Here is a 57,671-nt window from a genome sequence, read left to right as displayed (position 1 = left end):
GCTTCGCTGGCACCGCCCCCGGCGGGTCCCGGCCGCCCTGGACGCCGTCGTCGCCGCCGTCGCGCGCGAGGCGGAGTGGCTGGGGGTCACGGGCCGCGGCGCGATCTCCGCGGCCGGTCGGGTGCTGCTCACCGATCCGGACGACGACGTGCTCGCCGACGCGGTCCGGCCCCACCTGCCCGAGCCCGTGGAGCACGTGCTGCTCCAGGCCGACCTGACGGCAGTCGCCCCCGGGCCGCTCGCGGGTGGGCTGGCGACGTTCATGCGCCTGGTCGCCGACGTCGAGAGCCGGGGCGGGGCGACGGTCTACCGGTTCACCCCCGACTCGGTGCGGCGCTGCCTGGACGCCGGCTGGTCGGTCGACCAGGTGCTCGGCACCCTGACCGACGCCAGCCCCACCCCGGTCCCCCAGCCGCTGGAGTACCTCGTCCGGGACGTCGCGCGGCGGCACGGGCAGGCGCGGGTCGGGTCGGTCCGGGCCTACGTGCGCTGCGACGACGAGACGACCCTGGGCGCCATGCTCGCCGACCGCGAGCTGTCGGCGCTGCAGCTGCGCAGCGTCGCGCCCACCGTGGTGGTCTCGCCGGTGGCGGCCGACACGGTGCTCGACTTCCTGCGTGACCACGGCTACGCCCCGGCGGCCGAGAGCCCCGACGGGGGGGTCGTCGTGCCGACGGCAGGGCGCCACCGCACCCCGGTGCACCGCCGCCCGAGCCAGGTCAGCGCGCAGGTCGTCGACGACGACCTCGTGACCCGGCTGGTGGGCGCGCTGCGTGCGGGCGAGGAGGCCGCGGCATACCAGCGCGAGCAGCTGGCCAGGCGTGAGGGACCGGCCCTGCCGAGCACCGACCCGACCACGACCCTGGCCGTGCTGCGGGACGCGGCGGCGGACCGGCAGGCGGTGTGGCTGGGGTACTCCGACGCGGACGGACGCGTCCAGCGGCTGCTGTTCTACCCCGACCGGGTCGAGGGCGGCAGGGTCCACGGCACGGCCGACGGGTCCCTGCGCACGCTGTCGATCCACCGGGTCACCGGCGCGGCCCCCGGCTGACCGGCCACGCCGTCACCGCCTGGGGACCCGGCTGATCCCACCCGCCTCAGTCGCTGCCGGCGAGCGCCCTGACCACGGGGACCACCGGCCTCAGTCGCTGCCGGCGAGCGCCCTGACCACGCGGGAGGGCGACGGGCGGCCGAGGTGACCGGCCATCCACACGCTGGTCTCGACGAGGGCAGCGAGGTCGACCCCGGTCGTCACACCGGCGCCGTCGAGCGCCCACACGAGGTCCTCGGTGGCGAGGTTGCCGGTGGCGCTCTTGGCGTACGGGCAGCCGCCGAGGCCGCCGGTCGACGCGTCGACCACGCGGACCCCGTGCCGCAGCGCGGTCATCGTGTTGGCCAGCGCCTGGCCGTACGTGTCGTGGAAGTGCACGCCGATGCGGTCCGCGCCGATCCCCCGTCCCTCGAGCGCGTCGAGCAGCCGGCTGACGTGGCCGGTGGTCCCGGTGCCGATGGTGTCCCCCAGGGAGAGCTGGTCGGCGCCGAGGTCCATGAGCCGGGCGGAGACGTCGGCGACCTGCTCGACCGGGACCGGACCCTCCCACGGGTCGCCGAAGCACATCGAGACGTAGGCGCGGACCCACAGCCCCGACTCCTTGGCACGGCGCACGACCGGCCGGAACATCTCGACGGACTCCTCGACGGTCCGGTTGAGGTTCTTGCGCGCGAAGGTCTCGGTCGCGCTGCCGAAGACCGCCACCGCGCCGACGCCGGCCGCCAGCGCGTCGTCGAGCCCTCGCTCGTTCGGCACGAGCACCGGGCGGCGCGGTCCCCGCCCCACCTCGCCGAGGTCGGCCAGCAGCTCGCGGGCGTCGGCGAGCTGTGGCACCCAGGACGGGGGCACGAACGAGGTGGTCTCGATCGTGTCGAGCCCCGCGGCCGCCAGCCGCCGCACGAACTCGGCCTTCACCGGGGCGGGAACGACGGTCTTCTCGTTCTGCAGGCCGTCGCGTGGACCGACCTCGTAGATCGTGATGCTCTCCGGCAGGTCGGTCGCGGGTTCGCGCTGGGGCAGGGCGGTGCTCACCCGGCCGATCCTGCCATTCCCGGCAACCAGCGACCTCGCCCGCGCACCGGCGGGTTAGATTTGGGGACCGGTGACCGGCCCACGTGAAGGACGACCATGAGCGACACCCCTCGGAACGACGAGAGTCCCGAGTTCCGCGACCCCACCGCGCCGAGCGACCCTTGGAGCGACTCGGCGGGCGAGGCAGTCGACTCGGGCTCGTCGCCCGAGCACACCCGCCCGGTCGAGACCTCCCAGACCCAACAGGTGCCGCAGGCGCCCGGACCCGAGGAGGGCACGGCTGCGTCGGTGCCGCCGGCGCCCGGCCCCGAGTCGCCGTGGGCGTCCTCGTCGACCCCCGAGAACCCGTACGCCAGCCCCGCACCCGGCTCGACGCCCCCTCCGCCCCCGCAGAACCCGTACGCCAGCCCCGCGCCCGGCTCGACGCCCCCTCCCGCTCCCCAGAGCCCGTACGCCAGCCCCGCGCCCGGCTCGACGCCCCCGGCCGCTCCCCAGAGCCCGTACGCCAGCCCTGCTCCCGGAGGCGGCTACGGCCCCCCGCCCGGCTACGGCAACGCCCCCGTCCCCGCACCGGGCTACGGCGCGAACCCGTACGCCTCGGCCCCCCGGTCGATGAGCGGCAACACCATCGCCCTGCTGGTGGTCTCCGGCCTGCTCACCCTCGGCGGCTGCGGCGTCGGCATCGTCGCCCTGGTCTTCGGCATCCTCGCCGCCACGAAGAACGACCAGCCGCAGGAGCAGGCCAAGCTCACCCGGTGGGGCTGGTGGGCCCTCGGCATCACGGTCGCGGTCGTCATCCTCGCGGTCGTCGCCCTCTTCGTGTTCCTGGGCGTGAGCAGCAGCACCAGCAGCAGCGGAGGGTACTGACCACGTGCCCGACGGCGCCCTGATCGTCCAGAGCGACAAGACCCTCCTGTTGGAGGTCGACCACCCACGGGCCGAGGAGGCCCGGCGGGCCATCGCACCGTTCGCCGAGCTCGAGCGCGCGCCCGAGCACATGCACACCTATCGGGTCACGCCGCTCGGCCTGTGGAACGCCCGGGCCGCCGGGCACGACGCCGAGCAGGTCGTCGACGCCCTCGTCACCCACAGCCGGTATGCCGTGCCGCACGCGCTGCTCGTCGACGTCGCCGACACCATGGACCGGTACGGCCGGCTCACCCTCCTCAAGGACGACGAGCACGGCCTGGTGCTGCGCACGACGGACCGCCCCGTGCTCGAGGAAGTGTTGCGGCACAGGAAGATCAAGCCACTCGTCGGCAGCCGCATCGACGACGACACCGTCCTGGTCCACCCCTCCGAGCGCGGCCACCTCAAGCAGGAGCTGCTCAAGGTCGGCTGGCCCGCCGAGGACGAGGCCGGCTACGTCGACGGCGAGGCGCACCCCATCGCCCTCGACAACTCCGACTGGTCGCTGCGCCCCTACCAGCAGCAGGCGGTCGACGGGTTCTGGCACGGCGGCTCCGGGGTCGTCGTCCTGCCCTGCGGCGCCGGCAAGACGCTCGTCGGCGCCGGTGCGATGGCCCAGGCCCAGGCGACCACGCTCATCCTCGTCACCAACACCGTCTCGGCCCGTCAGTGGCGCGACGAGCTGCTCCACCGCACGTCGCTCACCGACGACGAGATCGGCGAGTACTCGGGCGCCCGCAAGGAGATCCGCCCGGTCACCATCGCCACCTACCAGGTGCTGACGACGAAGCGGAAGGGCGTCTACACCCACCTCGACCTGCTCGACGCCCGCGACTGGGGCCTCATCGTCTACGACGAGGTCCACCTGCTGCCCGCGCCGATCTTCCGGATGACCGCGGACCTGCAGGCCCGGCGCCGGCTCGGGCTCACCGCCACCCTGGTGCGCGAGGACGGCCGCGAGGCGGACGTGTTCTCCCTCATCGGGCCGAAGCGGTTCGACGCACCGTGGAAGGACATCGAGGCGCAGGGCTACATCGCGCCGGCCGACTGCGTCGAGGTGCGGGTCACGCTGGGCGACAGTGAGCGCATGGCGTATGCCGTGTCCGAGCCGGAGGACCGCTACCGCCTCTCCTCGTGTAGCCCCACCAAACTGCCGGTGGTCGAGCGGATCGTCGAGCGGCACCGCGGCGAGCCGACCCTGGTCATCGGCCAGTACCTCGACCAGCTCGACGAGGTGGCCACCCGGCTCGGGGCCGACGTCATCACGGGCGAGACGCCGGTGAGCCAGCGGCAGAAGCTGTTCCAGGCGTTCCGGGACGGTGACATCGACCTGCTGGTCGTCTCCAAGGTGGCCAACTTCTCGGTGGACCTGCCCGAGGCGACGGTGGCCATCCAGGTGTCGGGCACCTTCGGCTCCCGCCAGGAGGAGGCCCAGCGGCTCGGCCGGGTGCTGCGCCCCAAGGGCGACGGCCGCACCGCGCACTTCTACACGGTCGTCGCGCGCGACACCGTCGACGCCGAGTTCGCCGCGCACCGGCAGCGGTTCCTCGCCGAGCAGGGCTACGCCTACCGCATCGTCGACGCCGACGACCTGCCCACCGGCCGACCCTGACGAGTCAGTCCACCACCGCCACCCACCTCGCCGACGCGGGCGGGGAGCGCTCCCCGCCAGTGGGCACCCGGCATAATCGATCTCCTGTGATCCGTTGGGCCGCAACGCATTCCGCCGCATCGACCTTCAGCCGCGCCGGCGGCGACGGGTAGTACTCCCCATCGCCGGCAGGTGTCCCGCGCTCCTACGTTCCTGCCAGCAGCCGGAACCACAGGGGGGCCGGCCGACACCCAGGAGCGAACAGACATGGGCCTCACCACCATCGCCACCAAGCCGGTCCGCGTGGCCGTCGCCTCCCTCGCCGGGCTCGGCATCGCCGGCGGGATCGCCGTCGCGGCGAACGCGGCCACCGGCACGGTCAGGACCTCCGGCGCCGACCTCACCGTCCGCAAGGGCCCGGGCACCGGCTACGCCGCGGTCGGGACCGTCGCCAAGGGCACCCGGGTGGACATCATCTGCCAGACCACCGGCTCGAGCGTCAAGGGCACCTACGGCACCTCGAGCATCTGGGACAAGATCGGCAGCGGCCGGTTCGTCTCCGACGCCTACGTGTACACCGGATCCGACGGCCGGGTCTCGCCGCAGTGCGGCAGCACGGGCGGGAGCACCGGTGGCAGCACCACCCCGAGCGGGGTCATCGGGAACGACTACCCGTACAGCGGCCAGACCTCGGGCGTCGACCCCTGGAACTTCTACAAGGGCCAGTGCACCTCGTTCGCCGCGTGGCGCGCCCGCAGCGTCAAGCACGTCGGCTTCACCAACTCCTACAAGGGCCAGCACTGGGGCAACGCCAACCACTGGGACGACGCGGCCCGTGCGGCGGGCGTGACCACCAGCGGCCGCCCGCACGTGGGTGACATCGCCCAGAGCGACGCCGGCTACTACGGCCATGTCGCCTACGTCGCGAAGGTCAACGCCAACGGCAGCTTCGTCGTCGAGGAGTACAACTGGGCCAACCCGGAGCACTACGGCACCCGCACCACGACCGTCGGTGGCGCGCACGGCCAGTTCGACACCTTCATCCGCTTCTGAGCGACCCGGCCCCTCGAGAAACAACGGTTGCGCGGCTTCCCGCGGGATGACAACCCGCGGGAAGCCGCGCAACCGTTGTTTCGCCCGGCCGTCCGGCCACTGCAGGCGCGACGAGGACACGCCCAGAGGGCATACAGGAAACTCCCAGAGATCGGGCAGACACTGGGGTGGTGAGCACCACGACCCAGCCCGAGGCCCGGCTCCTCGTCGTCGAGGACGAGCCCAACATCCGCGAGCTCCTGGCCACCTCCCTGCGGTTCGCGGGGTTCGAGGTCCACGTCGCCGGCGACGGCGCGACCGCCCTCAACCTCGCCACCGCGCACGACCCCGACCTGGTCGTGCTGGACGTGATGCTCCCCGACATGGACGGGTTCTCGGTGACCCGCAAGCTGCGTGATACCGGTCGCCAGCTGCCCATCGTCTTCGTCACCGCCCGCGACTCGGTCGACGACAAGATCAAGGGCCTCACGGTCGGCGGCGACGACTACGTCACCAAGCCGTTCAGCCTCGAAGAGGTCGTCGCCCGGATTCGCGCCGTGCTGCGCCGCACCCGCGGCGAGGTCGACGACGGCGCGTCGATGCGGTTCGAGGACCTCGAGCTCGACGAGGACTCCCACGAGGTGCGCCGCGCCGGTCGCGTCATCGACGTGTCCCCCACCGAGTTCAAGCTGCTGCGCTACCTCATGCTCAACCCCAACCGGGTGCTGTCCAAGGCGCAGATCCTCGACCACGTGTGGGACTACGACTTCCGCGGGGAGAGCGGGATCGTCGAGTCCTACATCTCCTACCTGCGGCGCAAGATCGACACCGAGGGCCTGGCGCCGCTCATCCACACCAAGCGCGGCGTCGGCTACGTCCTGCGCAAGCCGCCGGAGGCGTAGTGGCGACGCCCTCCGCGCCCACCCCCGTCGTGTCCGCCTCCGACGCCCCCGCTCCCGTCACCGACCAGCCGACCGCCGACGTGCCCGACCCCGGGACCCGCCGGGGACACCCCCGCCTGCCGGACCGGTTCCACCAGCGGCTCGAGGAGCTCCCCCTGCGCGTGCGCCTCGTCAGCGTGCTGCTCGTGCTGCTGCTGCTCGCGCTGACCCTGACGGCAGGCGCCACAGCCGCGCTGATGCGCCGTGATCTCATGAGCCGGGTCGACCAGGACCTCAAGCGGGCCTACCCGAGCGTCGCGCAGCAGGCCCTCGACACGCTGCGGGCGCCGACGAGCAACCGGCTGCCGAGCGGTTACGCCGTCGTCTTCTACCCCACCGACGGCACGAACGCGGTCGAGATCGACCCCACCGGGCTCAACGGGCGCCCCGGTGTGCCGGACGCCCTGCCGCTCGACGACCCACGGGTCACCGGGTCCGACGCGTTCACCATCCCCTCCCGCGACGGGAACGGCGAGTGGCGCGCGCGTGCCGGCAAGCTTCGGGGCAACTCGGCGACGTTCATCGTCGCGGTGCCCCTGACCTCCGTGAGCCACACCGTGCGCCGGCTCATCCTCGTCGAGCTGCTGATCGGCCTGGGCGTTCTCGTCGCGATGGGCTGCGTGGGTTGGTATGCCGTGAACCGCGCCTTCCGGCCGCTGCGCCAGATCGAGGACACCGCCGCCGCGATCGCCGGCGGAGACCTGACCCGCCGGGTGCCGACGCGGACCGCCAAGGACGAGGTCACCTCGCTGTCACGCTCGCTCAACGTGATGCTCGCGCAGATCGAGCAGTCGTTCTCGGCCCGCGAGGCCTCCGAGGAGAAGATGCGGCAGTTCGTCGCCGACGCCTCGCACGAGCTGCGGACGCCCCTCGCGGCGGTCCGGGGGTACGCCGAGCTGTACCGGCAGGGCGCCGTGCGCGAGCCCGAGGACGTCGCGAGCGCGATGAGCCGGATCGAGGGCGAGGCCAGCCGGATGAGCGGACTGGTCGAGGACCTGCTCGTCCTCGCCCGCCTCGACGACCAGCGCCCCCTCGCCATCGGGCCCGTCGACCTCACTGTCGTCGCCGCCGACGCCGCGCAGGACGCCAGGGCCATCGACCCCGGCCGGCGGATCGAGGTGGTGGGCCTCGAAGGACCGCTCGGACCCACCGCGGCCCAGGGCGACGACGCCAAGCTGCGACAGGTGGTGGCCAACCTGCTGTCCAACGCCCTCAACCACACGCCGGCGGGCACCCCGATCGAGGTGGCCGTGGGCGCGCGGTCCCGCGACGGCATGGCCGTCGTCGAGGTGCGCGACCACGGTCCCGGGATCGACCCCGCGAAGGCGCGGCGCGTCTTCGAGCGCTTCTACCGCGCCGACCCCTCCCGGGCGCGCACCCGGGGCGGGGGCAACGGCCTCGGCCTGGCCATCGCCGCCGCCATCGTGGCGGCCCACCGGGGCCGGATCGGCGTCGCCCAGACCCCCGGTGGAGGGGCGACCTTCGTCATGGAGCTGCCCACAGCAAACTCCCAGCAGGCGTCCAGTACCCGTTGACGTCGCCGCGGTTGACTGAGGTCGACAGCACCGACCGAGGAGATACGAAACCATGACGCAGACCCCGCACGAGACCCGGAACCAGACCAGCGGCAGCGCGGGCGCGGACCCCGGCCACGAGGCGGGGTCGGTGCCCGAGCCGGTCGGCGCCCCGCAGCACGACCCGTGGGCCTCGCCGCAGCCGCTCTCCACCGCGCACCAGCCCTCGCAGGCCGCGCCGCAGTCGCCGGCCGCCGAGCGCCACCCGTACGGCGCGCCCCAGCCGCCGTCGGCACCGCAGTCGGGGGCGACCGGGCCGATCTGGTACGGCCAGACGGGCGAGCTGCCGCGCACCTCCGCCTTCGGCACCCTGCCGCCGGGCGCCCACGGACCCGACGCCTCCTCCCAGACCCCGGCTGGGCCGCCCCCTTCCTTCCCCACGCGGGACGGGGCAGAGCCTGCCCAGCCGGCCAAGCGGCGCCGCCTGGCGGAGATCACCTCCGTCGCGGTGCTGGCCGCCCTCCTTGCCAGCGGCGGCACCCTCGCCGCGACCCAGCTGGTCGACGGCTCGCAGCCCTCCTCCTCTGCGAGCGCCTCGACCCTGGGTCGCGGCACGGACAAGGGGCCGGTGGTCCAGGCGGACCCCAGCAACCCCAACTGGACGACCACGGCAGCGGCCGTCTCGCCCAGCGTGGTCGCGATCACCGTCGCCTCGGGGCAGGCCGAGGCCGAGGGCAGCGGCGTCATCATCGACGCCAAGGGGCACATCCTCACGAACAACCACGTCGTGAGCGGCGCCGGGTCCGGCGCGAGCCTCACGGTGACGCTCAACGACGGGCGGTCCTACAAGGCCACCGTGGCCGGCACCGACCCCAGCACCGACCTGGCGGTCATCACCCTCTCCAACGCCCCGAGCGACCTCAAGCCCGTGTCCATCGGCAACTCCGCCGACCTCAAGGTTGGCGACCCGGTCATGGCCGTCGGCAACCCGCTCGGCCTCGCCGGCACGGTCACCACGGGCATCGTCAGCGCGCTGGACCGCCCGGTGACGACGAAGGCCGAGGACAACAACCAGAACCAGAACCCCTTCGGGCAGCAGCAGGGTGGCAGCGACAGCACCGAGGTCGTGACCAACGCGATCCAGACCTCGGCGGCCATCAACCCCGGCAACTCCGGCGGTGCCCTGGTCAACGCCTCCGGCCAGCTGGTCGGGATCAACTCCGCCATCGCCAGCCTCGGCGGGTCGAGCAGCGGCGGCCAGAGCGGCAGCATCGGCATCGGGTTCGCCATCCCGGTCAACGAGGCGAAGATGATCGCCCAGCAGCTCATCCAGAACGGCAAGGCGCAGCACTCCTTCCTCGGGATCACCACCCGCGACGGCACCGCCTCGGACGGGACCAGCCAGCGGACCGGCGCCCAGGTGGTCGAGGTGTCCCCCGGCACCCCGGCGGCCAAGGCCGGCCTGAAGTCCGGTGACGTGGTCATCAAGGTCGACGGCCAGTCCACCGGCTCCTCGGAGTCGCTCGTCGCGAGCATCCGCGAGCGCGCCGTCGGCGCCACGGTGACCCTGACCGTGATCCGGGACGGCAAGCAGCAGACCCTCACGGCCACCCTCGCCGCGAAGCCGACCCGGTAACACCATCCCGGCCTGCCGGGTGTCCTCCCCCGGCTGCCTGGAAGCGGCCCCTGTGTGCGGGGCACGCCGCGCCCCTCGGACCCCTTCCCGAGGGGCGCGGTCCTGTCGCAGCGCGGCCACCGTTCCCGGTCCGGACGGCTGCGGGGCACCGGGAAACCCGGTTGGACGGGGCGCTCGGCGGTGGCAGAATCGCCCCTCGTGCCTGACGCCTCCCCCCTCGCCGAGCTCGAGCGGGAGCGGGAGCACCTCGAGCGGGCGCGGGCCGCGCTCGCCCGCATGCGCGAACAGACCCTGTCGCTCAAGGTCCAGGCGCACGACCCGATCTCGGCCGAGCACCTGGCCCGGACGCTGCACCTGCGCGCCGCGTCGCTCGAGGACGACCCCTCGACGACCCTGTTCTTCGGCCGGGTCGACACCGACGGCTCGCACTCCGACCAGGGCCCCGAGAGCTGGCACATCGGCCGGCGCCACGTGGCCGACGAGCACGGCGACCCGATGGTCATCGACTGGCGCGCGCAGATGTCAACGGCCTTCTACCGCGCCTCGCGCACCGACCCGATGGGGGTGGTCCTGCGGCGGCGGTTCGGCCTCGACCACGGCCGCATCACGGCGTACGAGGACGAGCACCTCCAGGACGTCGGCGAGCACGACGTGCGCAGCCGGATCCTCGCCGAGGAGATCGAGCGCCCCCGCGTGGGGCCGATGCGCGACATCGTCGCCACGATCCAGCCCGAGCAGGACGAGATCGTCCGCGCCGGCGCCGACCGGACCATCTGCGTCCAGGGGGCGCCGGGCACCGGCAAGACCGCCGTGGGTCTGCACCGGGCCGCCTGGCTGCTGTACGCGTTCCGCGACAAGCTGGCCCGCTCGGGGGTCCTGGTCATCGGCCCCAACCGCGCGTTCCTCGAGCACATCGGCGCCGTGCTACCCGCCCTCGGCGAGGTCGCCGTCGGCCACACCACGATCGAGGAGCTCGTCGCCTCCGTCCCCGTCCGCGGCGCCGACCCCACCGCCACCGCGGTCCTCAAGGGTGACGCCCGGATGGCGGACGTGATGCGGAATGCCGTGTGGTCGGCGGTGCGCCCGGCGACCGAGCCGCTCGTGGTGCCCCGTGGGGTGCGCAAGTGGCGCGTCCCCGCCTACGAGGTCACGGAGATCGTCGACGAGCTCCGCGCGCGGGGGGTGCGCTACGACGCGGCGCGGCAGATGCTCCCCCAGCGGCTCGCCCATGCGGTGCTGCTCAAGATGGAGGCCGCCGGCGACTCGCCGGACGACCGGGTGCAGGACACGGTCGCCAGGTCCACGGTGGTGCGCAAGTATGCCGCGTCGCTCTGGCCGCCGCTCGACGCCAAGGCAGTCCTCTTCCAGCTGCTGTCCGACGCGGAGGCACTGGCCCGCCACGCCGAGGGGGTCCTCACCGAGGCAGAGCAGCGGATCCTGGTGTGGGAGAGGCCACCCCGCAGCAAGGGGGGCGCACGGTGGTCGCTCGCCGACACGGTGCTGCTCGACGAGCTGGCCGACCACATCAGCCGCACGCCCTCTCTGGGTCACGTGGTCCTCGACGAGGCGCAGGACCTGTCGCCGATGCAGCTGAGAGCGGTCGGCAGGCGCTGCTCCACGGGCGCCGCCACCGTGCTCGGCGACATCGCGCAGGGCACGACGCCCTGGGCCACCGACTCGTGGGAGTCCTCGCTCGAGCACCTGGGCAAGCCCGGGAGCCACGTCGAGGTGCTCGACCGGGGTTTCCGCCTGCCCGCGTCGGTGATCGAGTACGCCGCGCGCCTGCTGCCGCACATGGCCCAGGGACTCGGCATGCCGGTGTCGGTGCGTGACAACCCCGGCCGGCTCGACCTGGTCGCCGCGGCCGACCACGCCGTCGCGGTCACGGAGGTCGTCGCGGCCGTGGACCGCGAGCGCGCCGAGCCCGGGTCCATCGGCGTCATCGTCAGCGACTCGGCGGTCACGACCATGTCGGAAGCGCTGCGGGACAACGGGATCGAGCACGGTGTGCTGGGCCAGGACCACGGCGACATCGACCACCAGGTCGACGTCGTCCCGGCCTCGGTCGCCAAGGGCCTGGAGTTCGACCGGGTCATCGTGGTCGAACCGGCCGCCATCGTCGCTGCCGAACCGGACGAGCGCACCGGGTTGCGGCGCCTCTACGTCGTCCTCACCCGGGCAGTCACGGCCCTGACCGTCGTCCACGCGCAGCCCCTCCCGCACCCGCTCGCCGGCTGACCCGCGAGCGGCTGACCCTGGCGGCCGACCCGGGCGGCTGACCCGCGGCTTGAGCAGCGGGCTGAACAGCGACTAGGCCGAACGCACGAGGCGCCCCGGGGCGTTCGTCGCGACACTCCCTCGAATGCGGGCGGGAAGGGCCGCCCACAGGGGAGAGGAAATGACATGAGAACAGTACGCAGGGCCCTGCTCGGCACAGCGGCCGCAGCCACCCTGGTGGTCGCCACGGCGGGCGCGGGACTGGCCCACGAGTGCACCAACCTCGACAAGAAGGCGGGGGCGGGGGCACAGCTGGTCTTCGGCCCCACGGGGGACGTCGAGTACATCAGCAAGGGCCTGCAGAACCGGATCGACCGCGGCCTGGTGGACTTCGAGACCGGTGCGGGCTTCAGCGGCCTGATCGGGTTCGACGACGACGGCGACGGCATCGCCGACGGGTTCACCTGGATCGTCGGGCCCAACGGCGAGATCCCGCAGCAGGCCCAGTGGAACGGCTCCACCTGTCACGGGGTCATCAACTTCGAGGTCGTGGAGGCGTGCCTGTCCGGCGGTGCCTGACCGGTGAGGGGCCGGCACGTCTGCCAGACTCGCGGACGTGCCGGCCCTGATCACGTGGTGGACGATGGACGTCGCCGAGCTCGCGCCGCAGGCGCACTCGGACGCGGTGCACGCCATCGGTGCCGACCTGCTCGGCCGCTGGACCGAGGAGCACCGCAGGTACCACACCACCCGACACCTCGTGGAGGTGTTCTGGGCGCTGGAGGACCTCGAGCAGGGAGGGGCCGTCGACGCCCGGGAGGCGGCGCTCGGACGGCTGGTCGGGTGGTTCCATGACGCCGTCTACGACCCTGCCGCGACGGGGGGCGAGAACGAGCGGGCGAGCGCGGACCTGGCCGGCCGCGACCTGCGAGCACTGGGCCTGGCCGACGAGGACGTCACCGCGGTGCACGACCTCGTCCTGGCGACGACGCACCACGACCTGCCCGAGGCGGGGCTCGCCGCGGCCTTCCACGACGCCGACCTCTGGATCCTCTCGGCGCCGGCGGGCCGGTACCGCGAGTACACGCGGCAGGTGCGTGAGGAGTATGCCGCCGTGCCCGACGAGGCGTTCCGCGCCGGCCGCGCCTCGGTGCTGCGGCCGTTCCTCGACCGGGACTTCGTCTACGCGACCGACCCCGCCCGGGAGGCGTGGGAGGACCGGGCCCGGCAGAACCTGGCCGAGGAGCTCAGCAGCCTGCTCTGACCCGCCCTGACCGCCGAGGCCTGGGACTTCGGGTCAGAGGGCGAGGACGCCGGCCACCATCGGCCACCAGAACTGGCCGCCCGAGCGGGCGCGCAACTCCTCGGGCTGCAGCCACTGCGGGTCGACCGCGTCGGGCTCCCCGGCGACCAGGGCCGGCCCCGGTCCGGCCAGCCGCGCGGCATACAGCTGCATGCTCCCGCCCTCGGCGGGCCAGCGGCCGCGCACCCCGGGCAGGGGGTGGAAGTCCTCGTGCCCCACGGGCACGAGGTCGCCGGGGTCGAGGCGCACGCCCGTCTCCTCCCAGACCTCTCGTACCGCGCACTCCGCCACGGACTCGCCGTCCTCACGCCAGCCGCCCGGGATGCCCCACTCCTGCCGGCGCGGGCTCCACAGGGCCGCGCAGAGGCCGTCGCCGTCACGCAGGACCACCATGGCCGCGAAGACCGTGCCGGGCGGGACCGGCGCGGGGTCGAGCCACAGCTCGACGTCACAGGAGCTGCCGTCGGCGAAGCGTGCGCCCGCGACCCGGTCGACGAGGGTGCTCACCGCCGGGGGCCGTCCGACACCAGTGGCCACCAGTGCCGGGTCGACAGGACGTCCTCGACGTCGCCGGGCACCACCCAGCGGCCGGCCAGCGCCCCCGCCCCGGACTCGACCTCTCCGGTCCACACCGCGAAGGCCGCCGTCGGCACCGGCCACGGGTACTCGGCGTCAGGCTGCGGAACCGTGTTGCGCACGTACCCGAGCAGGGTGGTCGTCGGCGGCGTCGGGCCACCCATCACGACCGTGTGGAGGTGGTCGAGGACGGCACGGGTCCCCAGCGCCCCCACGGGCGCGGACGGCAGGTCCGGGCCGCCGCCCCCGAGGCGGTCGACGACGAGCAGCTCGTCCCCACGCCAGAGGGCCAGCCGCACCACGACCGTCGAGGCCGGCGGCTCGGGCTGGCGCGAGGCGATGACGTCCGCGCGCGAGCCCGGGGGAAGCCAGGCGGCGCCGGGCACCGAGGCCAGCACCCGCTCGTGCGTGCGCTTCTGCACCCGCAGACCGCTGCCTCGCAGGATGCGCACCAGGTCACGCCCGGCGACGGGCTGGGCCCCCGCCCCGACCAGCACGGCGTACCGCTCCTCGGGCACGTCGTAGTGGTCGCCCTCGAACGCCCGTCGCGGGATGCCCTGGGCCGCGGCGAACTCGTGGAGCTCGTCGTAGGAGCGGTCGCTCACGAGGTGCGACCACAGGCGTCCGTGCGCCGGCCAGGCCGGCGGGTCGATCCAGATGGTCACGGGCCGACGCTACCCCGGGCGGCCGGGACCTGTGGACAACCGCGGCCGGCCGCGCTCACCCGCCTAGCGTGCTGGGGGACGGCGCCACCGGGGTGCCGGGACGACAGGAGGGGTCATGTCCGCACAGTTCCAGGTCGACACCGAGCGGATCCAGGCGGCGTCGGGTGACATCGCCCGCATCTCGGGGGAGATCGACGGCCAGGTCACGGCGATGATGAGCCGGCTGACCGCGCTTCAGGACGCGTGGACCGGCACGGCGTCGGCCCGGTTCCAGTCGCTGGTCGGCGAGTGGCAGGCCACGCAGAAGCAGGTGCGGGCCTCCCTCGACTCGATCGGCGGGGTCCTGGCCGCGGCCGGGGCCCAGTACGCCGAGACGGAGGCCCAGACGGTCCGCATGTTCCAGTGACGACGGCGGCCCGCCCCGGGTCGGGTGGGCCGCCGTCGGCACCGGCAGGGGTGCACGGTGGCGTGTGCCCGGGGCCGCGTGCCGTCGGGCTGTGGGTCGTGCGGCGGAATGCCGTGCGGCCGGGGGCCGTGCGGCGGCGGGCCGGGCGGCTACTCCGTGGTGATCGCGCGCAGCACGTCGAGCCGGGCCGCGCGGCTACTCGGTGGTGATCGCGCGCAGCACGTCGAGCCGGGCCGCGCGGCGCCCCGGCCAGAGGGCGGCGAGCACCCCGACGAGCCCCGCGAGCACCACGAACACGGCCAGCTGGGCCACCGGGATCGCCAGGACGTCGATGCCCTCGTCGGCCAGGCTCCGCTGGAGCACCCAGCCGGCGCCGAGACCCAGGACGACCCCGAGCACCGCCCCGAGCAGGGCGATCGCGACCGACTCCAGTCGCAGCATGCTGCGCAGCTGCCGCCGGCTGAGCCCGACGGCTCGCAGCAGGCCGATCTCGCGCGTGCGCTCGATCACCGACAGCGCGAGGGTGTTGACGATGCCCAGCACCGCGATGACGACGGCCAGCCCCAGCAGCGCGTAGATGATGTAGAGCAGCTGGTCGATCGGCTTGCGCTGCTCGGCCTTGAAGGCGTCCTGGTCCTTGAGGGTGACCGACGGCTGGTCGGCGACCACCTTCTCCAGCCCCGCCTGGACCGTTGCCGCGGAAGCCCCCGGCGCCCGCAGGATGTACGTGGCGGTGTCCTGCGTGGGCACCCCCGCCGCCGTGGCCGCCGCCTGGGTGACCAGTATCGGCGGGGTGATGGCCTGCTTGGCGAAGACGCCGGCCACGGTGAACGGCTGCGGGGCGGAACCTGCGACGGCGACGTCCACCGTCGAGCCGACCGAGACGCTCAGCGCCGCGGCCTTCTCGTCGTCGAGGAACACGCTGCGGTCCGAGGCGCCCCGGAACGAGCCCGCCTTCATCTGCAGCGGCACGACGTCGGCGAACTCGTTCGGCACGACGGCTCCGGTCCAGGAGCGGTTCCCCTCGATGGTCGAGCCCGTGTAGCGCATCGACGCCGCCGCCTGGACGCCCGGCACGGCCGCGAGCTCGCGGGTGATCGTGGCCGAGAAGGGCTGGCCGATGGCGTTCGAGACCACGTAGTCGGCGACGAAGTTCTCGCCGATCGACTTGTCCACGCTGGCCTTCGCCGAGGCGCCGAACACCGACATCATCGAGACCAGGGTCAGCCCGATCATCAGCGCCGACGCGGTGGCGGCGGTCCGACGCGGGTTGCGGACGGCGTTCTGCTCGGCCATGAGGCCGATCGAGCCGAAGGCGCGCCGGTACACGGTGCCGAGCAGCGCGATGACCGGTCGCCCGATGACGGGGCTCGTGAGGATCGCAGCCATGACCAGCCCGAAGACTCCCGACCCGACCCAGTAGGAACCGTGGTCGGCGCTGGTGAACGCACCCAGCCAGGTGGCCCACAGCCCGAAGAGGAACAGGCAGAGCCCGACCATGAGCCGCCAGCGCATCGTCGACTCCGGCAGGGCGATGTCGTCGCGCATCGCGGCGACGGGCGGCATCTTCCCGGCACGGCGAGCGGGCAGGTAGGCCGCGAGCATCGTCACGAGCAGCCCCACGGCATACCCGATGAGGGCGGTGGTCGGCCGGAAGACGAGCGGCGACCCGCTCAGGTCGAGGCCGAACTGCGCGAACAGCTTCGTGATGCCGATCGCGAGCACGAAGCCGAGGCCGAGCCCCACCGTGGACCCCAGCAGCCCGACGACCAGGGCCTCGAAGAGCACCGAGCGGGTGACCTGGCGGCGGCCGGCGCCGAGCGCCCGGAGCAGCGCCAGCTCGCGGCTGCGCTGGGCGACCAGGATCGAGAAGGTGTTGATGATGAGGAACGACCCGACGAACAGCGCGATCCCCGCGAAGATCAGCAGGAACACGTTGATGAACGACAGCGCCTTGGTCACCGAGTCCTGGGACTCCTTGGCCACTGCGTCCCCGGTCACCGCCTCGTAGCCCGAGGGCAGCTTCGCCTGGACGGTGCGGGCGAGGTCGGCCGCGGAGACGCCCGGCTGCGCGGTCACCCACACGTCGCTGAACTGGTCCTTGCCGCCGTAGTAGATCTGCTGGGCGGTCCGGGTGTCGAAGAAGGCGAGGGTGGCGCCGACCGTGCCGCCCTTGAACTCCGCGATGCCGACGAGCTTGGCCGACAGCTTCGGGGTGGCGCCGCTCGTGACCAGCTGGACGGTGTCGCCGAGGGTGTAGCCGGCGCGCTGGGCCGTCGAGGCGTCGAGCACGACCTCGCTGCGGCCCTGCGGCCAGCGGCCGCTGGACAGTGTCGCCGGCGGGTCACCGGCCGAGGTCGGCGCATCGTTGTGGCTGAGCCCGAGGCCCGGCGGGCCACCACCACCGATGAGCTTGCCCTTCGTGGAGACGACGAACGTGGTGGGGTCGCTGACGTTGCCGTCGGCCCGCGCGACGCCGGGCACGTCGGCGAGCGTGCGCACCAGTGAGCCGGGGACGGTCTTGGCGGTGGGGCCCTGCTCGAAGCTGCTGCCGACGACCTGGGGACGGACCACGACGTCGCCGACCGTGTTGACGATGCCGTCGAAGGCCTTACCGAGGGTGTCCGTGAAGATGAAGGACCCGGAGACGAACGCGACGCCGAGGATGATGGCGAACGCGCTCATGAACAGCCGCAGCTTGCGGCCGAGCAGGCTCTTCCAGCTGGCTCGCAGCACGGCTCAGCCCTCCGACGAGGCGCCGGACGCGCTGGCCGCGCCGGTGACGCCGGGGGTGCTAGCCGCGCCGGTGACGCCGGGGGTGCTAGCCGCGCCGGTGGCGCCGGACGAGCTGGTCGCGGCGGAGGCGCCGGCCGCACCCGGGTGGTGCCCCGACAGCTCGGCCATCCGCTCGAGGATCCGCTCGGCCGTCGGGTCGCGCATCTCGTCGACGAAGCGCCCGTCGGCGAGGAACACGACCCGGTCGGTGTGCGAGGCCGCCACGGGGTCGTGGGTGACCATGACGATCGTCTGGCCGAACTCGTCGACGCTGCGGCGCAGGAACGACAGCACCTCCGCCCCCGAGGTCGAGTCGAGGTTGCCCGTGGGCTCGTCGGCGAAGACGATCTCCGGCCGGCTGACCAGCGCCCGCGCGCAGGCGACGCGCTGCTGCTGGCCGCCCGACAGCTCGCTCGGCCGGTGCGTCAGCCGGTCGCGGAGGCCGACGGTGTCGACGACGAGGTCGAACCACCCGGGGTCGGGCTTGCGGCCGGCGATCGCCAGCGGCAGCAGGATGTTCTCCTGCGCCGTGAGCGTCGGGATGAGGTTGAACGCCTGGAACACGAAGCCGATCCGGTCACGGCGCAGGGTGGTGAGCGCCTTGTCCTTGAGGGTCGTGATGTCGACGTCGCCGATGAGGACCTGGCCGCTCGTGACGGCGTCGAGACCGGCCGCGCAGTGCATCATCGTCGACTTGCCCGAGCCCGACGGCCCCATGATCGCGGTGAACTCGCCGCGGGCGATCTCGAGGTCGACCTCGTCGAGGGCGCGGACCGCGGTCTCGCCCTTGCCGTAGACCTTGGTCAGGCCGACGACCCGCGCCGCGGGCGCCCGGGTGTCGCCGCGGCTCGCGGTGGACGCGGCCCCGCCCGTGGGGTCGTGGGTGGTGGTGGATGTCATCTTCGGCTCCCGGCTCACAGTGGTTTCCCGTTCTCCTCAAACGTAGAGACGACGCCGTCCCCGGGCCCTCGGGTTCGACCCTGAGCCTCCCCTGAGTGAACCCTCAGTCCACCCACAACGTTCCCCGGGGTGGTGCCGCGGGGGTTTCGCGGGGTTTGGTGCCGAGCCGTCCGGTATGCCGGGTCCAGCCGGGCGGTCAGTGGATCCGGGGCGTCAGTGGATGGCGACGCGGGCGACCCGACGGACGTCCGGGTGGTCGTAGCGCTCCCCGCGGACCTCGCCGGTGTCCCAGCGGACGACGAGGCCGCGACCCCGGACCTCGAGGGTGGCCAGGTTGTTGTCGAACCACGGCCCGTGGGTGACGGTCCACGGGTAGGGGGCGTTGGGCACCTTGTCGGTGTGCCGCACGAGGAACTGCAGGGGCCGCGCCAGCCGCTTGCCGAGGAACGCCTGGGCGATGCGGACCCTGCGCGGCAACGGGTTCCGGATCGGGGAGCAGACCAGCTGGACGACGCGGCTGCTGCCCGGCTCCAGGCTCGCCGGCGTGATCTCGGTGACGTAGGAGTTGTGCACGTCGCCGGACAGGAAGGTGATCGTCCCGGGCCGCTTGCCCCGCCGGCCCGTCGCCACCTCGGTGACCATCCCCATGACCCGCTGGAAGCCCTCCTCGAAGGCGGCCCAGTGCTCGAGGTCGACAGCCCTGCGCATCTTCTCCCCCCACACGGCCACCCGGTGGCCCCACGCGCCGTTCGCCATCGCCTCGTTGATGGCCTCGAGGTCGTGGATCCCCTGCGCCATGAGGAAGGGCAGGGACGTGCCGACGAAGAGGTGGTCGACGTCACCGCGCAGCTGCCGGTCGAGCCACTCCATCTCCTCGTCGTCGAGGATCGAGCGACGACCGGGCTGGAGGACCCGAGCCGCCCGGGAGTCGACGACGACGAGCCGCGACTCGCCGAGGTCACGGCTGTAGCTCCACCGGTAGGTCTCGGGCTCGCGGTCCACCCGCTCGGCGAAGGCGTCGAGCACCTCCGTGAGGTCGACCTCGTCGGTGCCCTCGTGCCGCGCCACCAGCTGCCAGAGCTCGTCGCCGGCCAGCTCGTCGGGCGAGAGGTTGCCCAGGTGCTGGTAGACCCAGTACGAGCCGAGCCCGCCGACGATCCGGTCGTGCCACCACGGCAGCGCGTTGATCTCCCGGTGCCACGACAGGGAGGTGTTCCAGTCGTCGCGGATGTCGTGGTCGTCGAAGATCATCGCGCTCGGCAGCGTGGACAGCAGCCAGCGGTTGAGCGGGTCCGACCACGCGAGCAGGTAGAGGTGGGCGTACTCGTCGTAGTCCTTGAGCTCCTCGCCGGGCGGCTCGTCGAGGCTGCGCCGGGAGGCGATGTAGGCGCGCATCTCCTCGGACGTCTCGTCGGCATACACCTGATCGCCGAGGAAGCACACGAGGTGCGGCCACTCGTCCTCCTGCCGCTCCGGGCGGCTGAGGTGGTGGGCGAAGGCGCGCAGGGCGTCGACGCCGTTGCTGGCGTTGCCCTCCTTGTCGTGCGGGACGCTGGTCCGGCACGACCCGAAGGTGAGCCGCGTGGGCTCGGACCGTCGCAGCAGCCGCACCCGGCTCGGCGGCAGCCCGCGGAACCGCGGCTCGGGCTCCGGCCACACCTGCTCGCCTCCGATGCGGACGACGTAGTCGCTCGCGGCGCCCGCCTCGAGCCCGTCGAGGACGACGAGCGCGTAGTGCCGCCCGTGCGCCCGGAAGGTGGGCGCCTCCCAGGTGCGTCCGAACGCCTCGACCTGCACCGTCCCGGCATCGCGGGTCTGCACCCAGATGGTCGCGGAGGTCTCCCCGACGTACCGCAGCAGGGGTCCGAGGACGAGGGGCCCCTCGGGCACGTCAGTGGTCATCGCACTGTTCTACACGGTCGCGACGGGCACCACAGGACAGTTGTACCGGGCGATCGAGGACGGCTGTGCCTGCCGCCCGAGGTGCCCGGGTTCCTAGCGTCGACGGAGAGACCGGAACCCCGGGCCGCCCACCAGCGAGAGGCACGCCATGACCACCCGACCCGTCACCGAGACCACCACCGGCACCACCACCCAGCCCGCGGCCCAGCCCGCGGCCCAGCCCGCGGCCCAGCCCGCGGCCCAGCCCGCGGCCGCCCCCGGCCGGCCCACCGGGACACCGAGCCATCGCCGCCGCACCCTGGCCCGGACCTCACCCCTCGCCGCGGCCGCTGCCGCCGGCGTCGCCTGGCTGCCGCTGCACGCCGTGGCCGACCTCGAGGTCCGCCAGGGTGGGGCGGTGCAGCAGGTGGGCCTGCTCGCGGTCGCGGTCAGCGCCCTCGTCACCGGCGTGGGTGCGCTCGCCGTCGGCTCCGTCGTCCGCAGGACGGCCCGCAGGCCGCGACGCACCTTCGTCGGCACTGCCCTCGTGGTCCTCGTCCTGTCACTGTTCGGCCCCGCGGGGGCGGCGACGTCGGCCGGCGGAGGGCTGGCGCTCGCGTGCCTGCACGTCGTCGTGGCCGGCGTCGTCGTGCCGCTCGTCGCCCGTTCCCTCCCGCACGCCCGATGACCCCGGCCACAATGTCCGGTATGCCGAGTCCTCCCGTCCGCGGTGCGTGGCCCCGCATGCCGCGCTGGGCGGGGGTGGCGTGGGCGTCGCTGTGGTGCGCCGGTCTGCTGGCTCCCTCGGTCGCCGCGCTCGGGGAGGCCCACCACCCCGTGTGGGCCGTCATCGACCTGGTCGTCGCCGGGTCGGCCTTCCTGCTCGCGACCGCGGACGCCGCCTCCGCGGCGGGTCCGCGCCGACCCTGGCTCTGGCCCGTCGTGGTGCTGCAGGCCCTTGCCACCGCCGGCCTCGTCGCCGACGGAGGCCTGCCCTGGGCGACGCTGCCCCTGCTGCTCGTCATCGCGGTGGGCGTGGCCGTCCCACTGCGGGTCGCCCCCTGGCTGGTCGTGGTCGTCGCGGTCGCGGCCGCCGTGACCGACCACGCGCGCGGTGCGGCCTGGGACGCCGCCCTGCTCTCGACCGGGCTCACGACGCTCCTGGCCGGGATGCTGACGTGCGCGTTCGGCTGGCTCGCCCTGGTCATCGCAGAGCTGCACCGCACGCGGGACGAGCTGTCACGCACGGCCGTCGCCGCCGAGCGGCTGCGGTTCTCGCGGGACCTGCACGACCTGCTGGGGCACAGCCTGTCGGTGGTGTCCGTCAAGGCCCAGGCGGCACAACGCGCGGTGCGGGCCGACCCGGCCGCCGCCGAGCAGCACGCGGCCGACATCGCCGCTCTGTCGCAGGAGGCGCTGCGTGAGGTCCGCGAGGCCGTGCAGGGCTACCGCGGGACCAGCCTCGACGCCGAGGTGGACCGCGCGGCCCAGTCGCTGCGCGCCGCCGGGATCGTCACGGAGGTGGAGCGCGGCGACCACGGCCTCGACCCGGCGCACGACGAGCTCCTCGCCTGGGTGGTCCGCGAGGGCGCGACGAACGTGCTGCGCCACGGGCGAGCGGCCCACGCGCGCATCCGGACCAGGACCGACCGCGAGGGCGTCACCGTGCTGATCGAGAACGACGGCGGCGGCCCCGACGCCGACGAGGACACCCTGACGGACTCCGGTGGCTCGCTGACCGGCTCGGGGCTGGTGGGGCTGCGGGAACGGCTGCTGATCGCCGGGGGTGAGCTCTCGACGCACGGCGACACGACCGGTTTCACGCTGTCGGTCCGGCTCCCCCACACCGACCACAGGGGCCGGCCGGCCACCCGCGGTCTGCGCACCCGGGTCGACAGCGGGTCACCTGCGCGGTCCCGGGAGGGGACGGCGTGACCACCCTGCTGCTGGCCGAGGACCAGGTGATGATGCGCGAGGCGCTAGCCACGCTGCTCGACCTCGAGCCGGACCTGTCCGTCGTCGGCCACGTCGGCCGGGGTGACGAGGTGCTCGCCGCCGTGCGGGAGCTCGGGCCCGATGTCGTCCTGCTCGACATCGAGATGCCGGGCCGGTCCGGCCTCGACGTGGCGGCCGACCTGCATGCCGCGGCCCCTGAGGTGCGGGTCGTCGTCGTGACGACGTTCGGGAGGCCGGGCTACCTGCGCCGGGCGCTCGACGCCGGGGTGCGCGGGTTCGTCGTCAAGGACGGCCCCGTCGAGGGGCTCGCCGACGCCGTCCGCCGGGTCGCCGCCGGGGAGGTCGTCATCGACCGCGCCCTGGCCGCCGACGCACTCGTGGCCGGGCCCGACCCGCTGACCGAGCGGGAGCGGGACGTGCTGCGCGAGAGTGCCGACGGCGCCACCGTGGCCGACATCGCGGCCGCCCTGCACCTGTCCGAGCAGACGGTGCGCAACTACCTGTCCGCCGCGATCGGCAAGACGGGCACCCGCAACCGGGCCGAGGCGGCCGCCGAGGCGCGCCACCGCGGCTGGCTCTGACCGCGCGGCAGCCAGCCACCCGGCATACCGGGGCATGCGGAAGGGCGGCCCACCCGGAGGTGAGCCGCCCTTGCGCGGATGCCGTGTGCGGCAGGTTCCTGAGCTGGCTCAGAAGCCCATGCCGCCCATCTCGTCGCCACCCGGTGCCATCGGCGCAGCCTTCTCGGGCTTGTCGGCGATGACGGCCTCGGTGGTGAGGAACAGTGCGGCGATCGACGCGGCGTTCTGCAGCGCGGAACGCGTCACCTTGGCCGGGTCGATGATGCCCGCGGCGATGAGGTCGACGTACTCGCCGGTGGCGGCGTTGAGGCCCCAGCCGGACTCGAGGTTGCTGACCTTCTCCGCCACGACGCCGCCCTCGAGACCGGCGTTGATCGCGATCTGCTTGAGCGGGGCCTCGATGGCGACCTTGACGATGTTCGCGCCGGTGGCCTCGTCACCCTCGAGCTCGAGCTTCTCGAACGCGGCCTTGCCCGCCTGGAGCAGGGCCACGCCACCACCGGCGACGATCCCCTCCTCGACGGCGGCCTTGGCGTTGCGCACGGCGTCCTCGATGCGGTGCTTGCGCTCCTTGAGCTCGACCTCGGTCGCGGCGCCGGCCTTGATGACTGCGACACCGCCGGCCAGCTTGGCCAGGCGCTCCTGCAGCTTCTCGCGGTCGTAGTCGCTGTCCGACTTCTCGATCTCGGCGCGGATCTGGTTGACGCGACCCTGGATCTGGTCGGCGTCGCCCGCACCCTCGACGATGGTCGTCTCGTCCTTGGTGACGACGACCTTGCGCGCACGGCCGAGCAGGTCGAGCTCCGCGGTGTCGAGCTTGAGGCCGACCTCCTCGGAGATGACCTGACCACCGGTGAGGATGGCGATGTCCGCCAGCATGGCCTTGCGGCGGTCACCGAAGCCCGGGGCCTTGACGGCGACGGACTTGAAGGTGCCGCGGATCTTGTTGACCACCAGGGTCGACAGGGCCTCTCCCTCGACGTCCTCGGAGATGATCAGCAGCGGCTTGCCGGACTGCATGACCTTCTCGAGCAGCGGGAGCAGGTCCTTGATGCCCGAGATCTTGGAGTTCACGACGAGGACGTAGGGGTCCTCCAGCACGGCCTCCATGCGCTCGGTGTCGGTCACGAAGTAGTGGCTGATGTAGCCCTTGTCGAAGCGCATGCCCTCGGTGAGCTCGAGCTCGAGGCCGAAGGTGTTGGACTCCTCGACGGTGATGACGCCTTCCTTGCCGACCTTGTCCATGGCCTCGGCGATCATCTCGCCGATCTGGGGGTCAGCAGCGGAGATCGAGGCGGTGGAGGCGATCTGCTCCTTGGTCTCGACGTCCTTGGCCATCTCGAGCAGCTGGGTGGAGACGGCCTCGGTGGCCGCCTCGATGCCGCGCTTGAGGGCCATCGGGTTGGCGCCGGCCGCGACGTTGCGCAGGCCCTCCTTGACGAGGGCCTGGGCCAGCACGGTGGCGGTGGTGGTGCCGTCGCCCGCGACGTCGTCGGTCTTCTTGGCGACCTCCTTGACGAGCTCGGCGCCGATCTTCTCGTACGGGTCGTCGAGCTCGATCTCCTTGGCGATGGACACGCCATCGTTGGTGATCGTGGGGGCACCCCACTTCTTCTCGAGGACGACGTTGCGGCCCTTCGGGCCGAGGGTGACGCGGACGGCGTCGGCGAGGATGTTCATGCCCCGCTCGAGCCCGCGCCGAGCCTCTTCATCGAAAGCGATGATCTTGGCCATTCGGGTGGTTCCTCCCACGCGAAACGATGTGACGGCCAGCGGGTGCCCGCGACGGACGGACCGGCACGCACGGCTCATGTCTTCCGCGCATCCCGGACCTCACCTTGACTGGCCAGGATTGTCACTCTCGGGGTGAGAGTGCTAACGCCATTATTGGCACTCTCGGGTGGAGAGTGCAAACGGCGGCACGGGGCCGCCGCGCCCGACCGAGCCCCGCTCAGGTGGCCTCGACGTCCATCGAGTCGAAGACCAGCTCCACCGTCTCGAGCACCAGCTCGTTCGACGCCGCCACCAGCGGGGAGACGCGGTATGCCGCGGGGAACGCATTGCGGAAGCGCCAGGCCAGGACCGGGGACCGGGTCGCGTCCAGCAGCCGGACGCGCACGTCGCGGTCCACGTGCGGGTCGCCGTCGCGGGCGGCCTTCCACCACGTCCACAGCGACAGGTCGGAGGTCAGGCTCCGCGTGAGCACGAGCCGCGAGTACCCGGCGCGACCCGGCTGCATGCGCGGCTCGTTGCTCCGGTCGGTGCCCGAACGGTACGCGACCTCGTCGACGTGCGCGACCGGGAGGTCCACGCGGGAGAAGCGGACCTCCTCGCCCGTGCCGAGGTCGACGGTGAAGTCCGAGCCCTCATAGGGGTCCGTGGGAGCGGCCATGCCCCAGCGTGGCAGGTCCCACGGCACCCGGTCGAGGACGTCGGGGTGCAGTCGCGGACAACCACGGACAAACCGACCACCCCGGCGCCCAGGCTCGCCACACCGTGGGAATCGGTTCCGCGCGGGCCCGTTTCTCGCCCCCGGAGCCGCTCGCCCGTGGGAATCTGTTCCGCGCGGGCCCGTTTCTCGCCCCCGGAGCCGCTCGCCCGTGGGAATCTGTTCCGCGCGGGCTGGTTTCGCCGCGCCGCGGCCCGTGCGGGGCCCCGGCGTCGACGGCCTACCCCTCAGCCGCGGGGGAAGCGCAGGGTCACGACCTGGAAGGGCCGCAGCGCCAGCGACACGCCCTGCTCCGACCCGTCGTCCGCGACGCCGTCCGTGGGCAGGGGTCGCTCGAGCAGGTCCACGGCACACGCACCGGAGTGCTCGAACCCGGCCCGCACCCGCGCGACGCACCGCCGGCCCAGCGCCTCGTAGAGCCGCACGACCACGTCGCCGGACCCGTCGTCGGCGAGCTTGACCGCCTCGACGAGCACGCCGGCGCCCTCCACCGCCACAAGCGGCTCGACCGGTGTCCCGCTGCCGCGCACGACCCGCACCGGCAGGTTGACCCGGTAGCCCTCACGGACCGCGTCGGCGATCGCGGCACCCGGCACGAGCGCGTACCGCATCCGGTGCACCCCGAGGTCGGCGTGCGGGTCGGGGCTCTGCGGCGCGCGGAGCAGCGACAGCCGGACGCAGGTGCTCGTGCCGCCGCCCTCGCGCTCGCGCCGGGTCACGTCGTGGCCGTACGTCGAGTCGTTGACGACGGCCGCGCCGTACCCCGGCTCGCCGACGTGCACCCAGCGGTGCGCGCAGATCTCGAACTTCGCCGCGTCCCACGAGGTGTTGGTGTGGGTCGGCCGGTGCACGTGCCCGAACTGGACCTCCGACGTCGAGCGCTCGGTCGTGACGTCGAGGTCGAACGCCGCCTTGAGGACCTGTTCCCGCTCGCGCCAGTCCACCTGCGTGTCGACGTCGACCCGCGGCTCACCGACGGGCAGCGTCACGAGCTGGGTCACGGTCGAGGACCCGAACCGCCGCACGACTCGCACACCCGCTTCGACCTGCTCGACCGACTCGGCCTCGTCGAGGTCGCGGACGGCGTTGCGGTAGAAGGCATCCACGTCCCAGGCGTCCCACCTGTTCGGGGTGTCGGGGTGGATCTGGAGCAGGTTCCCGGCCGACCCGGGCGCCAGCACCTCACGCCCCGACGCGGCGTCGACGACCGACACCAGCAGGCCGCGGGCGTCGAGCCTGGCCGTGACGAGCCCGTTGTCGAGCACCCACCCGTCGCCGTCCGCCAGCACCTGCACCTCGACCCGGGGCGGGTCGGCGGCCCCGGCCCCGAGGGCGGGAACCCCGGACCGCTCGTGCGGCGCCGCGTTGAACGCCACCTCCACGTCGCCGTCGCCCGCCAGGGCGGCCTGCCCACGCGCGATCATCGCTTCGAGCTCGGCCTCCACCGCGGCATACGCCTCAACCGCCTGGCGGTGCACCCACGCGATGGACGAGCCGGGGAGGATGTCGTGGAACTGGTTGAGCAGCACCACCTTCCAGAGCCGGTCCAGGTCCTCGAGCGGGTATGCCGCGCCGGTCCGGACGGCGGCCGTGGCCGCCCAGAGCTCGGCCTCGCGCAGCAGGTGCTCGCTGCGGCGGTTGCCCTGCTTGGTGCGGGCCTGGGAGGTGTAGGTGCCGCGGTGGAACTCGAGGTACAGCTCGCCCACCCACACCGGCGCGTCCGGGTACTCCGCCTCGGCCGCCTCGAAGAATGCGTCCGGGCGCTCGACCTCGACCCGCGGGGAGCCGTCGAGGTCCCGCAGGCGCGCGGCCCGCGCGAGCATCTCGCGCGTGGGCCCACCACCGCCGTCGCCCCACCCGAACGGCAGCAGCGACCGCGTGGCCGCCCCCTTGTCGGCGAAGTTCCTTGCTGCGTGGGCCAGCTCGGCGCCCGAGACCTCCGAGTTGTAGGTGTCGGCCGGCGGGAAGTGGGTGAAGACCCTCGTGCCGTCCAGGCCCTCCCACCGGAACGTGTGGTGCGGGAACCGGTTCGTGGTGTTCCAGGAGATCTTCTGGGTGAGGAACCACCGCGACCCCGACAGCGCCACGAGCTGCGGCATGGCGGCGGTGTAGCCGAAGGAGTCCGGGAGCCACACCTCGCGGGTCTCGACGCCGAGCTCGTCGAGGAAGAAGCGCTTGCCGTGGTTGAGCTGGCGCACCAGCGCCTCACCGCCCGGCATGTTCGTGTCGGACTCCACCCACATCCCGCCTACCGGCACGAACCGTCCCTCGCGCACCCGCTCCACGACGCGCTCCCACACCGCGGGCCGGTGCTCCTTGAGCCAGGCGAACTGCTGAGCCGACGACATCGCGTGGACGAGGTCGGGGTGGCGGTCCATGAGGTCGACGACGTTCGCGCAGGTGCGCGCGACCTTGCGCACGGTCTCGCGCACGGGCCACAGCCACGCCGAGTCGATGTGGGCGTGGCCGACGGCCGAGATGCGGTGGGCGCTCGCGCGCGCGGGCGACGCGAAGGCTTCGGTGAGCTCGGCGCGGGCGGCGGGCGCCGTCCCGGCGATGTCGGCCACGTCGACCCGGTCCAGCGCCCGGTCGATGGCCCGGAGCAGCTCCCAGCGGCGCGCGTCCTCCAGTGGCAGCTCCGCCGCGAGCTGCCCGAGCACCTCGAGGTCCTGCTGCAGCTCCCAGACCTCCTGCTCGAACACCGCGAGCTCGGCCCGGACCACCCGGTACAGCGGCTCGTCGCCGGCGGTCTCCGGGTCGCCGAGGGGGTTGGGCTGGAACGCGAAGCCGGGACCGCCCAGCAGCATCGGGTTCGACCCCGCCTCCACGTAGAGCTCGACGGCCTCGCCGGCCGTCGCCTCGTCCGCCACGCGCACCCACTGGGTGCGCGGGTTGAGTCCCTTGACCGGGGTGCCGTCGGCGCGGTGGACGAGGCCCTCGGCGTGGAACCCGGTCCAGTCCGGGTCGAAGCCGAGGTCCAGCCGCAGGTCCACCACCCGTCCGGCGTGCCGCTCGGGCACCGTGCCGCGCACGCGCCACCACGTCGTGCCCCACGGCGCCCCCCAGCGCTGCCCCACCTGCGCCGGCGCGTAGGCCGCGGCCAGTCCCTCGGCCACCGGCACCGGCTCGCCCGGCGCCTCCCAGCACGCGAGCTGCACGGGCTCCGGCTCGCACCAGACCGCCTCCGCGATCCGCCCGAGCATGCGGGCCAGCCGGCCCTCGATGAGCCGCCGGTCGTCGTGCATCAGTCTCCTCGGGGTCGGGTGCGGGACGTGGCAGGTGGGTTGGGGGCCAGGCTCAGCCGCGGTGCGGGCGGACCGCGGAGGGGAAGGCGTCGCGGTAGGACCGCAGCTCGCCGTCGGCGGTCGTCGTGGTCGTCGCGGCGAGCAGGGCGTGCCCGACGGCCCGGGTCACGCAGTCCCCCGCGGCCACCATCAGGGCGTGCAGGGCGGGCAGGTCAGGCGCCGGCCGGGCGCCGGACGCCAGCGTGAAGAGGGCGTCTCCGTCGAGGAGCGTGTGCACGGGGTGGATCGCGCGGGCCAGTCCGTCGTGGCCCAGCCCGCTGACCTTCTGGCACTGCCCCTTGGTCAGGGTGGCGTCGGTGGCGATGACGCCGATGGTCGTGGCCGTGCCGGGCCGGATCGGCCGGTCCGCGTATGCCGCGGCGGCGCGTCCGCGAGCGGCCTCCACGTCGGTCGGGTCGGGTGGGGCGAGGGCGGCGAACTCGTCCCCGAGGCCGAGGCGCGTCGCGTACGGCTCGCCGGTCGCCGGGTCGACCGCGTCACCGAGGGCGTTGACGGCCACGAGGGCCGCCACGGTCGTGCCGTCCTCGAGCACGGCGCTCGCCGAGCCCACGCCGCCCTTGAGGCCGCCGACCTTCGCGCCCGTCCCCGCACCGACGCAGCCGAGCGGCACTGGGGTCCGCTTGTGCTCGGCACCGGCCAGCGCGTCGTCGAAGGCGACAGCACCGTCCTCCGCGGTCGGCGTCGCCGTGAAGTCGCCTCCGCGCCCGAGGTCGAACAGCACGGCCGCCGGCACGATCGGGACCACCTGCCCCGGCGCGCCCATCGGCCAGCCGCGCCCCGCGGCATACAGCCGCCGCATGACAGCGTCGACGGCGGCCAGCCCGAACGCGCTGCCCCCGGTGAGCACCACCGCGTCGACCCGGTCGACGAGGTTGCGGGGGTCGAGCAGGTCGGTCTCGCGGGTGCCGGGGGCACCACCGCGCACGTCGACGCCGCCGACCGCGCCGCCCTCGGGCGCCAGCACGACAGTGGTGCCGGTGAGCCAGCCTTCGCCGGTGCGCGTGGCGTGCCCGACCCGGAAGCCGGGCACGTCGGTGAGGGTGTTGGTGACCCCGGGCCGCATCACTCGTCGCTCGCGTCGATGACGCAGAAGCGGTTGCCGTCGGGGTCCTCCAGCACGACGTAGTCGTACTCCTCGCCCTCGGGGTACGGCCAGTCCTCGACCCGCCGCGCACCGAGCCCCACGAGCCGGTCCACCTCGGCGGCCTGGTCGCGGGCGTAGAGGTCGAGGTGGACGTGCGGGACGGGGTCGGGGCGGGTGCCGCCGGCGTTGAGCGAGAGGTTCGGGCCGTCGCCGGCACCGGTGAGGATCACCCAGTCCGGCTCGGGGGCGTACTTGGGGCGGTAGCCCAGGGCCGGGCCCCAGAACGCCGTCGCGGCGGGGACGTCCGAGACGTTGAGCACGACGGAGCCGATCCGCAGCCGAGACGGTGCCAGGGCGGCGTCGGGGTCGGGGTCGGGGTCGGTCACCGCAGCTCCATCCGGTAGGCGGCCTCGTCGGCGCTGAACCCCACCCGCTCGACCATGGGCCGGGTGTGCGGTCCGGCGCTCATCCGCACCCGGGCGAAATCCCCGTCGCGCGCCCACTGGGCAGCCGCCGCCAGGAGGCGTTCGCCCACCCCGATGCCCCGGTGCGAGGTGCGGACGAAGAAGGTCTCGACGACCAGCTCGGGCTCCGGCGGCGTCAGCGGGCGGGGCAGCGGCTCGACCACCCGTGCCTGGAGGAAGCCGGCGTGGTCCTCGTCCGCCTCCGCCAGCCACACCGGGAGGTGCCGCTGGTCCGCGAGCCAGGTCCGGGCATACCGGTCGAGGAAGCCGGGCTCCCCCACCCCGCCGCGGTGGATGGCGCACTGCAGCGCCAGCGCCGCCACCACGAGCGCGTCGTCGGCACCGGCCGCCCGGATCCGCACCTCACCCACGTCCCGCAGTCAAGCACGCCCGGCCGCCCGCGACACGCGCAAACCAACGGTTGTCCGACTTCCCACGCCCTGACAACCCGCGGTATGCCGCGCAACCGTTGGTTTGCTGGGTCAGGGTGAGAGGGCGGTATACCGGGCCGGCGCCCCTCCGCGGGGGTATGCCGGGCCGGCGCCCCTCCGCGGGGGTGTGCCGGGCGGACGCAGCAACGCCCGTCCAGCCTGGTGCAGGGACGGGCGTGGCTGGTCCGGAGGGGCTACAGCTGGATGCCGAGCCGTCGGGCGCTGCGGGCCCGCTGGCGCGACGCGCGCAGCCGGCGCAGTCGCTTGATGAGCATGGGGTCGGCCTCGAGCGCCGCCGGGGAGTCGATGAGCGCGTTGAGCACCTGGTAGTAGCGGGTCGCGCTCATGTCGAACAGGTCGCGGATGGCCTGCTCCTTGGCGCCGGCGTACTTCCACCACTGGCGCTCGAAGGCGATGATCTCGCGGTCACGCTCGCTCAGCTCGATGGCGGGGCTCGCGTGGTCCTGCTCGTGTGCCGCGTTCACTCTCGGGTCTCGTCCTTCATCGCCGTGTGGTGCCGTCCGTGCGGACCCAACTATACGGAGCGAATCACACGCTTGTCATTCCGTTCGGGCGATCGCGTGGGCGCGTCCGGACCGCTCCGGAACCACCCGTCACACGGGCCCCGACAGCCTCTCCCGACCCCGCACCCGGGGCGCCTCGGACGCCGACCGCCGTGCCAGGTCGCCCCTCATCGAGGGGGTGAACGGCAGCAGCAGGAGCAGCAGCCCGACCGCGCCGTAGATCACGTGGAAGAAGGAGAACGGGATCCACACGAGCTCCAGGCCGATCCAGACGACCTGTCCCAGGCCCAGCAGGACGGACGCCAGCCACGACCAGTGCCGACCCGTCAGCCTCCGCACCCCCCGGGTCCAGCCCCACTCGACGCGGGTCCGCAGGCCCCACCGGGCGACGAACGAGCCCACCCCGAACCCGAGGCCGAGCACCAGGCCGGGCACCACCCAGTTGTCGATGAGGGGGATCCGGTCGAGCCACTCCCGTGGGAACCACGAGTCGAGGCCGAGGACCTGCGCGGCGACGAACGCCGCTCCACCCGCAGTCGCGGTGATCCCGAGGAACAGCAGCACCGCCAGCACGACGCGCTCGGTCAGCGGACGGTGGGACAGGTGGCTGCGGTGGCGTGCCGGCATGGGAGCGACCTCCTCGCCACCACGCTCGCCGCCGCGGGACCCGCCCGGGCAGGGCCCTAGGTCCCCGACGCGTCAGGCGGAGCGCCTCAGGCCATGGTGTCGAGGATGGCGACGATGTCCTCCTCGGACGTCCTCGGGTTGACGATCGCGAACCGGGTCAGCGTCTCCCCCAGGTGCGAGGTCGGCACCACGAACGCGAACTCCTCGGCGAGCAGCCGGTCCGACCACTCCTGGTACTGCGCCGCCGTCCAGCCCAGCCGCCGCAGCACCACGACCGACAGGTCGGGCTCGCGGACGACCTCGACGTAGTCGCGGCGCCCGATCTCCTCGGCTGCGAACCGCGTCACCTCCAGCGTCCGCTCGACGGCGTCACGGTAGGCGTCGGTGCCGTGGGTCGCGAGGCTGAACCAGAACGGCAGCCCGCGGGCCCGGCGGGTCAGGCCCACCGAGTAGTCGGTGGGGTTCCAGTCGGGTGCCGCGGTGAGGACGTCGAGGTACGACGCGTGCTGGGTGTGCGCGGCCCGCGCCGCCGTGGGCTGGCGGTAGATGAGGGCGCAGCAGTCGAACGGCGCGAAGAGCCACTTGTGGGGGTCGACGATGAACGAGTCGCAGTGCTCGATGCCCTCGTAGAGGTGGCGTACCGACGGCGCGGCCAGCCCCGCGCCGCCGTACGCGCCGTCGACGTGGAACCAGATGCCGAACTCGCGGCAGACGGCCGCCACGGACGCGAGGTCGTCGACGATCCCGAAGTTCGTGGTGCCGGCGGTGGCCACGACGGCGAAGAACGTCTCCGGGCCGTGCTCGACGAGCTGTTCGCGCAGGGCCGCACCGGTGAGCCGGCCGTCGGCGTCGACCTCCACGCCGACCAGCTCGGCGTCCATGACGTCGCAGGCGGACTGGATGGACGAGTGGGCACCGTGGGTCGCGGCGACCCGCCAGGGCCGGCCACCCGTGCCCGTGCGGCCCTGCTGGGCGGCGTTCATCCGGGCGGTGTGCCGGGCCGCGACGAGCGCCGACAGGTTGCCGATGGTGCCGCCGGGCACGAAGACGCCGCCCGCCTCCGGCGGCAGGCCGACGAGGTTCGCGATCCAGCGCAGGGCCTGGTTCTCGGCATACACCGCGCCCGCTCCCTCGAGCCACGAGCCGCCGTAGATCGACGACGCGCCGACGACGAGGTCGAACATCGCGGAGGCCTCGGTCGGCGCGCACGGGATGAAGGAGAGGTAGCGCGGGTGGTCGGTGGAGATGCACGCGGGGGCGAGGTCCTCCTCGAACAGCCTCAGCGCCGCGAGCCCGCCGATCCCCTCGGCGGTGATGGTCTGGCCCGCCTTCGCGTCGAGCTCCGCCAGGGTCCGCGGCCCGTCGAGCGGCACCGGGTCGAGCTTCAGCCGGTCCGCCGAGTAGGCCAGGATCGCGTCGCCGAGGACCTCGAGCTGCTTGTCGCTGTAGCCGTGCACGGCGCGAGTCTAGGCCCGGCCTCGTACGGTCCGACTACGCCTGCCCGGCCCCGCCCGGCGGCACCAGCAGGGCCTCGCGCAGGCCCGTCACGTCGGCGACCACGGCGTCCGGCCCGGCGGCGGTCAGGGCCGCCTCGTCGCCGGCGCCCCAGGTGACGGCCACCGCACCCATGCCCGCCGCGCGCGCAGCCTGGATGTCGACCGTCGCGTCGCCGACGTAGACGCACTCGGACACGCTCACCGCGAGGCGCTCCGCGGCATACAGCAGGGGTGCCGGGTGGGGCTTGTGGTGGTCGGTCTCCTCCTGGCCGGCCACGACGTCGATGACGCCGTCGAGCCCGACCGCGCGCAGCCCGAGGCGCACGGTCTCGGCCTTCTTGGAGGAGACGACGCCGGTCCGGGCCCCACGGTCGTGCAGCTCGGCCAGCAGCTCGGGCACCCCCTCGACGCGGCGGATCAGGTCGTCGTGGTGGGCCAGGTTCCAGCGCCGGTAGACGTCGGTGAGGTGGGTCCCCCTGCCGGGGTAGCGCTCCTCGAGCACGGGCTCCAGCGGGCGGCCGATCCAGGAGAGCACCTCGGCCTCCTCGACCACCTCGCCGAGCGTGCCGAGCGCGTGGTGGTAGCTCGCGACGATGAGCGGGATGGTGTCGGCCAGGGTGCCGTCGAAGTCGAACAGGACGACGGGCCAGCGCGGAGTCACGGCACCGAGCCTAGGCTGCGGCACACTGGCGCCATGCTGCACCTGCGCATCTCGGTCACCGAGGAGCTGGCCGACGACGTGCTGGCCGCCCTGGGCGACGACCCGGCGGTGAGCAGCATCGCCTCGGTCCGCGGCGCGTCCATCAAGCCGCGGGGGGACCTCGTCTTCGCCGACGTGGCCCGGGAGGCGGCCAACGACATCGTCGACCGGCTGCGCGCCCTCGGCGTCCAGGACGAGGGCACGATCCACATCGAACCCGTGACGTCGTGGCTCTCCCGGACGGGGCTCGAGGCGGAGCAACGGGCCCCCGGCAGTGGCGCCGACTCGGTGGTCTGGGCGGAGGTGACCCAGCGGGCCATCGAGGACTCCGAGACCAACTGGACGTTCATGTCCTTCATGGTGCTCGCCACCCTGATCGCGGCCGTGGCCATCGTGCTGGACTCCCCGGTCCTCGTGGTGGGGGCGATGATCCTCGGCCCGGAGTTCGGGCCGATCGCGGCGCTCGGGCTGTCCCTCGTGCGGCGGCGGTACGGCCTGCTGCGCCGGGCGGTGCGTGCGCTCACCCTGGGGTTCGGCACCGCCATCGCCGTCACCTTCCTCGCCGGGCTCGCGGCGGGCGGCCTGGGGTGGGTGACCGCCCACGACCTGACGGGGTCGCGACCGGACACCAAGTTCATCTACTCCCCGGACCAGTGGTCCTTCCTCGTGGCCGTCGTCGCCGCGGCGGCCGGCGTGCTGTCGATGACGTCCTCGCGGGTGGGCGGCCTGTCGGGGGTGTTCGTCTCGGTGACCACCATCCCCGCGGCGGGCAACATCGGGCTCGGCCTGGCGTTCGGCGCCTGGCAGGAGGTGCGCGGCAGCGCGCTGCAGCTCGTCATCAACCTGACCGGGATGGCGCTGGCCGGGTGGCTCGCCCTGGCCCTGCAGCAGGTGGTGTGGTCGCGGGTGTCCGAGCGCCGCGCCCGGCTCGCGCGCCGCCTGCGCACCCCCTCCGGCATCGACTAGCATCGATGTCGTGAGCGGATCCCTCGCGGGTGGCGAGGTCTGGGACGCCGAGCAGGCCGAACGGACCGCCCGGCTGCTCAAGGCGGTCGCCGACCCCGCCAGGCTGCGGCTGCTGTCGCTCATCGCCGCGGCCAAGGACCAGGAGGCGTGCGTCCTCGACCTGACGCCGGCGGTGGGCCTGGGCCAGCCGACCGTCAGCCACCACCTCCGCGTGCTCACCGAGGCCGGCCTGCTCACCCGCGAGCGCCGCGGTGCGTGGGCGTGGTTCCGGCTGGTGCCCGCGCGGCTCGAGGAGCTGGCGGCGATCTTCCACTGACCGGGGGCCCGACGGCCGGCGGGCTGCCAGCCGGGGTCCGACGGCCGCGGCCCGACCGCCGGGGTCAGGTGCGTCCCGAGGGCGGGGCCCGGCTAGGTTGCCGGTATGCCGCCTGCTCCCCTCACCGAGCTCGTCCACCCCTCGTGGGCGGCGGCGCTGGAGCCGGTGGCGGGCACCGTGGGTGAGCTCGGCGAGTTCCTGCGCGAGGAGGTCGCCGCGGGCAGGGGTTACCTGCCCGCCGGGGGCCACGTCCTGCGGGCCTTCGAGCAGCCGCTCGACTCGGTCCGGGTGCTGGTCGTCGGCCAGGACCCGTACCCCACGCCCGGTCACGCCGTGGGTCTGTCGTTCTCCGTCGCGCCGGACGTGAAGCCCATCCCCCGCTCGCTGGTCAACATCTACACCGAGCTGCAGGCCGACCTCGGCGTGCCCGCCCCCACGACCGGCGACCTGTCCCCGTGGGCCGACCGCGGCGTGCTGCTGCTCAACCGGGTCCTCACCGTCCGCCCCGGCAAGCCCGCCAGCCACCGCGGCAAGGGCTGGGAGGCGGTCACCGCGGCCGCCATCACGGCCCTCGTGGAACGCGGCGGCCCGCTGGTCGCGATCCTCTGGGGCCGTGACGCCCGCAACCTCGTCCCGCACCTCGGCGGCACCCCGTGCGTCGAGAGCGCCCACCCCTCACCGCTGTCGGCCCACTCCGGGTTCTTCGGCTCGCGCCCGTTCAGCCGGGCCAACGAGCTGCTGGTCCAGCAGGGCGCCGACCCCATCGACTGGAGGCTCCCGTGAGCGACGACGCCATCGACCGCGCCGACCAGACCCACCTGCCCGAGCGGGGCAGGGTGTGGCACCGCTACGTCGCGATCGGCGACTCCTTCACCGAGGGCATGTCCGACGAGGACCCGTCCCGGCCCGGCGCGTACGTCGGGTGGGCCGACCGGCTCGCGACCCACCTGTCGGAGCTGGCGTCCGGCGACCTCACCTACGCCAACCTGGCGGTGCGGGGCCGGCTGCTGGCCGACGTCGTCGGGCCACAGCTCGAGGCGGCGCTGGCCCTCGGGCCCGACCTGGTCTCGATGGTGGGCGGGGGCAACGACATCCTCCGGCCGCGCGCCGACCTCGACGCGATCGCCGGCCGGCTGGAGACCGCGGTGGTGCGCATCCGGGCGACCGGGGCCGACGTCCTGCTCGCCACCCCGACCGACCCGGTCGGCGCCCCCGTGCTCAAGCACCTGCGCGGGCGGCACGCGATCCACTCCGCCAACGTCTTCAGCATCGCCCAGCAGCACGGCTGCTACGTCATCAACCAGTGGGGCATGCGCGCGCTGCAGGACTGGCGGCTGTGGTCCGAGGACCGCATCCACATGACGGCGGAGGGACACCGCCGGGTCGCGCTCAACGCCCTCTCCGCGCTCGGGCACGAGACCGACCGCGAGGACTGGTCCACCCCGCTGCCGCCGCCCGAGCCGGTCGGCCGGCGCGAGGCCGTGGCCGCCAACGCCGACTGGGCCCGCACCCACCTCGCACCGTGGGTCCAGCGGCGCCTGCGCGGCCAGTCCTCCGGCGACACCGTCACGGCCAAGCGCCCCCAGCTGCGCCCCGTCGACCCCGCCTGACCGCCCCGCCCCTCCCGGGAGAAGTGCCCACCCTCCGGCTGGCGGGGGAACCTTCCCGCCGGATCCGGAGAAGTGCCCTTTCTGCGGGGTGGGGGCGCTCACCTGCGCGGTGCATTTGGTTGGACGTCCTACTACTACCCTGAGCGCATGCCTGCCACCCGCCTGATGCCCACCGAGGAGGGCCAGGACCTCATCGACCTCACCCGCGAGATCTGCACCAAGGAGCTGCTCCCGCGGGTGGCCGAGGCCGAGCGCCGGGCCGCCACCGCGCCGGAGCTGCCCGTGGACGCCTTCCGGGTCCTCGGTCGCGCCGGCCTGCTCTCGCTGCCGTATGCCGAGGAGCTGGGTGGCGGGGCCCAGCCCTACGAGGTGTACCTCCAGGTCGTCGAGGAGGTCGCCTCGGTCTGGATGTCCGTGGCGGTGGGCGTCAGCGTCCACGCGCTCACCTGCTACCCGGTGGCGCAGTTCGGCACCGACGAGCAGCGCGAGCGGCTGCTGCCGGGGATGCTCTCGGGCGACCAGCTGGGGGCCTACTGCCTCTCCGAGCGCGCGGCCGGCTCCGACGTGGCGTCGATGACCACCCGGGCGACACCCGACGACCCGGCGGCACCCACGGCATACCGGCTCAAGGGCACCAAGGCGTGGATCAGCCATGCCGGTCACGCGGACTTCTACACCACCTTCGCGCGCACCTCCGATGACGGCGCGCGAGGGCTCTCGTGCCTGGTCGTGCCCGGCGACGCAGCCGGCCTGTCCTTCGGCACCCCGGAGAAGAAGATGGGCCTGCACTGCGACCCGGTGAGCGAGGTGCACTTCGACGGGGTCGAGGTCGGCGCCGACCGGCTCGTGGGCGAGCCCGGTCAGGGCATGGCGATCGCGCTCTCCGCGCTCGACTCCGGACGGCTCGGGATCGCCGCTGCCGCAACGGGTCTCGCGCAGGCCGCCCTCGACCACGCGGTTGCATACGCCAAGGAGCGGACTCAGTTCGGCAAGCCGATCGGCGAGTTCCAGGGGCTCGCGTTCCTGCTCGCCGACATGGAGGCTGCGGTGACGAGTGCCCGGGCCGCCTACCTGCACGCGGCCCGGCTGCGCGACGCCGGCCGCGCGTTCTCCAAGGAGGCCGCCGTCGCCAAGCTCGTGGCCACCGACAACGCCATGCGGGTGACCACCGACGCGGTGCAGGTCCTCGGGGGCGCCGGCTACACGCAGGACTTCCCGCTCGAGCGCTACATGCGCGAGGCCAAGGTGACCCAGATCTTCGAGGGCACCAACCAGATCCAGCGGCTCGTCATCAGCCGCCAGCTGCTCCACACCACGTCCACGAGAGGCTGAGACCCCTTGCAGATCAACGAGAACACCGTCGCCCTGGTCACTGGAGGAGCGTCCGGCCTCGGCGAGGCCACCGTCCGCCGGCTGCACGACGACGGGGCTGCCGTCGTCGTCGTCGACCTGCCGTCGTCGAACGGTGCGGACCTGGCCGCCGAGCTGGGTGACCGCGTCCGCTTCGCCCCCGCCGACGTGCGCGACGAGGCCCAGGTGCAGGCGGCCGTCGACACCGCGCGCGAGCTCGGCACCCTGCGCGTCGTCGTCACCTGCGCCGGCGTCGGCACCCCGGGGCGCGTCGTCGGGCGCAAGGGACCGCTGCCGCTGCAGACCTTCGCCGACGTCGTGTCGATCAACCTCGTCGGCACCTTCAACGTGCTGCGCCTCGCGGCCGCGGCGATGCTCGACAACGAGCCCGTCGACGGCGACCGCGGGGTGGTCGTCATGACGGCGTCGATCGCCGCGTACGACGGGCAGGTCGGCCAGGCTGCGTATGCCGCGAGCAAGGGCGGCGTCGTCGGCCTCACCCTGAGCGCCGCGCGCGACCTCGCCGACAAGGCGATCCGCGTCATGACCATCGCCCCCGGCACGTTCATGACCCCGATGCTCGCGGGCCTGCCCGAGGAGGCGACCGCGGTGCTCGAGGCCCAGGTCCCGCACCCGTCCCGGCTCGGCGACCCGGCCGAGTACGCGAGCCTCGTGCGGTACGTGGTGGACAACCCGATGCTCAACGGCGAGGTCATCCGCATCGACGGCGCCCTGCGGATGCCCCCGCGCTGACCCGGCTCGGCCCCGCGCCTCAGCCGAACCCGTCGGGCCGCCCCGTCGCCCCCCTCACTCCGTGGCGAGCGCCCTGGCCAGCTCCTCCCGGGAGCGGATCCCGAGCTTGAGGTAGACGTGGCGCAGGTGGTACTCGACCGTCTTGGGACTGAGGAACAGGGCGGCCGCGGCCTCGCGCGTGGTGCGCCCCTGCGTCAGCAACGCGGCGACCTGGCGCTCCTGGGGCGTGAGCGCGGTGACCGGGCCCGCACCCCGCCGCAGGGCGGTCTCGCCCGTCGCGTCGAGCTCTGCCGCGGCGCGGTCCGCCCACGGCGCGGCCCCGAGCTGCTCGAACGTCGCCAGCGCCGCCCGCAGGACCGGGCGTGCCTCGACCCGGCGGCGGGTCCGGCGCAGGTGGGCGCCGTACGCGAGCTGGGTCCGGGCCGTCTCGAAGGCGTCGGGAGTCCGCGCGTGCAGCTCCAGAGCGGCCGCGAACTCGGCCTCGGCTCGCCCGTCGCCGAGCGCGAGGGCGAGCGCGCGGTGGGCGCGGGCCAGCGCCCACGGCTGGCCCTTGCGGGCCGCCGCCTCGAGGAACGCCTCGGCCGCAGCCACGGACCCCTCGCTGCTGGTCTGGCGGCGGAGCTCGACCAGCTCGGGGACCGGTGACAGGTCGGGGTCGCTGACCCCCAGCCGGTCCAGCTCCTCGGCGAGCTCCTCGTAGGCGGCGAGCGCGTCGGCCACCCGCGCCCCGGCCGCGGCCTCGTCGGCCAGGGCGCCCAGCGCCCAGATGCGGGCGAGGTGGACGTCGTGCTCGGCACCGAGGGCCAGGGCCTGCAGCGCGTGGGCCCTTGCCGGCTCCACGCGGCCGCACCGGGCCTCGAGGAGGGACCACCCGGCGAGGGCGAGCGTGCGGTCGACGACGTGCCCGGTCTCCTCGGCGAGCCGCACCGCCTCGGCATACAGCTCGTCCGACTGGCTCCACGAGCTGGCGGCAGCGAGGTCCTTGGCGATGAGCGTCAGCAGGAAGGGCAGCGCGCCGACCGCCACGCGGTCGCGCACCTTCTGCAGGACGTCGGCGACCGCCTGGCGGTTCTCCCCCGTCTCGCGCAGGAAGAGCGGCCCGATCATGTCCCAGCGCAGCCGCCACGGCGCGTCGGCGCCCTCCTGGACCGGGTGGGCCAGGGCGTCCCGGATCAAAGCCGGGCCGCGGTCGGCCTCACCCGTGAGCACGAGGGCCACCCCGGCCGCCAGCCGCCCGAGGTGGTCGACCAGCGGTGGGGCGGTGGGGCCGGTCAGCGCCAGCAGCCGGTCCGCCACCCGACCGGCCGAGGCGGTGTCGCAGAGGTAGAGGCTCGCCGCCACGGCCTCCCCCAGGGCCCGTGCCGCGAGGCCGAGGTCGTCCTCCCGGACGAGGTCCGCAGCGGCCAGCTGGAGGTCCTGGGCCTGCGTGAGGGACCCCGAGGAGCTCTGGACGTCGGCGAGGCCGAGCATGGCCCGTGCCCGGGTGCCCGGGCTACCGGCGAGGTCGAGGGACCGCTCCAGCAGCCGAGCAGCCCGGTCCGTGGCCCCTCCGAGCCACGCCTGCTCCCCGGCGAGCAGGAGCCTGGCCGCGCGGGCCTCGGTGTCGGCGGTGAGAGCCGCCGCGCGCTCGTACTGGGCACCGGCCTCGGCGTTCGCACCACGTTCCACGCTCCCGGCCGCCACGGTCTCGAGCAGGCCGGCGGCCTCCTCGTCGGGACCGAGCGCCGCCTCCGCCCGGTGCCAGGCCCTCCGGGCTGCTTCGCGGGGGGCCACTGCGTCGGCCAGGGCGCGGTGGACCTCGCGCCGGGTGGCCGGTGCCGCGGCTCCGTAGACCGCGGCCCGGACGAGCGGGTGCCGGAACTCCACCGCCCCCTCCGCCACCCGCACCAACCCGGCGGACTCCGCCTCCTCCAGGGCCGCGAGCGCCACCCCGAGCTGCCCACAGGCGCGCTCCACCGTCGCCAGGTCGTGGCTGTCGGCGGCTGCGAGGAGAAGCACCGTCCCGGCCGCGGCCGACAGCGACCCGACCCGTCGCAGGAACGTCGCCTGCAGCTCCCCGGCGAGCGGCAGGGCGGTGCCGGGCGGTGCCCGCAGCAGGCGGTCGGCCTCGGCGGCCAGCTCCATGATGGCCAGCGGGTTGCCCGCAGTCGCCTCGTGGAAGCGCCCGAGCGCCGGCCCCGACCCCGCCCAGGCCCGTGAGCGCAGGAGCAGTGCCCGGGTCGCCTCCAGGTCCAGCGGGCCGAGCCGGAGCACCTCGAGGTTGGACAGCGCGGACGCCGGGTCCTGCCGCTGCGCGACCACGAGCGCGACCGGGTCGGTCCGCAGGCGCCGGGCTGCGAACACGAGCGCCTGGGTGGACGACTCGTCGAGCAGGTGGGCGTCGTCGACGAGGACGGCCAGGGGGCGGTCCTCCGCCGCCCGGGCGAGCAGGCCGAGGACGGCGGCGCCCACGGCGAACCGCTCGGGCCGCGGGCCGTCGCGCAGGGCCAGCGCGACCCCGAGCGCCTCGGCCTGCGGTGCGGGAAGGTCCGGGAGGAGGTGCAGCAGCGGGGTGAGCAGCTGGGAGAGGCCGCCGAACGCCACCTCGTGCTCGGCCTCGACGCCGCGGGCGGTGAGCACGCGCATGCCCTCCGTGTGCCGGCGGGCGTGCTCGAGCAGGGCCGTCTTGCCGATGCCGGGCTCCCCCGAGACCACCAGCACGCCGCTGTCACCGACCCGGGCTCCGGCAAGCAGGCGCTCGAGCACCAGGAGCTCGGACTCACGCCCCACGAGCACAGCGCCAGTGTGGCACGGCCGGATCACCAGGGGGGTCACCTGATTCGAGGGGGCACGGCCCCTTCCTACCGTCGAGGGAGCCGGCGCGAGAACAGTCCGCGCCCCGTCCGAGGAGCAACCATGACCGACCTGTACGAGGCCCCCGCCGGGGCCGTGCCCGAGACCGCTGCGTCCGACCCCGCCGACACCGCGAGCCAGGCGCCCGCCCTCGACCTCGACAAGCTGATGGGCTTCGTCTTCAAGGCAGTCGACGAGGTCGGGGCGACCCTGAACACGGCCCTCGTCGTCCTCGGGGACAAGCTCGGCTACTACCGCGCGATGGCCGACTCCCGCCCGATCAGCCCCGCCCAGCTCGCCCACGCCACCGGGACCGACGAGCACTACGCCCGTGAATGGCTCAACGGCCAGGCGGCGGGCGGCTACGTCGACTACGACCCGGCGTCCGGCACCTACGTCCTGCCGCCCGAGCAGGCGAACGCGCTCACCGAGCCGAGCAGCCCGGCATACCTGCCCGGGTTCTTCCAGATCGCGCTGGGCACGGCGCACGACACCGACAGCATCGTCGCGGCCGCGCGCAACCAGGCCGGCGTCGGGTGGCACGAGCACCACGGCGACGTGCACGAGGGGTGTGCGCGGTTCTTCCGCACGATGTACAACGCCCACCTCGTCGGGGAGTGGCTGCCCGCCCTCGACGACGTCGTCGCCAAGCTCGAGGCGGGGGCCCGGGTGGCCGACGTCGGCTGCGGCCACGGAGAGTCGACCGTGATCATGGCGCAGGCCTTCCCGCGCTCGACGTTCATCGGCTCGGACTACCACGAGGCCTCGATCGCCAAGGCCCGTGCACGGGCGCAGGAGGCGGGGGTCGCCGACCGGGTGAGCTTCGAGGTCTCGGCGGCCCAGCAGCTCAGCGGTGACGGTTTCGACCTGGTGACGACGTTCGACGCGCTGCACGACATGGGCGACCCCGTCGGGGCAGCCCGCCGGGTGCGCGAGGCGATCGCCGACGACGGCACCTGGCTCGTGGTGGAGCCGATGTCGGGCGACACCGTGAGCGACAACCTCAACCCGGTGGGCCGGGCGTACTACGGGTTCTCCACGTTGCTGTGCACCCCGTCGTCGCTGGCGCAGGAGGTGGGGCTCGCGCTCGGCACGCAGGCCGGCCCGGCCCGCATCCGCGACGTCGTCACGGCGGGCGGGTTCACGCGGTTCCGCACGGCCGCCCAGACGCCCTTCAACCGGGTGCTCGAAGTCCGCCCCTGAGGCGGAGCACACTGGGCTGATGGAGGCGCAGGCACCGGTGGCGCGGCCCACTGCGAGCGGCACCGTGAACCGCGACGGGGTCACCGTGGCGTACGACGTGCACGGTCGGGAGGACCGCCCCACCGTCCTGCTCATGCCGAGCTGGGCCATCGTGTACAGCCGCGTCTGGAAGGCCCAGATCCCTTACCTGGCAAGACATCTGCGGGTCGTCAGCTTCGATGGACGGGGGAACGGCCGGTCCGACCGGCCAGAGGGCGCGGCGGCGTACACCGACGAGGTGCACGCCGCCGACGCCCTCGCCGTCCTCGACGCCACCGCCACCGGGCGGTGCGTCGTCGCGGGGCTGTCGTGGGGCGCGACGTGGGCCCTGCACCTCGCCGCAGCGCACCCGGAGCGGGTCTCGGGCGTCGTCGGCCTCGCAGCCTCGAGCAACGTGCGGGTGCGGCGGCCGGGGCGCGGCGCCGTGGACTGGGACGGGCCCGCGAGGTCACCGGCCCAGGGGTGGGCGACGTACAACCGCCAGCACTGGCTGGGCGGTGGCTACGACGACTTCGTCCGCTTCTTCTTCGGCCAGATGTTCCCCGAGGAGCACTCCACCAAGCAGGTCGAGGACTGCGTCGGCTGGGCGCACGAGACCACGCCCGAGGTGCTCGCGGCCACGTCGGCCGGCATGCACGGCTACGACGGTGTCGCGACCACCCCCGTCGAGGAGGTCTGCGCCCGGGTGCGGTGCCCCGTGCTGCTCGTCCACGGGACGGCCGACCTCATCTCGCCCCCAGCGGTCAGCCGACGGCTGGCCGAGCTGACCGGCGGCGAGGTCCTGCTCCTCGAGGGCGGCGGCCACGGCTTCCTCGCACGCGACCCGGTGAAGGTCAACCACGTCCTGCGCGCGTTCACCGAGCGCGTCACCGCACCTCCCTCCGCCGGCGTCGACGGACCCGCCACCGACCCCCGCACCACCACGTGGCGCCGCGCCTCGCGCCGGCCACCGCGGGCCCTGTTCCTCTCCTCCCCCATCGGCCTCGGCCACGCGCGCCGCGACCTCGCGGTCGCCGACGAGCTGCGCAAGCTGCACCCCGGGCTCGAGGTCGAGTGGCTGGCCCAGCACCCCGTGACCGCCCTGCTCGAACGCGCCGGCGAACGCGTCCACCCGGCCTCGCGGTGGCTGGCCAGCGAGAGCGCCCACTTCGAGCACGAGGCCGGTGAGCACGACCTGCACGCGTTCCAGGCGCTGCGCCGCATGGACGAGGTGCTCGTGAACAACTTCATGGTGTTCGACGACGTCGTGCGCGACGAGCACGTGGACCTCGTCGTGGGCGACGAGGCCTGGGACGTCGACCACTTCCTGCACGAGAACCCCGAGCTCAAGCGGTTCCCCTTCGCGTGGCTGACCGACTTCGTCGGGCTCCTCCCCATGCCCGACGGCGGTGACGCCGAGGTCGCGCTGACCGCCGACTACAACGCCGAGATGCTCGAGCACCGTGCACGATACGGCTGGGTGCGCGACCGGTCCGTCTTCGTCGGCTCCCCGGACGACGTGGTCGCCGAGCCGTTCGGTCCCGGGCTCCCGGGCATCCGCGAGTGGACGCGCGAGAACTTCGAGTTCGCCGGCTACGTCACGGGGTTCGACCCCGCGTCCGTCGCCGACCGTGGGCGCCTCAGGCACGAGCTCGGGTATGCCGCGGACGAGCGGGTGTGCGTCGTCACCGTGGGCGGGTCGGGGGTCGGCGAGCCGCTGCTGCGGCGGGTCCTCGACGCCGTGCCGATGGTGCGGCGCCGGGTCGACGGGCTGCGGTTCGTCGTGGTGGCCGGCCCCCGGATCGACCCCGGGTCGCTGCCCCGGCGTCGCGGGGTCACGGTGCGCGGACTCGTGCCCGACCTGCACCGGCACCTCGCGGCCGCCGACCTGGCCGTGGTCCAGGGCGGCCTCACCACCTGCATGGAGCTCACGGCCTCGCGCACCCCGTTCCTCTACGTCCCTCTGCGCCACCACTTCGAGCAGGCGATCCACGTCCGGCACCGGCTGGACAGGTACCGCGCGGGGCGGTGCCTGCCCTACGAGCAGGCCGCGGACCCGGACGCGCTCGCGGACGCCCTCGTCGCGGGGCTCGACCTGGAGGTGGCCTACCGGCCGGTGGAGGCCGACGGCGCGGCCCGCGCGGCGGCGCTCATCGGGGAGCTGCTCCAGCCCCGGCGCCGGTTCCGCTGAACCCCTTGCGCGGCGTGCCGGGATGGGTGACGATCAGCGGACCTCCTCCGGGAGGCCAGTCCCCCTCGGGGGACACGAGACCCGGCCAACTCATACTTGGCCGGGTCTCACCTTTTGTAACAGGTGGCGGGGGACGGTTCCGAATCCGACACGCGTCCTGCCGGGAAACGGGTGATGAACGTCTCGTCGCACCCGCGCTCCAGCGCGCCCAGCGCCCGGCCCGGCCCGGCCCGGCCCGGCCCGGGCTGGGCGGTGTCAGGCGGTCGGCACCCAGAAGCGCAGCTTGCCGTCGCGCTCGTCCTCGAGCACGCCACCACAGGCCTCGATGACCCGGCGCGAGGCGACGTTGTCGGGGTCGCAGGTCACCAGCGCCGACGCGATGCCGTACCGGCCCGCCGCGACCGCCAGCATCCCCCGCAGCATGGCCGTCGCCTGCCCGCGACAACGGTGCTCGGGGGCCACGTCGTAGCCGATGTGGCCGCCGCCGGCGAGCAGCCGCTCGTTGAGCCGCTGACGCAGCTGGATGCGCCCGAGCCACTCCTCGCCGTCGACCCACCACAGCGTGGTCGAGGGGACCAGGTGGGACAGGCGCGGCGTCTCCGGCAGCGCCTCGGCACGGAGCTCTGCGACGTAGGACGTGAAGGCCGCCCGGTCCTCCCACCGCGGCGCCCAGGTGCGCAGGTCGCGGCCGATCATCGAGTCGTCCTCGGGCGACCCGCGCCCCTCGGCCGCGAAACCTGCCATCGCCCGCAGGAACGAGGTGTGGAAGCGCGTGTCGGGCTCGACGAGCTCAGCCATCACCCCATCCAAGCAGCCGGACCGGCACCGCGGCCGGCTCAGACCGAGGCGGCGAAGGCCTCCTCGAGCACGTCCAGGCCCTCCGACAGCAGCTCGTCCGAGGACGAGAGCGGCGGCAGGAACCGGAACACGTTGCCGAAGGTGCCGCAGGTCAAGGTGACCAGCCCGCGCTCGTGGCAGGCCTTGTTGACCCGGCCGGCGAGGTCGGCGTCCGGCGTCTTCCGCTCCAGGTCGGAGACGAGCTCGATCGCGAGCATCGCGCCGCGCCCACGGATGTCGCCGATGACACCGTGCTTGCTGGCGAGCGCCTCGAGCCGGGGGCGGAAGAGGGCCTCGACCTCGCGGGCCCGGCCGCACAGGTCGTCGGCCTTCATCGTCTCGATCGACGCGAGCGCGGCGGCACAGGCGACGGGGTTGCCGCCGTAGGTGCCGCCGAGCCCGCCGGTGTGGATGGCGTCCATGACGTCCGCCCGCCCGGTGAGGGCGGCCAGCGGCATACCGCCGGCAATGCCCTTGGCGGTGGTGACGAGGTCCGGCACCACGCCCTCGTGCTCAGAGGCGAACCAGTCGCCGGTGCGGCAGAAGCCCGACTGGACCTCGTCGGCGACGAAGAGGATCTCGTGGTCACGGCACCAGTCGGCGACCATCTTGACGAAGCCCGGCGCCGGCACGATGAACCCGCCCTCGCCCTGGATCGGCTCGAGGATGACCGCCGCCGTGTTCGACTCGCCGACCTGCGCGTGGACCATCGACGTGAACGTCTCGAAGGCCTCCTCCGCGCACGCCTCCGGGCCGGTGGGCCAGCGGTAGGGGTAGGCCATCGGCACGCGGTAGACCTCGGACGCGAACGGCCCGAAACGGTGCTTGTACGGCATGCTCTTCGCGGTCAGGGCCATCGTGAGGTTGGTGCGGCCGTGGTAGGCGTGGTCGAACGCGACGACGGCCTGGCGACCGGTGAAGTGGCGCGCCACCTTGACGGCGTTCTCGACGGCCTCGGAGCCGGAGTTGAAGAGGGCGGAGCGCTTCTCGTGGTCGCCGGGGGTGAGCTCGGCGAGCGCCTCGGCGACGAGGACGTACTCCTCGTAGGGCGTCACCATGAAGCACGTGTGGGTGAAGTCAGCGATCTGCTTCTGCACCGCCTCGACGACCCGCGGGTTGCCGTTGCCGACGGTGGTGACGGCGATGCCGGAGCCGAAGTCGATGAGCTGGTTGCCGTCGACGTCGCGCAGGATGCCGCCGCTGGCCTGCTCGACGTAGATCGGCAGGCCCGTGCCGACACCGGCCGACACGGCGGCCGTCTTGCGCTGCTGGAGGGCTTGGCTCTTCGGGCCGGGGATCGACGTGGCGAGGACGCGCTTCTGCTCGAGCATGGATGGATGCTACGCCCGCCTCAGCCGCCGGGGACCCGGGTCTCCCGGGCGGTGTCGGAGGCGAACCCGGAGCTGCCCTCTCCCCTGCCGACGCGCACCCGGTGGCCCGTCCACCGGGCGTAGCTGCCGTCGCGGCGACGGGCCAGCAGCGGCACGGCGGTGACCGTGACGCCCTCGCGCGGGATCTCCTCACCGGGGAACGTCAACGGGGTGGGCCGCAGCAACGTGCTGGCCGCCAGCACCGGCTGGTCGTCGGCGGACAGGAGGGCGCCCTTGCGCAGGCCCACCTCGGCATACCCCGTGCTCACCGGGACCAGCGGGATCCAGTGGGCAGGGACGGGCGAGAGCAGCTCGTAGAGCAGGTCGCCCTCGGCCAGGTCGTCGGGGGCGGCGGGTCGCACCGGCTGCGACTCGGCGGAGCGCTGGCGCGGGTCGCCGCTGCGGCCGGGCACCACCCGCTCGACCGCCCAGGCCATGTTGGCGGTCTCGTCCCGGACGAAGGCGACCTCCTCGACCGGGTCCCCCGCGAGCGGGGTGTTGGCCACGGGCGGCAGGAGGACACCGGGCAGGACGGCGCCACGGTCCGAGGTGACCTCGAACAGGCCGAAGCCGCGTCGCCGCCGGTCGGTGCCGTCATCGGCGATGTCGTACGTCTCGCCGAACGTCGTGGTCACGGTGACCCGCTGGACCTGGTTGAGCGCCCCGACCCGGCCGTCCACCGGCACGAGCAGCCAGTCGTCCCCGCCGACCAGGGCGAACTCCGCCAGGCAGAGCCGGGCCAGGTCGTGCGGCTGCGCCTCGATCGCGGCCACGTCGACCGAGCCGTCCTCGAGCTGCCAGTACCGCGTCGACGGCATCCCCGGGTAGCGCAGGGGTGCCGCCAGCATGGTGTCGGTCACCTCAGGCACGGCGGCCAGGTCGGCATCGCCGTCGAGCTCGACCGTCCAGCCCTCCAGCCACTGCAGGTCGTGCCAGCGGGCGGCGCCGGTCCCGAAGGCCGTGGCCGCGACCACCGCCTGGTCCGCCTCCGCGCCGGAGCCGAACCGCAGGGCGAACCGGTGCTCGAGCCGCGGCGTGCTCCACGCCCCTCCGGCACCCGGCTGGCCGGCCACCCAGGCCAGCCACTCCCCGGCGACCGCGCCGGCCTTCGCCGGGTCGGCGGCGTCGGCGACCCACGAGGGCTCCCCGGTCTCCAGCGCCGCCCGGGCGGCGGCGCCGTCGGGCACGCGCCCCTCGAGCACCAGGAACATCCGCCCTGCGCCCGGGTCGAGGGCCCCGGTCGGGTCGGCCGGGTCGCCGGGCAGCACCAGGGGGTGGGCGGCCAGGAGCAGGTCGGCCGCGCCACCATGCCCCGCCTCGCGGAGCAGGTCGGCCAGCTGCGCACCGGTCTCGGCGCGCCAGCGCAGCCCCTGCTCGGCCCCGGCGTCCGGGACGTGCTCGACGAGCTCGTCGAGCACAGCCCCCTGGGGCCACGGCTGCCACTCGGCGTGCTGGGCGATCGCCGCGGGGTCGAGCTCGCCGGCCGCGGCCCACGCCGTGACCGGCAGCGAACGGCTGGTCACGGTGACCGACACCGGGGTGCCGACGTCCTCGCCGAGCAGCTCCCCCAGCTGCCACTGGCGGCCCAGCATCCACAGCGGGTCGGCGACCGCGGCGACGGCCCCGGGGGCGGGATCGCCCGAGACCGACTGCGGCTCGAGTCGGGTGAGCGCGGGGGGCGCGACCGCGATCGTGGCCAGCAGCGGCGACAGCTCGGTCACCGCGACCAGGTCGACGGGCTGGATCTTCTCGGTCATCGCGCCGACTCCTTCACGAACGGCATGGCCACGAACCCGGAGCGCACCGCGGCCAGCTCCTGCCAGAGCAGGAACTTCGAGCCCTGCAGGGCCGAGTGCCGGGTGTAGAGGGCGGGCAGCACCCGGGCGTCGCCGGCGAGCCGCTCGAGGGTCACCATGCGGGCCCGGGCGAGGTCGAGCGTCTGCTCCACCACCGCGCGCACCGAGTCCGCGGTCCAGCGGGCGCCGTCGGGCGACACCAGCGAGAGGACGGCCTGCGGCGGCCGGGACGACGCACCGTTGGCGCGCACCGCGAGCCCCGTGCGGGCCCGGCCCGGCCGGGGGTCCTCGGGTCGCGCCCGCGTGCCGGGTTGCTCGGGCAGGTCCTCCACCCAGGTGTCCAGGACGATGCCGGCCAGCGGTGCGCCCGCGACCACGTCACCCACGGTGTCGAGGACGAGGTGGGTGACGCCCCGGTCGGGCCACGGCCCGGACTCGGGCAGTGGCCCGGCCAGCCAGGTGGTGGTGCCTGCGGCCGGACCCGAGTCGGTGACCTCCGTGACCTGCGCGACCGTGAGGGCCCGCGGGCGTCCGAGCGCCGACTCGAACAGCAGGGCCTCGCTGAGCCGGCGCACCTGCGGCCGCACCGTGGCGTGGTCGCGCACGAAGCGCCGGACGGCCGTCGACGGCGGCTGGGGGAAGGCCGGCTGGACCACCGCCTGCACGAACGAGTCGGCCCCGCCCGGTGCCGACAGCGACGGCACGACGAGGAACCCGCTGCCCAGGACCCCGGTGGCCACGTCCTGGGCGGCCTCGAGGACCTGGACGGCCGGGCTGCCGTCCGTGACCTTGGCGGCGAGCCGCGCGACGGAGGCCTGCGCGTTCGCGCTCATGGCCTCGGCGGCCTCCCACGCCTGCCGGGCCCACGACAGGTCCAGGGGGCGGGCGCGGTTGGGCAGCATGGGTATGCCGTACGCGTCCAGGGCGGTGACCACCGCAGCCGACACCGCGTCGGCCGTGGCCTGGTCGGCGACGATCCCGTCAGGGGGGACGGCGTCCACGGTCGGCTGGAGCCCCGCGACGGCGGTCGCGAGCGACCCCGCGAGTGCCTCGACCCGCGAGCGCAGCTCGGGCAGCGCCGCGGCGAGGTCACGCTCGGGCTGGGCGCCGGACCCGACGAGCGAGTCGGGGAGCAGTGCCCGGGCCGAGGAGACGAGCGGCTTGAGGCTGGTGGCCACCGCGAGCACCTCGCCGACGGCCCGGAACCGGGCCGGCCACCCGTTGTCGCGCACCTGGGCCAGGACTGCCTGCCGCAGCCCGGGCAGCAGCGCGCGGACCCCGAGGTCGAAGCTGTCCGGGCTCGGGGCGAAGACCAGGTCGAGCGCGCACAGCCCTGCACCGTCCAGGGTGACCCGCTGGCCGTCGACCTCGCCCACCACCACGTCGGCCGGGTCGCCGAGGTGGGCCGCCGCCCACGCCTCGAGGGCGGGTTCGGCCGCGGCGCGGGGGCGCGTGGTGCTCCACGGGCTCGGCGGCACACCGCCGCCCACGACCGCCACCACGCGGTGCGTGATCCGCTCCCCGCTGTCGGGCACCTGCAGCACGTCCAGCGTGTCGGCCGGAGCCGCACCACTCGACATCGCGTCCATGGCCGCCGCGGCCCGCGCCGCGTTCCCGCCGGCGTACTGCACGACCGACTCGCTGAGCATCACGTCGGCGACCGCGTCCACGGTGTCGGCCGCCGCGGCGAGCACGGCGACGACGCTGCCCCACTCGCTGCCGGTGAGCGGCTTCCACGTCCCCGGGGCGACGTACTCGTTGACCGGCGGGATGTCGAGCAGGTGCCGCAGGGTCTCGTCCCCGGGCGGGTGCAGCCGCAGCAGGAGCAGCCCGTCGACGACGTTCGCTGCGGCGACGGACTCCTGCACCAGCTGGTCGTCGGAGCCGTCCCGGTCGCTCAGCCGCCGCGCCACGAGCGGGGCGATGGCACGCAGGCTGAGCTGCAGCCGCGCCAGCCCGGCCTCCGCCAGGCCGCGCTCGATCCGGTAGCCCACCAGCGCGGCCAGCTGCTGCCCCTGCCGCACGCCGTCCAGCACCTGCCGCGCGTCGCGGACCCGGGTGCCGGAAAGGTCGACCGCGAAGGGCCCCCCGTCGGTGCCGCTGTCCGGCAGGTGGCTGAGGTGCGCGCTGCGCAGCATGCCTGCGGCGATGGCGTGCCGCGTCGTCGGGGCGTGCAGCCACCCGTCGGGCACCGTCCCGGCCTGGGCGGACAGGCTCTCGACCACGCCGTAGGCGCCCACCGTGAGGCCGCGCGCGCCGGCCCGGCCGGCGGCCTGACGGGCGCGCCGGTCCGCGACCACGGCCGTGGCCCACGCGTCGAGGCGGTGCGAGGAACAGTCGAGCGCCTCCGCGACCGCGAGCCGGCGGGCCTCGAGCCCGGTCCCCGCGAGCCGGGTCATCGCCTCCCGCACCTCGGCGCGCGTGCCCATGGCCAGCATCCACCCCGACAGCGCCGAGGCCCCCAGCCGACGCGACTCGGCGGTGACGGGCGAGGCGAGGGCGACCTCCGCCAGCGAGGCGGGCACGACCTCGAGCGGCTGGTACTCGCGCAGCAGCGACGTGCCGCCGACGACGCCGCCCCCGGCGACCTCGACGGCCAGCCCGGTGAGCTCGCTGCTCGTCGCGCCGTCCGCGCGCGAGACCATCGCGGCCGCCCGGCTGCGCAGCTCCGGCGTGAGGTCGACGAAGTCGACCAGCGTCGGCAGCACCTCCGCGGGCGCGGCCTTGGCGACGTCGAGCTCCGCCGACTGCCACGCCAGCACCAGCAGGGCCTGCAGCACGCTGTCGACGGCCAGCACCCGCGAGGGCGTGCCGAGCAGCGCGGTGACGAACTCGGGGTCGCGGTCGGACACGAGCGGCAGCGGCAGCGGCCGGGTCTGGTCGTGCAGCGAGCCGAGCACCCCCTTCGACGCGTCCACGCCCAGCACCTGGGCCAGCACCGCCGTGGTGATGATCCGCTCCTGCTCGAACCAGCCCGAGCCGAGCCCGAGGGCGGCCTGCAGCGGCTCCGCCATGCTCTCGTCGATGTTCGGCCGCACCCGCAGCCCCTGCATGACCGGGCTCGTCCCGAGCACCTCGAGCAGCGTGCCGTCGACGTCGGCGGCCCCGGGCCGCACGAGCGGGACGTTGTGCTGCGCGGCATACAGCCACCGGCGGAGCAACGGGCGCACCACGGCGAGGACGCCGGCGGTCGTCTCCCCGGCACGCGGCACCCAGGCTGCGAGGTCGGAGACCGGGAGTATGCCGTAGGGCTGGGCACCGACGCGGACCGCCGGGGACGGGCCGCGGCCCCGCACGTGGTCGCGGAAGAGCTGTCGCGCGGACTCCTCCTGGGCGTCGGTGAGGCCCGGCACGCCGTGGGCGTCCAGCCGGTTGAGGTAGTCGCCCCACCCCGGCTGCCACAGGGCGGTGTTGGTCCACTGCGCCACCTGCTGCTCGCCCGTGCCCTGGCCCAGGAGGTGGGTGGCGACGGTGGCGTCCACCCCGAGGGTCGTGGCGAGGGCGGTCGTGTCGCTGTCGGCGCGGGCGGTCCCGGCCGACGCGTCGAGGGAGGGCGGCACGGGCGCGGGCCGCCGCTGGTAGGGGGAGCGCGCGGAGTCGTCGTTGTTCGTGGGCGTCCCCTGGGCCAGCAGGGACAGGCCACCCGCGCCGAAGCGGTGCGCGGCCAGGAGCTGCTCGAGCTCGTCGGCGCCGGCTGCGGGGGTCCGGCTGCCCCGCGCCCCGACGACGACGACCCGGTCCACCCGGGTCACCGACTGGGCGAGGGTCACCGTGACGGCCATCCCCACCTGTTCGGCCTGCTGGTAGTCGACCAGCCACTCCGACCCCTGGGGCACCGTCAGGCCGGAGCCCGCCGACACCGGCTGGTCGTCGAGCGGCACCGGTGACACCTGCAGGTCCGGCGGGACCGGCCGGCCGACGGCGCGCGAGACCTTCCCGCCCTGGTCGGCGAAGACGACGAAGCGGTCGGGCAGCGCCCGGGCGACGATGCGGCGTGCACCGGCCGGGGGCACGGGCCCGAAGTCGGGCTGCGCGGTCCCGCGCTGGGCGAGGTTGCGCGGGGTGCACGCCTCCGCCACCCACTCGGCCCGCCCGGCACCTACGGCGTCGACGAGGTGCTGCCACGCCGTCTCGGGGACCGGGTCCTGCCACGCCGCCGTCCACCAGCTGCGACCCGCTGCCGTCTCCTCGTCGCTCAGGCCGCGCTGCAGCCCGTCGACGTGGACGTCGTCGGGGTAGATCCGCACCCGCAGGACGGTGCGCCGGCCGACGCGCCCGAAGCGGGTCTCGAGCCGGACCGGGAGGAGCACGAGCGGGCTGTCCGCGGGCGCGTCGCACGGGTCGACGCGGTCGTGGAGCCGGTCGAGGATCCCGGCGAGGCGGGCGTCGAGCGCGTCGATCCGCGCCCGGTCGAGGACGCCGGTGCGCTGCATGTCGGCGACCAGCCGCGTCCGCTCGGTCGTCAGCCGTGCTGCCTGGGTGCGGGCCGCGCGGATGGCGGCGGTGGGCTCTGGCATGGTCCCTCGCTCAGCTCGCAGGTGGCAGGAAGTCGCTGGCCGCGAACGCGACCCGGGTGGGGTTCTCCAGGCGCGCCGCGGCGACCGTGGCTCCGGTCGCCCCTGCGGCGGCGGTCGCGAAGCGCACCTCGTGGCCGGCCAGGTCGGGCTCGCTGCGCCGGAATCGCGGGGCCTGCGGGTGCTCGGCGACGACGATCCACCAGCCGGGCGAGCGCAGCTCGTCGACGGTGATGTCCAGGCCCGCCAGCATGATGTCGGGCTCGAGGAACGCGTTGAACAGCGACGGTGCGGCGTCGCCGTCGCCGGTCGGCGCCTCGGGCAGGTCGGGGTGGCCGTCGCGGGTGCCGGTGGCCTTGAGCGCCATGACGGTCAGGTCCGGGTAGCGCCGCACGATCTCGCCGCGCAGCAGTACCACCGCCCGACCGGACTGCCCCGGCGGCCCCATCCGGACGTGGCTGCCCAGCCGGGTGCGGCCGAACCGGTGGATCTCCTGGGTCAGCTCGTCCGCGGCGGGGTCCCAGAACCGGTGGAAGTAGGTGCCCCGCATGTCCGTGGGGTAGGAGCGCCACAGCAGCTCGCGGCCCATCTCGTCACTGAGCCCCACGAGGAACGCCTCGGTGAAGACGTCGTTCGAGGACAGCACGGTCACCAGCTCGTCCTGGCGCAGCGTGGTCAGGCCCGGCACCAGCCACTCGCGGTCGTACGCGTCGAGGGCCTTGTACATCGGCCGGTCGAACCGGGGTGCGGCCATGATCGGGCGGATCAACGTGTCGGCGAACCAGTCGGCGGGGACGAGGCCGGCCCCGCGCAGGCGACCGCGGGTCGCGTCGACCACCGTGCGTGCCGGGTCGAGCCGGGTGAGCAGGTCGGCCCGGTCGACGGCGAGGAGCGGCCGGCCGGGGGTCGGTTGCAGGGCGAGGGCGCCGGGACCGTCGACGAGGACCTGCGCCTGGGCCCGCAGGTCGGTCACCGAGACGCGGTCGGCGCGCTGGACGAAGGCGGCCAGCTGCTGGCCCTGGGTGGTGAGCATCCGGCTGATGCGCTGGGCCTCGCTGAGTGGCTGCGCGACACCGCCGGCCACTCCGCCGCCGTGGGGCAGGGGCCGGTTGATCGAGCCGGCGAGCGCGCCCGCGGCGGTGGGCGACAACCCGACCGTGAGGTCGGTGCGCCACGCGGCGGAGTCGCGCAGGAGCTGCTGCCCGCGGCCCAGCGCGGGGCGTTCGACAGCGGGGCGTCCGGCAGCCGGGCCGCCGAAGCCACCAGGGCCCCCCGGGCCACCAGGTCCGCCGAGGCCACCGGCGCCACCGAGGCCACCGGCGGGCACGTGCACGACGGGCCCGGCGTGCGCACCCGGCGCAGGGTGGACGACGCCGCCGGGGCCGGCGGGACCACGAACGGGCCCGCCCGCCGGCCCGCCCGCGACCCCGCCGGCAGCACCCGGGCGGACATCCTCGGGGAAGATCGCCGCGTCCAGGTCGAGCGCCACGTGCTCCATGTCGCCCGTCCCCGCGACGTCGGTCGTCGCGAGCCCGGCAGCCAGGCCGCCCAGCCACCGCGACCTCGGCACGTCGGGGCCACGACCGGGTCCACCGGGCGCGGCGGTCCGCAGCTCGATGCCCGCGACGACCCGCTGCGCCACCGCCTGCCCGATCCGGAACGAGTTGTCGGGGTCCTTCCACAGCGACGGCGTGCTCACCACGCCGGCGAGGGTGGGCTGGGCCCGGACCGCGTCCGAGGCCGTCGCCACCCGGGTGGCGACCTGGCCCACCGGCACGGCGAGCGCCCGTGCGGTCACGGCGGGGTCGAGCGAGGCCAGCGCCAGCGGCGACAGTCCCCGGATGCCGTCGAGGTCGGCATACGGCCGGGTGAAGTCCCGAGCCCCGCCACCGGCGGCGACCAGGCCGACGGCCGCGACCCGCTCGGCCGCCCCGAGGCGTAGGGTGAGCGGCCCGGCGACGCGGGTGGCGCGCCGGAAGGCTCCGCCCAGGGCGGAGACGGGCGTGGCGCTGAGCGCTGCCTGGCCGTGCAGGGTGAGCGCGGCGCCGTCGAGGCGCACGCGGGGGGCGAGCGGGCGGGTCAGCTCGAGCAGCCGGCCGAGCCCGATCTTCGACACCCGGGCGTACAGGCTCTCGGCGAGGTGCCGCGCCAGCTGCGCCAGCACCAGCTCGCGGTTGGCCTTGTCGATCTCGCCGACCTGCGCCCACGCCGCCTGCATCAGGGGCTCCTGGTCGCGCTGCACCACCCGCGTGCCGATGCCGCCCACGACCCGGTTGACCGGCGTCCCGTTGAGCTCGGCGAACCAGTCGCCGGCCGGGAGCGTGCCGATGGTGCCGCTCCCCCGCTGCCCGCGGGCGTAGACGCGGGGACCCACGATCGGCAGGTTGGGGATGCCGCCGGGGTCGCTGCCTGCCGTCCCCTCCACCGCGGCAGCGGCGTCGACGGCCTGCTCCAGCAGCAGGGTCCGGGCTGCGCTCCACGCGGCGCCGTCGCTCGGCGCGCCCGCGTCCTGCTCGGGGTCAGGGGCGTTGGGGGAGAACAGCGCGCACCGCACCACCTGGCGACGCCCGGCGCCCTGCCCGAGGTCGGGCAGCGGCTGGCCCGGGCGCGAGGTGTCGAGGATGCGCCGCCCGATCCGCCACGGCGCCGCGACGGCCTCGAGGCGCCGGGCGAGGCGGGCGAAGTCGCCGTCGGGGGCCGTGCGGAACTCCCAGTGGTCGTAGACCGGCAGCCGCACCACGCCGTCCTGGGGCGTCCAGGCCGGGCCGAGCGTCCCGCCCGGGGTGCCGAGCCCGGCCAGCCGGCCCGCGTCGGTGGTGGGCACGAGGCAGGCGACGTAGTCGGTGTCCTGGGTGAGCACGCGCGCGGCGAGCAGGCGCGAGACGTTGACCGGCGCGTATGCCGTGGAGAGCCTGGCCGGCAGGCTCGCCGAGCCGGCGCTCGCCTGGGCGTGGGCCCAGGCCTCGGGGCCCGCCTCGCCCAGCGGCGGGGCCAGCCGGGGCAGCCGGTCCGCGGCCACCGTCATCACGGGCTGGAAGCCGCCGCGCACCGGCTCCCACTCGACCTCGCCCTTCTCCAGGACCACCAGCGCCAGCCACGCGCCCATCGCGTCACCGCGGGTCTGGGCACTGAACGCCCAAGGCAGCTCGGGCCGGTCGAACTCGATGTGCGCGTGGAAGGTCTCCTCGGCGTTCGTGCTCCCGGGTGCGGGGTAGCGTCGCGCCACCTGCCCGAGGTCGATGCCCAGGACGTCCCCCGGCCCGTACAGGGTGACGTCGCGCTCGGCGGTGTCGGTGCCGCCCTTGTCGTCGGAGATCGGCACGACCACGTGGGCCGACGGCCGGGTCCCCGTCGCGGGGGTCGTCATCGCCGCTGCGAGGCCCGACAGCGCGTAGGGCACGAAGTCGTAGCCCGCGAGGACGAGCTTGCCGACCTCGTAGTCGTCGTCGGGCGCGAGCTGGACGGCCCGGACGTCGACGACGTGCTGGGGCAGGTCGGCGAGCCGGGCCCCCCGGATGCCGTGGACGTCCTCGAAGTCGGCCATCACAGGACCCCCACTGCCACGGCGGCCAGGACCGCCTCGCCGCTGTCGTTGACCGTGCGCGCGACCCGAGCGGCCTCGGTGGCATCCAGGACGCCGAGGTCGCCGAGGACGCCGGTGCCGTCGTCCGCCCGCCGCAGCGTCGCGGTGCCCGCGGGCAGCACGGAGACCTTGCGGTCCGCGTCGGGGCGGACCTTCTCGACCCGGGAGAGGTAGGGGTTGTCGCGGTCCTCCACCAGCCGACCCACGAGCGAGTGGGCGACCATGACGTCGGCGAACATCCGGGGGTCGAAGTCGAGGGTCACCGGGGCCTCCTCGCCGGGGAAGT

General features: G+C 74.3%; 45 protein-coding genes (2 of these 45 cut by a window edge). 22 read left to right on the top strand and 23 right to left on the bottom strand.

The features are described from left to right. On the top strand, positions 1-1,051 hold the 3' portion of the coding sequence (locus ACYVDO_RS10145; protein ID WP_460935374.1) for a helicase-associated domain-containing protein. The gene continues 1,223 nt to the left of window position 1, outside the view; the window shows 1,051 of its 2,274 coding nt (coding positions 1,224-2,274); its start codon lies off the left edge, out of view; it ends in the stop codon at positions 1,049-1,051. A gap of 90 nt (positions 1,052-1,141) precedes the next feature. Here the strand turns inward: ACYVDO_RS10145 and ACYVDO_RS10140 are convergent, their stop codons facing one another. After that, positions 1,142-2,083: a hydroxymethylglutaryl-CoA lyase gene (locus ACYVDO_RS10140; protein WP_460935372.1), complete on the bottom strand. Its 942-nt coding sequence runs from the start codon at positions 2,081-2,083 to the stop codon at positions 1,142-1,144. Positions 2,084-2,179: 96 nt separating this feature from the next. Here ACYVDO_RS10140 and ACYVDO_RS10135 point away from each other — a divergent pair, with 96 nt between their 5' ends. From ACYVDO_RS10135 to ACYVDO_RS10095, 9 genes are all read left to right on the top strand, one after another. Further along, entirely contained in the window at positions 2,180-2,950 is a 771-nt protein-coding gene (locus ACYVDO_RS10135) for a hypothetical protein (RefSeq protein ID WP_460935370.1), read from the top strand. A 4-nt stretch (positions 2,951-2,954) separates the two neighbouring features. Beyond that, complete coding sequence (locus ACYVDO_RS10130; protein WP_460935368.1) at positions 2,955-4,604, top strand: DNA repair helicase XPB; 1,650 nt, start codon at positions 2,955-2,957, stop codon at positions 4,602-4,604. A 246-nt stretch (positions 4,605-4,850) separates the two neighbouring features. Beyond that, positions 4,851-5,636 carry a CHAP domain-containing protein gene (locus tag ACYVDO_RS10125; protein ID WP_460935366.1) on the top strand — a complete coding sequence of 262 codons (786 nt, stop codon included), beginning with the start codon at positions 4,851-4,853 and terminating at the stop codon, positions 5,634-5,636. 170 nt (positions 5,637-5,806) lie between these two features. Further along, positions 5,807-6,517, top strand: coding sequence for a response regulator transcription factor (locus ACYVDO_RS10120; RefSeq protein WP_316006547.1), 711 nt, complete (start codon positions 5,807-5,809; stop codon positions 6,515-6,517). Next, the gene (locus tag ACYVDO_RS10115; RefSeq protein WP_460935363.1) at positions 6,517-8,091 is read left to right on the top strand and encodes a sensor histidine kinase; all 1,575 of its coding nucleotides are present in this window, start codon (positions 6,517-6,519) and stop codon (positions 8,089-8,091) included. Before ACYVDO_RS10120 ends, ACYVDO_RS10115 begins: the two co-directional genes overlap by 1 nt. A gap of 52 nt (positions 8,092-8,143) precedes the next feature. Then, positions 8,144-9,706, top strand: coding sequence for a S1C family serine protease (locus tag ACYVDO_RS10110; protein WP_460935361.1), 1,563 nt, complete (start codon positions 8,144-8,146; stop codon positions 9,704-9,706). A gap of 198 nt (positions 9,707-9,904) precedes the next feature. Then, on the top strand, positions 9,905-11,944 hold the full coding sequence (locus tag ACYVDO_RS10105; RefSeq protein ID WP_460935359.1) for a HelD family protein: 2,040 nt from the start codon (positions 9,905-9,907) through the stop codon (positions 11,942-11,944). Between the two features lie 165 nt (positions 11,945-12,109). Next, positions 12,110-12,502, top strand: a complete 393-nt coding sequence (locus ACYVDO_RS10100) for a hypothetical protein (RefSeq protein WP_460935357.1) — start codon at positions 12,110-12,112, stop codon at positions 12,500-12,502. A 37-nt stretch (positions 12,503-12,539) separates the two neighbouring features. Beyond that, on the top strand, positions 12,540-13,187 hold the full coding sequence (locus ACYVDO_RS10095; protein WP_460935355.1) for an HD domain-containing protein: 648 nt from the start codon (positions 12,540-12,542) through the stop codon (positions 13,185-13,187). A gap of 33 nt (positions 13,188-13,220) precedes the next feature. Here the strand turns inward: ACYVDO_RS10095 and ACYVDO_RS10090 are convergent, their stop codons facing one another. Further along, positions 13,221-13,733, bottom strand: coding sequence for an NUDIX hydrolase (locus ACYVDO_RS10090; RefSeq protein ID WP_460935353.1), 513 nt, complete (start codon positions 13,731-13,733; stop codon positions 13,221-13,223). Beyond that, positions 13,730-14,467, bottom strand: coding sequence for a DUF4031 domain-containing protein (locus ACYVDO_RS10085; protein ID WP_460935351.1), 738 nt, complete (start codon positions 14,465-14,467; stop codon positions 13,730-13,732). The genes ACYVDO_RS10090 and ACYVDO_RS10085 overlap by 4 nt, the downstream gene beginning before the upstream one ends. A gap of 115 nt (positions 14,468-14,582) precedes the next feature. Here ACYVDO_RS10085 and ACYVDO_RS10080 point away from each other — a divergent pair, with 115 nt between their 5' ends. Continuing rightward, positions 14,583-14,873, top strand: a complete 291-nt coding sequence (locus tag ACYVDO_RS10080) for a WXG100 family type VII secretion target (RefSeq protein ID WP_460935349.1) — start codon at positions 14,583-14,585, stop codon at positions 14,871-14,873. A gap of 195 nt (positions 14,874-15,068) precedes the next feature. Here the strand turns inward: ACYVDO_RS10080 and ACYVDO_RS10075 are convergent, their stop codons facing one another. The 3 genes from ACYVDO_RS10075 to ACYVDO_RS10065 form a co-directional block, all read right to left on the bottom strand. Continuing rightward, positions 15,069-17,609, bottom strand: a complete 2,541-nt coding sequence (locus ACYVDO_RS10075; RefSeq protein ID WP_460935347.1) for an ABC transporter permease — start codon at positions 17,607-17,609, stop codon at positions 15,069-15,071. Positions 17,610-17,612: 3 nt separating this feature from the next. Further along, positions 17,613-18,548 carry an ABC transporter ATP-binding protein gene (locus ACYVDO_RS10070; RefSeq protein ID WP_460935345.1) on the bottom strand — a complete coding sequence of 312 codons (936 nt, stop codon included), beginning with the start codon at positions 18,546-18,548 and terminating at the stop codon, positions 17,613-17,615. 213 nt (positions 18,549-18,761) lie between these two features. Continuing rightward, positions 18,762-20,450 (bottom strand): alkaline phosphatase D family protein, encoded by a 1,689-nt coding sequence (locus ACYVDO_RS10065; RefSeq protein ID WP_460935343.1) that lies wholly within the window; start codon positions 20,448-20,450, stop codon positions 18,762-18,764. A 148-nt stretch (positions 20,451-20,598) separates the two neighbouring features. On the opposite strand from ACYVDO_RS10065, the gene ACYVDO_RS10060 reads away from it, so the two are divergent. From ACYVDO_RS10060 to ACYVDO_RS10050, 3 genes are read left to right on the top strand one after another with little or no spacing between them, the layout of a single operon-like run. Then, positions 20,599-21,117: a DUF6069 family protein gene (locus tag ACYVDO_RS10060; protein ID WP_460935341.1), complete on the top strand. Its 519-nt coding sequence runs from the start codon at positions 20,599-20,601 to the stop codon at positions 21,115-21,117. Positions 21,118-21,137: 20 nt separating this feature from the next. Next, entirely contained in the window at positions 21,138-22,364 is a 1,227-nt protein-coding gene (locus tag ACYVDO_RS10055) for a sensor histidine kinase (protein ID WP_460935339.1), read from the top strand. Next, on the top strand, positions 22,361-22,966 hold the full coding sequence (locus tag ACYVDO_RS10050; protein WP_460935337.1) for a response regulator: 606 nt from the start codon (positions 22,361-22,363) through the stop codon (positions 22,964-22,966). The genes ACYVDO_RS10055 and ACYVDO_RS10050 overlap by 4 nt, the downstream gene beginning before the upstream one ends. Before the next feature lie 108 nt (positions 22,967-23,074). On the opposite strand, the gene groL is transcribed toward ACYVDO_RS10050, so the two are convergent. The 10 genes from groL to ACYVDO_RS10000 all read right to left on the bottom strand — a co-directional run bounded on the left by groL (position 23,075) and on the right by ACYVDO_RS10000 (position 34,007). Next, positions 23,075-24,700 (bottom strand): chaperonin GroEL, encoded by a 1,626-nt coding sequence (gene groL / locus ACYVDO_RS10045; RefSeq protein WP_460935335.1) that lies wholly within the window; start codon positions 24,698-24,700, stop codon positions 23,075-23,077. Between the two features lie 217 nt (positions 24,701-24,917). Continuing rightward, positions 24,918-25,358, bottom strand: coding sequence for a phage tail protein (locus tag ACYVDO_RS10040; protein WP_460935333.1), 441 nt, complete (start codon positions 25,356-25,358; stop codon positions 24,918-24,920). A gap of 284 nt (positions 25,359-25,642) precedes the next feature. Then, positions 25,643-28,660, bottom strand: coding sequence for an alpha-mannosidase (locus ACYVDO_RS10035; protein ID WP_460935331.1), 3,018 nt, complete (start codon positions 28,658-28,660; stop codon positions 25,643-25,645). A 52-nt stretch (positions 28,661-28,712) separates the two neighbouring features. Beyond that, the gene (locus ACYVDO_RS10030; protein WP_460935329.1) at positions 28,713-29,783 is read right to left on the bottom strand and encodes a P1 family peptidase; all 1,071 of its coding nucleotides are present in this window, start codon (positions 29,781-29,783) and stop codon (positions 28,713-28,715) included. Further along, positions 29,783-30,190 carry a VOC family protein gene (locus ACYVDO_RS10025; protein ID WP_460935327.1) on the bottom strand — a complete coding sequence of 136 codons (408 nt, stop codon included), beginning with the start codon at positions 30,188-30,190 and terminating at the stop codon, positions 29,783-29,785. The genes ACYVDO_RS10030 and ACYVDO_RS10025 overlap by 1 nt, the downstream gene beginning before the upstream one ends. Beyond that, positions 30,187-30,639, bottom strand: coding sequence for a GNAT family N-acetyltransferase (locus ACYVDO_RS10020; RefSeq protein WP_460935325.1), 453 nt, complete (start codon positions 30,637-30,639; stop codon positions 30,187-30,189). The genes ACYVDO_RS10025 and ACYVDO_RS10020 overlap by 4 nt, the downstream gene beginning before the upstream one ends. Positions 30,640-30,893: 254 nt before the next feature. Continuing rightward, complete coding sequence (locus ACYVDO_RS10015; protein WP_460935323.1) at positions 30,894-31,184, bottom strand: DUF3263 domain-containing protein; 291 nt, start codon at positions 31,182-31,184, stop codon at positions 30,894-30,896. A 129-nt stretch (positions 31,185-31,313) separates the two neighbouring features. Next, a complete protein-coding gene (locus ACYVDO_RS10010) occupies positions 31,314-31,850 on the bottom strand; it encodes a hypothetical protein (protein WP_460935321.1) in 537 nt (178 codons plus the stop codon). A gap of 86 nt (positions 31,851-31,936) precedes the next feature. Next, complete coding sequence (locus ACYVDO_RS10005; RefSeq protein WP_460935319.1) at positions 31,937-33,307, bottom strand: pyridoxal phosphate-dependent decarboxylase family protein; 1,371 nt, start codon at positions 33,305-33,307, stop codon at positions 31,937-31,939. A 34-nt stretch (positions 33,308-33,341) separates the two neighbouring features. Continuing rightward, positions 33,342-34,007: an HAD family hydrolase gene (locus tag ACYVDO_RS10000; protein ID WP_460935317.1), complete on the bottom strand. Its 666-nt coding sequence runs from the start codon at positions 34,005-34,007 to the stop codon at positions 33,342-33,344. A gap of 33 nt (positions 34,008-34,040) precedes the next feature. Between ACYVDO_RS10000 and ACYVDO_RS09995 the strand changes: the two genes are divergently transcribed. The 6 genes from ACYVDO_RS09995 (at position 34,041) to ACYVDO_RS09970 (ending at position 39,041) form a co-directional block, all read left to right on the top strand. Next, entirely contained in the window at positions 34,041-35,012 is a 972-nt protein-coding gene (locus tag ACYVDO_RS09995) for a DUF389 domain-containing protein (protein ID WP_460935315.1), read from the top strand. A 1-nt stretch (position 35,013) separates the two neighbouring features. Next, on the top strand, positions 35,014-35,328 hold the full coding sequence (locus ACYVDO_RS09990; RefSeq protein ID WP_460935766.1) for an ArsR/SmtB family transcription factor: 315 nt from the start codon (positions 35,014-35,016) through the stop codon (positions 35,326-35,328). A 105-nt stretch (positions 35,329-35,433) separates the two neighbouring features. Continuing rightward, the gene (locus ACYVDO_RS09985; protein WP_460935313.1) at positions 35,434-36,111 is read left to right on the top strand and encodes a uracil-DNA glycosylase; all 678 of its coding nucleotides are present in this window, start codon (positions 35,434-35,436) and stop codon (positions 36,109-36,111) included. Continuing rightward, positions 36,108-36,938: an SGNH/GDSL hydrolase family protein gene (locus ACYVDO_RS09980; RefSeq protein ID WP_460935311.1), complete on the top strand. Its 831-nt coding sequence runs from the start codon at positions 36,108-36,110 to the stop codon at positions 36,936-36,938. Before ACYVDO_RS09985 ends, ACYVDO_RS09980 begins: the two co-directional genes overlap by 4 nt. Positions 36,939-37,085: 147 nt before the next feature. Beyond that, positions 37,086-38,270 (top strand): acyl-CoA dehydrogenase family protein, encoded by a 1,185-nt coding sequence (locus ACYVDO_RS09975; protein ID WP_460935309.1) that lies wholly within the window; start codon positions 37,086-37,088, stop codon positions 38,268-38,270. 6 nt (positions 38,271-38,276) lie between these two features. Next, the gene (locus ACYVDO_RS09970; RefSeq protein ID WP_460935307.1) at positions 38,277-39,041 is read left to right on the top strand and encodes an SDR family NAD(P)-dependent oxidoreductase; all 765 of its coding nucleotides are present in this window, start codon (positions 38,277-38,279) and stop codon (positions 39,039-39,041) included. A gap of 54 nt (positions 39,042-39,095) precedes the next feature. Here ACYVDO_RS09970 and ACYVDO_RS09965 read toward each other — a convergent pair whose 3' ends face one another. Next, positions 39,096-41,816 carry an ATP-binding protein gene (locus ACYVDO_RS09965; RefSeq protein WP_460935305.1) on the bottom strand — a complete coding sequence of 907 codons (2,721 nt, stop codon included), beginning with the start codon at positions 41,814-41,816 and terminating at the stop codon, positions 39,096-39,098. A 120-nt stretch (positions 41,817-41,936) separates the two neighbouring features. On the opposite strand from ACYVDO_RS09965, the gene ACYVDO_RS09960 reads away from it, so the two are divergent. Together ACYVDO_RS09960 and ACYVDO_RS09955 are read left to right on the top strand one after the other, a co-directional pair. Then, entirely contained in the window at positions 41,937-43,076 is a 1,140-nt protein-coding gene (locus tag ACYVDO_RS09960; RefSeq protein WP_460935303.1) for a class I SAM-dependent methyltransferase, read from the top strand. Positions 43,077-43,095: 19 nt separating this feature from the next. Then, a complete protein-coding gene (locus tag ACYVDO_RS09955; protein ID WP_460935301.1) occupies positions 43,096-45,285 on the top strand; it encodes an alpha/beta fold hydrolase in 2,190 nt (729 codons plus the stop codon). Between the two features lie 255 nt (positions 45,286-45,540). Here the strand turns inward: ACYVDO_RS09955 and ACYVDO_RS09950 are convergent, their stop codons facing one another. The 6 genes in view from ACYVDO_RS09950 to ACYVDO_RS09925 are tightly spaced (at most 38 nt apart) and all read right to left on the bottom strand, a layout consistent with a single transcriptional unit that may run on beyond the window. Further along, positions 45,541-46,083, bottom strand: a complete 543-nt coding sequence (locus ACYVDO_RS09950; RefSeq protein WP_460935299.1) for a GNAT family N-acetyltransferase — start codon at positions 46,081-46,083, stop codon at positions 45,541-45,543. A 38-nt stretch (positions 46,084-46,121) separates the two neighbouring features. Continuing rightward, on the bottom strand, positions 46,122-47,453 hold the full coding sequence (gene gabT / locus ACYVDO_RS09945; protein ID WP_460935297.1) for a 4-aminobutyrate--2-oxoglutarate transaminase: 1,332 nt from the start codon (positions 47,451-47,453) through the stop codon (positions 46,122-46,124). A gap of 20 nt (positions 47,454-47,473) precedes the next feature. Further along, positions 47,474-49,249 (bottom strand): hypothetical protein, encoded by a 1,776-nt coding sequence (locus tag ACYVDO_RS09940; RefSeq protein WP_460935295.1) that lies wholly within the window; start codon positions 49,247-49,249, stop codon positions 47,474-47,476. Further along, positions 49,246-53,805 carry a hypothetical protein gene (locus ACYVDO_RS09935; RefSeq protein WP_460935293.1) on the bottom strand — a complete coding sequence of 1,520 codons (4,560 nt, stop codon included), beginning with the start codon at positions 53,803-53,805 and terminating at the stop codon, positions 49,246-49,248. Before ACYVDO_RS09935 ends, ACYVDO_RS09940 begins: the two co-directional genes overlap by 4 nt. 10 nt (positions 53,806-53,815) lie before the next feature. Then, positions 53,816-57,346 (bottom strand): hypothetical protein, encoded by a 3,531-nt coding sequence (locus tag ACYVDO_RS09930; protein WP_460935291.1) that lies wholly within the window; start codon positions 57,344-57,346, stop codon positions 53,816-53,818. Further along, on the bottom strand, positions 57,346-57,671 hold the 3' portion of the coding sequence (locus ACYVDO_RS09925) for a DUF6603 domain-containing protein (protein WP_460935289.1). Its footprint extends 2,770 nt past the window's final position; the window shows 326 of its 3,096 coding nt (coding positions 2,771-3,096); the start codon falls outside the window, past its right edge — the gene reads right to left on this strand; the stop codon is at positions 57,346-57,348. Before ACYVDO_RS09925 ends, ACYVDO_RS09930 begins: the two co-directional genes overlap by 1 nt.

The sequence above is a fragment of the Phycicoccus ginsengisoli genome, from assembly GCF_054779295.1.
Note: the sequence above shows the minus strand (reverse complement) of the source record. Positions and strands in the feature narration are given on the sequence as shown.

Excerpts from the sequence above, each read along its gene's own strand:
- ACYVDO_RS09985 (WP_460935313.1), top strand. The coding sequence starts at position 35,434 with ATGCCGCCTGCTCCCCTCACCGAGCTCGTCCACCCCTCGTGGGCGGCG.
- ACYVDO_RS10065 (WP_460935343.1), bottom strand. The coding sequence starts at position 20,450 with ATGACCACTGACGTGCCCGAGGGGCCCCTCGTCCTCGGACCCCTGCTG.
- ACYVDO_RS10100 (WP_460935357.1), top strand. The coding sequence starts at position 12,110 with ATGAGAACAGTACGCAGGGCCCTGCTCGGCACAGCGGCCGCAGCCACC.
- groL (WP_460935335.1), bottom strand. The coding sequence starts at position 24,700 with ATGGCCAAGATCATCGCTTTCGATGAAGAGGCTCGGCGCGGGCTCGAG.
- ACYVDO_RS10030 (WP_460935329.1), bottom strand. The coding sequence starts at position 29,783 with ATGCGGCCCGGGGTCACCAACACCCTCACCGACGTGCCCGGCTTCCGG.
- gabT (WP_460935297.1), bottom strand. The coding sequence starts at position 47,453 with ATGCTCGAGCAGAAGCGCGTCCTCGCCACGTCGATCCCCGGCCCGAAG.
- ACYVDO_RS10125 (WP_460935366.1), top strand. The coding sequence starts at position 4,851 with ATGGGCCTCACCACCATCGCCACCAAGCCGGTCCGCGTGGCCGTCGCC.
- ACYVDO_RS10010 (WP_460935321.1), bottom strand. The coding sequence starts at position 31,850 with ATGCCGGCACGCCACCGCAGCCACCTGTCCCACCGTCCGCTGACCGAG.
- ACYVDO_RS09960 (WP_460935303.1), top strand. The coding sequence starts at position 41,937 with ATGACCGACCTGTACGAGGCCCCCGCCGGGGCCGTGCCCGAGACCGCT.
- ACYVDO_RS10040 (WP_460935333.1), bottom strand. The coding sequence starts at position 25,358 with ATGGCCGCTCCCACGGACCCCTATGAGGGCTCGGACTTCACCGTCGAC.
- ACYVDO_RS09930 (WP_460935291.1), bottom strand. The coding sequence starts at position 57,346 with ATGGCCGACTTCGAGGACGTCCACGGCATCCGGGGGGCCCGGCTCGCC.
- ACYVDO_RS10070 (WP_460935345.1), bottom strand. The coding sequence starts at position 18,548 with ATGACATCCACCACCACCCACGACCCCACGGGCGGGGCCGCGTCCACC.
- ACYVDO_RS09950 (WP_460935299.1), bottom strand. The coding sequence starts at position 46,083 with ATGGCTGAGCTCGTCGAGCCCGACACGCGCTTCCACACCTCGTTCCTG.
- ACYVDO_RS10080 (WP_460935349.1), top strand. The coding sequence starts at position 14,583 with ATGTCCGCACAGTTCCAGGTCGACACCGAGCGGATCCAGGCGGCGTCG.
- ACYVDO_RS09935 (WP_460935293.1), bottom strand. The coding sequence starts at position 53,805 with ATGCCAGAGCCCACCGCCGCCATCCGCGCGGCCCGCACCCAGGCAGCA.
- ACYVDO_RS10110 (WP_460935361.1), top strand. The coding sequence starts at position 8,144 with ATGACGCAGACCCCGCACGAGACCCGGAACCAGACCAGCGGCAGCGCG.
- ACYVDO_RS10055 (WP_460935339.1), top strand. The coding sequence starts at position 21,138 with ATGCCGAGTCCTCCCGTCCGCGGTGCGTGGCCCCGCATGCCGCGCTGG.
- ACYVDO_RS09975 (WP_460935309.1), top strand. The coding sequence starts at position 37,086 with ATGCCTGCCACCCGCCTGATGCCCACCGAGGAGGGCCAGGACCTCATC.
- ACYVDO_RS10135 (WP_460935370.1), top strand. The coding sequence starts at position 2,180 with ATGAGCGACACCCCTCGGAACGACGAGAGTCCCGAGTTCCGCGACCCC.
- ACYVDO_RS09955 (WP_460935301.1), top strand. The coding sequence starts at position 43,096 with ATGGAGGCGCAGGCACCGGTGGCGCGGCCCACTGCGAGCGGCACCGTG.
- ACYVDO_RS10035 (WP_460935331.1), bottom strand. The coding sequence starts at position 28,660 with ATGCACGACGACCGGCGGCTCATCGAGGGCCGGCTGGCCCGCATGCTC.
- ACYVDO_RS10060 (WP_460935341.1), top strand. The coding sequence starts at position 20,599 with ATGACCACCCGACCCGTCACCGAGACCACCACCGGCACCACCACCCAG.
- ACYVDO_RS09995 (WP_460935315.1), top strand. The coding sequence starts at position 34,041 with ATGCTGCACCTGCGCATCTCGGTCACCGAGGAGCTGGCCGACGACGTG.
- ACYVDO_RS09940 (WP_460935295.1), bottom strand. The coding sequence starts at position 49,249 with ATGACCGAGAAGATCCAGCCCGTCGACCTGGTCGCGGTGACCGAGCTG.